This window comes from Pluralibacter sp., assembly GCF_019237635.1.
Lineage (GTDB): Bacteria > Pseudomonadota > Gammaproteobacteria > Enterobacterales > Enterobacteriaceae > Enterobacter_B.
Genome location: NZ_JAFAGS010000121.1, coordinates 1 through 57,270 on the forward strand (window position 1 = coordinate 1; position 57,270 = coordinate 57,270).

Below are 57,270 nucleotides of genomic sequence, written 5' to 3' on the forward strand. Positions count from 1 at the left end.
TGGTAATCGCGTGCCTGCCGTACGCATAAGTCGTTAACGTTTAACTTTTTTTAATTAGAATAGATACAGGAGAGCACACATGGCTCGCGTAAAACGTGGTGTAATTGCACGTGCACGTCACAAGAAAATTTTGAAACAAGCTAAAGGCTACTACGGTGCGCGTTCACGCGTTTACCGCGTTGCCTTCCAGGCTGTTATCAAAGCTGGTCAGTACGCTTACCGTGACCGTCGTCAACGTAAGCGTCAGTTCCGTCAACTGTGGATTGCGCGTATCAACGCAGCAGCACGTCAGAACGGTATTTCTTACAGCAAATTCATCAATGGCCTGAAAAAAGCCTCTGTTGAAATCGACCGTAAGATCCTGGCTGACATCGCCGTATTCGACAAAGTAGCGTTCACCGCTCTGGTTGAAAAAGCGAAAGCAGCTCTGGCATAAGCCAGTTGAGAGAGGGGGCTTTGCTCCCTCTTTTGCTTTAACATCATCAATGCATTGACATTTTTACGTGATCGGCTTTCAATAACCGTATCGACAACATTACCCTGAAGGTAACGCAAGCATGAATGCTGCTATTTTCCGCTTCTTTTTTTACTTTAGCACCTGACTCCAGGAGGCTAGCGCGTGAAAGACGAAACGGAAAACAGCGCCAGAAAGCCTCCCTGCGGAGGCTTTTTTTGTATCCGGCGTTTGCCAAAATCGCCACATAACGAGGAAAACCATGTCACATCTCGCAGAGCTGGTTGCCAGCGCAACGGCTGCCATTAACGAGGCTTCAGATGTTGCCGCGCTGGACAACGTCCGCGTGGAATACCTGGGTAAGAAAGGGCATCTGACCCTTCAGATGACCACGCTGCGCGAACTGCCGGCGGAAGAGCGTCCGGCAGCGGGCGCGGTCATTAACGAAGCCAAAGAGCAGGTACAGCAGGCGCTGAACGCCCGTAAAGCGGCGCTGGAAGGCGCGGCGCTGAATGCGCGTCTGGCGGCAGAAACCATTGATGTTTCTCTGCCTGGGCGTCGTATCGAAACTGGCGGCCTTCACCCGGTCACCCGTACTATCGATCGTATTGAAAGTTTCTTCGGTGAGCTCGGCTTTACCGTGGCGACCGGGCCGGAAATCGAAGACGACTACCACAACTTCGATGCGCTGAATATTCCGGGCCATCACCCGGCGCGTGCTGACCACGACACTTTCTGGTTTGATGCGACGCGTCTGCTGCGTACCCAGACCTCTGGCGTGCAGATCCGCACCATGAAAGATCAGCAGCCGCCAATCCGTATCATCGCGCCGGGCCGCGTGTACCGTAACGACTACGACCAGACCCACACGCCGATGTTCCATCAGATGGAAGGCCTGATTGTTGATACCAACATCAGCTTCACCAACCTGAAAGGCACGCTGCACGATTTCCTGCGCAACTTCTTTGAAGAAGATCTGCAGATTCGCTTCCGCCCGTCCTACTTCCCGTTCACCGAACCGTCTGCAGAAGTGGACGTGATGGGCAAAAACGGTAAATGGCTGGAAGTGCTGGGCTGCGGTATGGTGCACCCGAACGTGCTGCGTAACGTGGGCATTGACCCGGAAATTTACTCCGGCTTCGCGTTCGGTATGGGGATGGAGCGTCTGACCATGTTGCGTTACGGCGTCACCGATTTGCGTGCATTCTTTGAAAACGATCTGCGTTTCCTCAAACAGTTTAAATAAGGGCAGGACAACATAATGAAATTCAGTGAACTGTGGTTACGCGAATGGGTTAACCCTGCCATCGACAGCGAAGCGCTGTCCGGGCAAATCACCATGGCAGGCCTTGAGGTAGACGACGTTGAACCGGTCGCCGGGGCGTTTCATGGCGTGGTGGTCGGCGAAGTCGTCGAGTGCGGTCAGCATCCGAATGCGGATAAGCTGCGCGTGACGAAAGTCAATGTCGGCGGCGAGCGTCTGCTGGACATCGTCTGCGGCGCGCCAAACTGCCGTCAGGGCCTGAAAGTGGCCGTGGCGACCGTGGGCGCGGTACTGCCAGGTGATTTCAAAATCAAAGCGGCGAAACTGCGCGGCGAACCGTCTGAAGGCATGCTGTGCTCCTTCTCCGAGCTCGGTATTTCCGACGATCATAGCGGCATCATCGAACTGCCAGCGGATGCGCCGATCGGTACCGATATTCGCGACTATCTGAAGCTTGACGATAACACCATTGAGATAAGCGTCACGCCTAACCGCGCCGACTGTCTGGGCATCATCGGCGTCGCGCGTGACGTCGCGGTGCTGAACCAGCAGCCGCTGACCGAACCGGAAATGGCGCCGGTTGCGGCGACCATCCGCGACACATTGCCGATTCAGGTAGAAGCCGCCGACGCATGTCCGCGCTACCTCGGTCGCGTGGTGAAGGGGATCAACGTGAAAGCGCCAACCCCGCTGTGGATGAGAGAGAAGCTGCGTCGCTGTGGCATTCGTTCAATCGATGCAGTGGTTGACGTGACGAACTACGTCCTGCTGGAGCTGGGTCAGCCGATGCATGCGTTCGACCTTGACCGTATTGACGGCGGCATCGTCGTACGTATGGCGAAAGAAGACGAAACGCTGGTTCTGCTCGACGGCAGCGAAGCGAAGCTGAAAGCCGACACCCTGGTCATCGCCGACCATAAAAAAGCGCTGGCGATGGGCGGTATTTTCGGCGGCGAACATTCAGGCGTTAATGATGAGACGCAAAACGTCCTGCTGGAATGCGCCTTCTTCAGCCCGCTGTCGATTACCGGTCGCGCGCGCCGTCACGGCCTGCATACCGATGCCTCTCACCGCTACGAGCGTGGTGTCGATCCGGCGCTGCAGTACAAAGCGATGGAACGCGCCACCCGTCTGCTGATTGAACTCTGCGGCGGTGAAGCCGGTCCGGTCATCGACGTGACCCACGAGGAAACCCTGCCAAAACGCGCTACCATTACCCTGCGTCGCAGCAAGCTGGATCGCCTGATCGGCCATCACATTGCCGACGACCAGGTCTGCGATATTCTGCGCCGTCTGGGCTGTGATGTTGTTGAAGGTAAAGACGAGTGGCAGGCCGTTGCGCCGAGCTGGCGTTTCGATATTTCAATCGAAGAAGATCTGGTGGAAGAAGTTGCCCGCGTATACGGCTACAACAATATTCCGGATGAGCCTGTTCAGGCGGGTCTTATCATGGGGAATCACCGTGAAGCCGACCTGTCGCTCAAGCGCGTGAAAACGATGCTGAACGACAAAGGCTACCAGGAAGTGATCACGTACAGCTTTGTCGACCCGAAAGTGCAGCAGCTTATCCACCCAGGTGAAGAAGCGCTGATCCTGCCAAGCCCGATTTCCAGCGAAATGTCCGCGATGCGTCTGTCGCTGTGGACCGGTCTGCTGGCGACTGTGGTCTACAACCAGAATCGTCAGCAGAGCCGCGTGCGTATCTTTGAAACCGGCCTGCGCTTCGTTCCTGACACTCAGGCGCCTCTGGGGATCCGTCAGGACCTGATGCTGGGCGGTGTTATTTGCGGTAACCGCGACGAAGAGCACTGGAACCTGGCGAAAGAGACGGTTGATTTCTATGATTTAAAAGGCGATCTCGAATCTGTACTGGATCTGACCGGCAAACTGGCTGATGTTCAGTTTAAAGCCGAAGCCAATCCGGCGCTGCATCCGGGGCAGTCCGCCGCGATTTATCTGAAAGGTGAACGCATTGGTTTTATTGGGGTTGTCCATCCGGAGCTGGAACGTAAGCTGGATCTGAACGGCCGCACGCTGGTCTTTGAAGTGCAGTGGAACGCCCTTGCAGACCGCGTGGTGCCTCAGGCGAAGGAGATTTCCCGCTTCCCGGCGAACCGTCGCGATATCGCGGTCGTCGTGGCTGAAAACGTGCCTGCAGCAGATATTCTGGCAGAGTGTAAGAAAGTTGGCGTAAATCAGATAGTTGGCGTAAACTTATTTGACGTGTACCGTGGTAAGGGCGTAGCGGAGGGTTACAAGAGCCTCGCTATCAGCCTAATCCTTCAGGATACCAGCCGTACACTCGAAGAAGAGGAGATTGCCGCTACCGTCAACACCTGTGTAGCTGCATTGAAAGAGCGATTCCAGGCATCATTGAGGGATTGAACCTATGGCGCTTACAAAAGCTGAAATGTCAGAATATCTGTTTGATAAGCTTGGGCTTAGCAAGCGGGATGCCAAAGAACTGGTAGAGCTGTTTTTCGAAGAGATCCGTCGTGCTCTGGAAAACGGTGAGCAGGTTAAACTGTCCGGTTTCGGTAATTTCGATTTGCGCGATAAAAATCAACGCCCCGGGCGTAATCCGAAAACGGGCGAAGATATTCCCATTACAGCCCGGCGCGTGGTGACCTTCAGACCCGGTCAGAAGTTAAAAAGCCGTGTCGAAAACGCTTCGCCCAAAGCAGAGTAAGTTCTGAACTAATTAAAAAGGCCGCTTCGCGGCCTTTTTTCTTTTCAGCGTATGCCGGGCGCAATAAAATCAGAGACTTCTCTTAACCGCTTCAGGGACGTTATGCACACTCTGGCCCAACGACAACAGCAGCGCCATCGTCGCTGGATCTTCATCCTGCTGCTCCTTCTGGCGCTGGCAACACTGGTGAGCCTCTGCGCCGGGGAGCGCTGGATAGCGCCAGACGCGTGGTTTAGCCCGCAGGGCGAGCTGTTTATCTGGCGTATCCGTTTACCCCGTACACTTGCCGTGCTGCTGGTGGGCGCGGCGCTGGCGGTCTCCGGCGCCATTATGCAGGCGTTGTTTGAGAACCCACTCGCTGAACCAGGCCTGCTTGGCGTTTCAAACGGCGCTGGCGTGGGGCTTATCGCCGCGGTGTTGCTGGGGCACGGCCTGCTGCCGGGGTGGGCGTTAGGGGTCTGCGCTATTGCGGGCGCGCTGCTTATCACCGTCATCCTGCTGCGCTTCGCCCGCCGCCATCTCTCTACCAGCCGCCTGCTGCTCGCAGGGGTCGCGCTGGGGATTATCTGCAGCGCCGCCATGACCTGGGCGGTCTATTTTTCCACCTCATTCGACTTGCGCCAACTGATGTACTGGATGATGGGGGGCTTCGGCGGCGTTGACTGGCAGCAGCTCTGGCTGATGGTCGCACTCGTGCCTGTGCTGGCGTGGGTGTGCTTGCAGTCCTCTGCGCTCAACGTTCTGGCGTTGGGGGAAATATCCGCTCGCCAGCTGGGTCTGCCGCTGTGGCTCTGGCGCCGACTGTTGGTCATGGCAACCGGCTGGCTGGTTGGCGTCAGCGTCGCGCTGGCAGGGGCGATAGGCTTTATCGGGCTGGTGATCCCGCACATCCTCCGACTTTGCGGACTCACCGATCACCGCGTGCTGCTCCCGGCTTGCGCGCTTGCGGGCGGTTGTGCGCTATTGTGTGCGGATATTATTGCCCGGCTGGCGCTGGCCTCCGCCGAGTTGCCGATCGGCGTTGTGACGGCCACGCTGGGCGCCCCCGTTTTTATCTGGCTATTATTAAAGGCCGGGCGCTGAGACCCGGCAGAACACACCTGGAGACGGCTATGCAACACGATATTCTGAATACTGACGTAACGACCATCGATGGCGAGAAAACCTCGCTGGCGGCCTATAAAGGCCAGGTACTGCTGATGGTGAATGTGGCATCCCAGTGCGGGTTGACGCCGCAGTATGCGCAACTGGAGAACTTGCAGGAGGCGTGGGCGGCGCAGGGGTTTACGGTATTAGGCTTCCCCTGCAATCAGTTCCTGGGCCAGGAGCCGGGCAGTGATGATGAGATTAAAACCTTCTGTAGCACCACCTACGGCGTGACGTTCCCGATGTTCAGTAAAATCGACGTGAACGGCGAACACCGCCACCCTCTGTATGGCAAGCTGGTGAGCGCCGCGCCGGTTGCGCTCGCGCCGCAGGGGAGCGGCTTTATGGAGCGGATGGTCAGCAAAGGACGCGGGCCGCAGCAGTCGGGCGACATCCTGTGGAACTTTGAAAAATTTCTGCTAGGCCGTGATGGCGCGGTGATTCAGCGCTTCTCGCCGGATATGACCCCGGACGATCCGCTGGTGGTCGAGGCAATTAAGCAGGCCGTTGCGAAATAATGACGATGCTGCTGCAGCTTGAGGCCGTGGAAGAGGCCGGGCGTCTGGCGCCGTTTACCGCCGGGGCGAGAAAGGGGGAAATCCTGCATCTTGTGGGGCCGAACGGTGCCGGGAAAAGTACCCTGCTAAGCCGCATTGCGGGGCTTAGCGGGGGAAAAGGGCGAGTTATTTTTGACGGCAAAAATCTGGATGACTGGGCCGCGCCTGTGCTGGCGCAGCATCGCGCTTTTTTGTCCCAGCACCAGACGCCGCCTTTTGCTATGCCGGTCTGGCACTACCTTTCGCTGCATCAGTATGACACGTCGCAGCATGCTCTGATGCAGTCTGTCGCGGCGTCGTTTAGCCTTGAAGATAAGCTTGCCCGCTCCGTGAACCAGCTCTCGGGTGGGGAATGGCAGCGGGTACGGCTGGCGGCGGTGGTGTTGCAGATCCACCCGCAGGGCAATCCCCATGGCCAACTGCTGGTGCTGGATGAACCGATGAGCAGCCTCGACGTGGCGCAGCAGGCGGCGCTTGATGGCGTGTTAGGCGAACTGCGCGATGCCGGGATAACTATCGTGATGAGCAGCCACGACCTGAACCACACGCTGCGTTTTGCGCAACGTGTCTGGTTATTGTGCAAGGGAAAACTGATCGCCAGCGGGGAAACGCAGCAGATAATGACCACCGATAATCTGCAGCAAATCTATCGACTACCGTTCAAAAAAATGAATGTGGAGGGCTATCAGGTACTCATATCGACCCGGTAGCACAAATGCTCACTTGCAACTTGATAAATAACAGGGCTAAATTATTGCTATAAAAAAAACACAGAGGATTCGCCGGATATGCGTCTCTTTTTTATTTTGTTGGTGGCATTAATTTTAGCAGGGTGCAGCAGCAGTCACCGTGCGCCTGCGCCTAATGCACGGCTTTCTGATTCCATCACCGTCATCGCGGGTCTTAACGATCAACTGCAAACCTGGCGCGGAACGCCCTATCGCTATGGCGGCGCCAGCCGTCGCGGCGTGGACTGCTCGGCATTTGTCATGATGACGCTACGTGATAAATTTGCTATTCAACTGCCGCGAGAAACGCGCCAGCAGGCGAAAATCGGTACGAAAATTGATCCGGATGATTTACTCCCGGGCGATCTGGTTTTCTTTAAAACCGGTTCAGGGGAAAGTGGTTTGCATGTTGGTATCTATGATACCGATAACCAGTTTATTCACGCGTCGACCAGTCAGGGCGTAACGCGTTCATCGCTGGATAATGTCTACTGGCGGAAAAATTTTTGGCAGGCCCGGCGAATATAACGCAAAATGTGCGAAGGGCGCTGCGCCCTTCGCGGCAGGATATAAATATAAATAATTTTCTGGTGGAATAATTATCGATGCCTAATTTATCGACCACCTGAAATCGTGGATTGTACGATTGCGGGATAATGGATTACAATCTTAAGATAACTTTAACAAGGGAACTCTTGAAATAACCAGGGACTAATGAGATTAATCTTTTTAAAATCAAAGAGGTTGAATTCCTCGGAAGCGACGCGCAGGTTACCGGGTAAGACCCTTAAACTGGGGTGGGCGTAATGATTGTTTCGTTAGATAACATGTATCGCTCAGAGTTACTCTTCCTTCCTGCCAGAAACGGCAACGGTAAACTCGTTGGGCTGGAAATAATAACTAACTTTATGGGCGTAGACGACGGGATTCGTACGCCAACGGGACTTGTGTTACCGCGTCTCAGTGAAGAGGATGAGATTTCATTGTTCCGCGAAAAACTCGCGTTGCTTGAAACCTGTCAGATTTTTTTTATTCAACAACAGTTACTGGCGTGGATTAATATTAGCCCGGTCATTGCGAGCGCGCTTTTAGTGCAAAACGAATTAGCAAGCCTCGCGCAACGATTCCCCTTTCTGGAATTAACCGTTAATGAGAATTTTCCGGCGTTGGATTTCGTCGATGAAAATCACCCGTTAGCACTATTGGCTAAATCTTTCCCGCTGGTGTTGGCGAATTTTGGCGCAGGTGATGCGTCGACCCGGGCCGTATTTTCGGGTTTATTCACCCGGGTTATTCTGGATAAAAACTTTATTCAACGGCAGGCGCACGCCGCGTCTTTTGGTCCTTTTATGCGCGCCATTGTGGCGCAGGCTTCGCCATACTGCTCCGCTATCATGGCCGCCGGGGTGGACGATACGGAAATACTCAAGCGCCTGCAGCCGTGGGGGTTTACCGGGCTATTCGGCGCGCTGTGGACGGCGGTGGATGTGGCGTTGCTGACGAGCCTGGTGCAGAGTAACCCTGCATAACACCCGTATTTAGCCGCGACGGTTCACGCTACACTAGAGACAGGAGGAAACATGACCCTGTCTTTTACCCATCACTGGCGCGATGAGCTGCCGGGTTTTTTCAGCGAGCTGGCGCCTGCGCCGCTGGCGAATGCACGTCTTATCTGGCACAACGCGCCGCTGGCGCAAACGCTGGGGATCCCTGATGCGCTCTTTGCGCCCGAAAACGGTGCTGGCGTCTGGGGCGGTGAAACGCTGCTGCCCGGTATGTTGCCGCTGGCTCAGGTTTACAGCGGCCATCAGTTCGGCGTCTGGGCCGGACAACTCGGCGACGGCAGGGGTATTTTGCTTGGCGAGCAGCAGCTTGCCGATGGCCGCCGATATGACTGGCATCTCAAAGGGGCGGGGCTGACGCCGTATTCGCGAATGGGCGACGGGCGTGCGGTGCTGCGCTCGACGCTGCGCGAGAGCCTGGCCTCCGAGGCGATGCATTATCTCGGTGTGGCGACAACGCGAGCGCTGTCGGTGGTGACCAGCGATACGCCTGTCTACCGTGAAACGGTCGAGCAGGGTGCGATGCTGATGCGTATCGCTGAAAGCCACGTCCGCTTTGGCCATTTTGAACACTTTTATTACCGTCGCCAGCCGGAGAAAGTCCAGCAACTGGCGGACTATGTGATTCGCCACCACTGGCCGCATCTCGTCGACTCAGCGGATAAATATGCGTTATGGTTTCGTGACGTTGTCACAAAAACGGCGGTGATGATCGCCCGTTGGCAGACGCTGGGGTTTGCCCACGGTGTGATGAATACCGACAACATGTCGGTGCTTGGATTAACGCTCGACTACGGCCCGTTTGGTTTTCTTGATGATTTCCAGCCGTCGTTTATCTGCAACCATTCGGACCCTCAGGGGCGTTATAGCTTTGAAAATCAGCCCGCAGTGGCGCTGTGGAATCTACAGCGACTGGCGCAGACGCTGTCGCCGTTTATTGCCGTAGACGCCCTGAATCAGGCGCTGGAGGGGTATGAGCTGGCGCTCCTGGAGGAGTATGGCAACCGGATGCGCCGTAAGCTCGGTCTGTTTACTCAGGAAAAAGGCGATAACGATCTGCTGAACGGCCTCTTCGCGCTGATGGAGCGTGAAGGCAGCGATTATACCCGCACGTTCCGCATGCTGAGCGCAACCGAGCAGCAGAGCGCAGCGTCGCCGCTGCGTGACGAGTTTATCGACCGTGACGCGTTCGATCGCTGGTTTAGCGACTACCGACGCCGCCTGCAGCAGGAGTCCGTCGCCGATGACGACCGCCAGCGCGCGATGAAGCAGGAGAACCCGGCTATCGTTCTGCGCAACTGGCTGGCGCAGCGGGCTATCGAGCAGGCCGAGCACGGTGACTATCAGGAACTGTCGCGCCTGCATGAGGCGCTGCGCACGCCGTTTGATGATCGAAGCGACGACTATGCCAGCCGCCCGCCGGAGTGGGGCAAGCGGCTGGAGGTGAGCTGTTCAAGCTAAGGGGACAGAAAAACCTGCGGCGTCTGGCTTTGCGGGTGCGCGCCGATGCGCACATCGGCGCCATAGTAACGGTGCAGTATGTCGGCCTTCAGCACTTCCGGCGCACGGCCTTCGGCAACCAGCGTCCCCTGGTGGAGTAAAATGAGCCGATCGGCCCACAGAGCGGCAAGATTGAGATCGTGCAGGACGGCGCAAACGTGCAGTTCGCCGTCCGCCGTCAACTGCTTGAGCAACCGCAGCAGGTGCTGCTGGTGATACAGATCCAGCGCTGAGGTCGGCTCGTCGAGAAACAGCCAGCCCCGGGGTTTCCCGTTGTGCCACAGCTGCGCCAGCGCTCTGGCCAGCTGTACGCGCTGCTGCTCGCCGCCGGAAAGGGCATTGAATTTGCGCCCGCGCAGTGCGCTACAGCCGGTCAGCGTCATAATGCGCTCAACCGCGTCGCGGTCGTCTGACGGCGGCCACGGCGCGCGTCCCATGGCGATCACCGCCTCGACGGGCCAGTCGAATCCCAGTTGGCTCTGCTGACGCATTACCGCCCGCTGGCGCGACAGCGTTTGAGGCGCCCAGGCGTCGAGGACAATGTCGTTGAGCGTACACTGACCGCTGTCCGGCGTCAGGTAGCCGGTCAGTAGCCGCAGCAGGGTCGATTTCCCCGCGCCGTTAGGGCCAATGAGCGCCACCAGCTCTCCGGGGAAGAGCGACAGCGTGATATCGCGTAACACCGGGGAGTAGCTCACCCCCGACGCCAGCAGTGGATTACCCATGCAGTGCTCCTTTGCGAAAAATCAGCCATAAAAACCATGGCGCGCCGAGCAGGCTGGTCAGCAATCCCACCGGCATTTCAGCCGGCGCCACCAGCGTGCGGGCGACGGTGTCGGCGACCAGCAGCAGAATGGCGCCCACCAGGACGGACCCCGGGATCGTCGCGCGATGGTCGGCGCCAAGCCACATTCGCAGCAGATGCGGCACCACCAGCCCGATAAAACCAATGACGCCGCTGACTGCGACGGCGGCCGCCACCAGCAATGCGCTGCACAGTAGCAGACGGCGCTGGATCTGGCGCACGTTGACGCCGAGATAGTGTGCCTCCTCATCGCCCAATTGCAGCAAATTCAGCGGTCTTGCCAGCCGCCAGATGAGGGTGACGGCGGGTAACATCAGCGACGCGCAAACCAGCAGCGTCGGCCACTGCGCTTGACTCAGGCTGCCCATTCCCCAGAGCGAAAGCTGACGCAACTGAGCATCGTTACTCAACCAGGAGAGCACGCCGAGCGCTGCGCCGCACAGGGCGTTGATGGCAATGCCGACCAGCAGCAGACGAGAGAGCGAGCTGTCGTGTTGTCGGCTGAGAACAAAGATGATCAGCGTCACGGCGAGGCTGCCGATAAACGCCGCCAGTATCGGCGCGTAGAGCATGACCACCAGCGGCAGTGAGAAGGGCAACACCACCCATAGCCCGACGAACAGCGCGGCGCCGCTGCTGATCCCAAGCAGGCCCGGGTCGGCGAGCGGGTTGCGAAACAGTCCCTGCATCACGCAACCCGCCAGCGCCAACGCACCGCCGACGATGAGCGCCAGCAGCACCCGCGGCAGCCGGATAGTGAGCCAGATCTGGCGCAACATCCCGTCTTCCTGCCACAATGCCTCAAGCGGCAGCTTCATCGCGCCGAAGGTGGTCGCGGCGAGCGTTAACAGTAGCAGTAGCGCCAGTAGCGACCACAGGGAACGCAGGACAGTGGCAGGCATCAGGGCAGTTGCTCCGCTTTTTTCCGCAGTTGCTTCAGGGCGTCCGGTGTGCGGATGCTAAACCCTAACAGCGCCATATCATCAACCAGCAGCACCTGCTGATGGCGTCCGGCCGGAGTTTGCGCCAGCCCAGGCAATTTCCATAGCGCGGTTTCGCCGCCCATACTGGCAACGCCTTCACGGGAAATCACCACCAGGTCGGGCTGGCTGGCGATAACGCCCTCCTGCGACAGCGGTTGGTAGCGGTTAAACCCCTGCATCGCGTTTCGCAGCCCGGCGGCGCGGATAGCGGTATCCGCCGCCGTCTGCTGCCCGGCAGCCATTGCGCTCATCCCGCCGTGGCTGAGAATAAACAACACCCGTTTGTTGAGCGGCGAAACGGGGAGCGATGTCATCTGCTGCCCGACCTGCTGGCGTAGCGCATCACCTTCTTTTTCTTTGCCTAACGCGGTGGCGATAACGCGGATTTTTTCGTCGATGACGGCGATATCATTTCTGCCGGGAACGGTCACGACCGTGACGCCATTTTGCGCGACCTGCTTAAGCGCCAGTGATGGCTGCGCCTGGATGCTTGCCAGCACCAGCGTCGGGCGAGTAGCGAGGATACCCTCCGCATTCAACTGGCGCAGGTAGCCGACGTCCGGTAACGCTTGCGCCTGTGTGGGCCACAGGCTGGTGCTGTCGCGGGCGACGAGCGTAGATTGCGCATCCAGCGCATAGATGACCTCAGTCACATCGCCGCCCAGCGAGACGACCTTTTGCTGTGCGGCGCAGCCCAGCAGCGGCAGGGCGGCAATCAGTGCGGCGGCGCCTCTCATGCCGCCCGTCCTTTACCGGTCAGCGCGTCAATCTGCGTCCGCCACTGTGTTTGCTCCGGCTCGCCTTCGCTACGCTGACCATACAGCTGGGCAATCTGCGTGCCGTCTGCGGCAAACAGCTCCAGGCTGGTCACGTGGCCATCGGCGGTGGGCTTACGTGTTACCCAACTTTCGGCAATGGTGTCTTCGCGCAGATGCAGGGTAAAGGACGGATTGAAGATATTCAGCCAGCCTTTCATAGGCGCCACCTTTTCCACCACGCCGGTGAAAATTTGCACGCAGCCGCGGTTGCCGACGAAGATCATAATTTCGTTGCCGTCCTGGCGGGCGGCGCCCAGCAGTTGCGCCAGCGCGCGATTGTCGACCTGACAGGCCAAATCGTCGCCCACCAGACGGAATACCTGCTGGCGGCTCAGGTTATGGCGCTTGAGCAGGATAAAGAACTGGTGCACGTCGGTCATTTCACGCCATTGGCTGTCAACCTCAGCGCCGTCAACGGGCGTAGCCTCCCTTGTTGCCTGGGCAGGGCGCAGCGCCAGCGGTGGATTATCAGCGTGAATGAATCGCGTCAGTACATCGCCCCAGGCGGCCATATCGGTGCTGTCGGTAGGGTAAACCTTCAGCAGCGCATCGCCCTGATAGTCGAAAAACTGAATGCTCTGTTGCTCGCCGCGGGCGCGGGTTTCGCTGATGTGAAACGCACTGTCCCAGTGGTTGAGGAACAGGCGCAAATCGAGCGCGCGCGGGTTAAGCACCAGCCCTGCATGGCCGCTCAGGTGCTGGTGGGTAAAGCGGCCGACCTGTTCATGCACCGCATATTCATTGCGGCAGATGCATTTGACGTCGCCCACCGCCTCCAGGGCGGCCAGTATATCGCGGATGTCGCCCTGCATACGCCAGGCGTCGTGGCCTGTGCGGGACCAGGTTAATTCGGCTTCGCTGATATGCATCATGGCAGCGATGTCGCGGGTGTAAAGGCCGGGGTGCTGGTCTTTAAGCGCCAGCCAGCGGGTGTAGATGGTCATTGTCATGTCCTTTCAGAAATGGCCCCGGCAACGCGGGACCGGGTGATTACCACTGATAACTCACGAAAATTTTACCGTTGCGGCCATCCTGTGGGATGCCCTGCGGCGACCAGTACTCTTTGTCAAAAGCGTTGCCGAGCACCAGCGAGGTCGTCAACCCGCTGAGAGATTGCTGGCCTCTGTAGCTGATATAGAAATCATTCACCCCATAACCAGCCTGCGGCGTGGCGCTGATGCTTTTGGTATTGTCGGCAAAGGTGCCGACCCAGCCTACGGAGAAACCGCTGTGCGCAACCGGAATATCCAGACGCGAGGTGACGGTATCCGGGTTTATGCTGGTCAGCCAGTCGCCGGTATTGGTGTCTTTACCGCGGGTGCGGTTGTAAGCGACGTCGAGGCTGAAAATCTCCGCGCTGTATTTTGCTATCACGTCCCAGCCCCAGATTTTTGCGTCAGGTACGTTGATGGAGGTGGTCGTTCTGGCGGCAAAATCAACCGAGGTGGTGATGTAGTCTTTGGCGTTGGTGTCGAAGTAGCTGGCTTTGAACTCCAGCGCATCATTGGACAGCATCAGGTCGTCAAAACGAAGCCCGAACCCGTACTCCTGGGTTTCGTTGGTTTCCGGGCGCAGGTTCGGGTTAGGTACCCAATAGTTGGTGTAGAAGCGTCCAATCGAGAAGTGTCTGGCGTCGTTATACATTTCCCCCATGGTCGGGGCACGGAACGCCTGCGCGTAAGAACCAAACAGCATTAGCCAGTCGGTCGGGCTGATGGTCATCCCGGCGCGCGAGGACCAGCGATCGGCATCGACGTCTTGATACCCGTCGCTGCTGCCGTGATAGTTATCATAGCGGGTCCCGCCAAGCAGGGTCACCGGCAGGTCGCGCAGCGTTATCGCATCCTGCAGCCAGCCTGAACTGAAGTTGATGCGCGCGTCCGGGAAGCCAGTGGTTACCCCGTCCGGGCTTTGCTCCTGGCGGTAATATTCACCGCCCCAGGTCAGCAGGTGTGCTGCCATGCTGTCGGTGAACAGACGGGTACGGTTTTCCAGCTTACCGCCTTTGGTGGTTTGCTTGCGAAACTCACCGGTGCTATCGGGGTTCTGGGCGTTAATTCGTACTTCGGACCAGTAGACGTTGGCGCGAGCGTTTAGCCAGTCGCTGTCCTGCGGCGCAATCCTGTACGTCAGTTGCGCGTCGCGCTGGATGGTAGAACGGTCAACCATCGGGTTACTGCTGTCTGACGCGGCTGGCGTTTGCGGGTTTTTCGGCTCCTGGGCGGCGTTGTTGTAATAGCGCAAAGAACCGCTCAGGGTCTGCGCCGGGTCAAACCGCCAGCTTCCTTTGGCAAGGAAGTTACTGATGCTTTCATCGTTTGGCGCTGTCATGCCGTCGCTCTGGCGTAGATCGCCGCGATCGCGGCTGGCCCAACTGACCAGTCCATCCAGAGTGTCTGTGCGGCCAAAGGTGCTGGCGCCCATGCCGAGACTATGATCGCCGGTTCCGCCAGTGCCGAAAACACGGTAGCCGCTGTTCTGGTCGCGGGTAAGCAGGTCGCTGGCGTCGACGGTCTCATAGGAAATTACCCCGCCCAGCGCGCCGCTGCCATAGAGCAGGGCGGACGGGCCGCGTACCACCTCAATACGTTTAATCAGCGCCGGATCGAGAAAAGTACTGTTGAGGTGGCCGGTATCGGTACCCTGGCGAATACCGTCGACCAGCGTCAGTACGCCACGACGATCGTAACCGCGCAGGTTGACGTCCTGTCCGTTGGCGCGGCCGGTGCCGGTAACGATGAGCCCCGGTACCTGACGCAGCATGTCGGCTGCGGAGCTGGCGGTCTGGCCTTCCGGGGTATCGGCATCGATCACGGTCACCATCATCGGGGCTTCAAACGCGCTGCGTTCGTTGCCTGTCGCGGTGACGGTCATTTGCTCAGCGGCGGCGGCGGGTGTCGATATTGCGCCGAAGATAGCCAGCGCCAGAAGTGACGGGCGCAGCGACGCAGAATGCGGGTGTAGCATGCAACTCTCCATAGACAGTGAAAAGTGCTGGCGGCCTCGGCATAACCTGGGTGGCTGGCGATCGTGGTGTGTGTTTTTAGCTTACTTCGTCAGGATCAGTTTTCCGGCGTTTGTCTGGCGCAGCAGGTAGAACTGGCCGTCGTGCTCAATCAGTACACGGCCTTGCGGCCCCAGCAGCGCTCTGCTGCTGACGCAGCGTTCGTGGGGCGGCGCGCTGGACGCGTCGGTGTTTTTATCGGTAAGCGTGTTGTTATCCAGACGTATCATAATGTTTTAAAATAGCAATCAATGTAACAATGATAATCATTATCAATAAAACAAAAGACACGGCAAGTCATTTTCCAAAAAAACTGCGTCTGGATCAAAAATGTGCGGAAAGGGGAACCGGGCAACCGTGGGTTGCCCGGAAAAGCGGGATCAGAAGCGGGTATCGACGGCGGCGGCAAGTCTGTCCAGCAGCGCTTCGCTGTCTTCCCAGCTCAGGCAGGGGTCGGTGATGGACTGGCCATACAGTAGCGACTGCCCGGGAACGATTTTCTGCGTGCCTTCGCGCAGGAAGCTTTCAGCCATGATCCCGGCAATCGCCGTGGATCCATTGCGGATCTGCTGACAAATATCGTCGCAAACCTCAAGCTGGCGGCGATGTTGCTTCTGGCAGTTGCCGTGGCTGAAGTCGACCACCAACTGTTCCGGCAGGTCGAACTCATGCAGCGTGTCGCAGGCGGTGGCAATATCCGCTGCGTGGTAGTTCGGCTTTTTTCCCCCACGCATGATGATGTGCCCGTACGGGTTGCCGCTGGTCTGATAAATGGTCATCTGGCCATTTTTGTCCGGCGACAGGAACATATGGCTGGCGCGGGAGGCGCGAATGGCATCTACCGCGATGCGGGTATTGCCGTCGGTGCCGTTCTTAAAGCCAACCGGACAGGAGAGCGCGGAAGCCATTTCGCGGTGGATCTGGCTTTCAGTGGTGCGCGCGCCAATGGCGCCCCAACTGATCAAATCAGCGATAAACTGACCGGTCACCATATCGAGAAACTCGGTGGCGGTCGGTACGCCCAGCTCGTTAACCTGTAGCAGCAGCTTGCGCGCCACCTCAATACCGTGATTAACGCGATAGCTGCCGTTAAGGTCCGGGTCGGAAATGAGTCCTTTCCAGCCCACGACGGTACGCGGTTTTTCAAAATAGGTGCGCATGACGATTTCCAGCCGGGATTGGTATTTCTCCCGCATAGCCTGCAGGCGATGGGCGTAATCCATCGCCGCATCCAGGTCGTGGATGGAGCAGGGGCCGATAATCACCAGCAGGCGCCGGTCTTCGCCGTTAAGGATTTTTTCAATACGGCGGCGGGATGCCGTGACGTGGGCCGCCACGTCAGGGGTCACCGGGTAACGCAGGGCCAGCTCCGCCGGTGTGACCAGGTTGTCGATCCGCGCGGTGCGCAGTTCATCAGTTTTGTTCATCAGGACTCTCAGAATAGGGTTGCTTCCGCAGTACAAAACCGGGAAGTGATGCGCATCACGATAAACCAATCCCTGGTGAATTCAAGGGCAGAACGTGATGTGCGGTAGATCACGTTCGCGATCATACCTAATTTCGCATCAATGTACTAGCCTGTTAGTACATGCGGCGACTGAGTCCCATAATGTCGAGGATTTTGGTGGCTATCTCCTCTACCGAATAGTTGGTGCTGTTAAGCCATGGGATCTGGTTTTTACGATACAACGCCTCCACCTCGGTGACTTCCATCCGGCACTGGCGCATTGACGCGTAGCGGCTGTTTTCCCGACGCTCTTCGCGAATAGCGGCCAGCCGCTCCGGGTTTATCGTCAGGCCAAACAGCTTATGTTGTAGCGGTTTCAGGGCGGCAGGGAGCACGAGGTTATCCATATCATCGGCGATAAACGGATAGTTTGCCGCGCGGATGCCAAACTGCATCGCCAGGTAGAGGCTGGTCGGTGTTTTTCCACAACGCGACACGCCCAGCAGAATGACCTGCGCCTGATCGAGATTGCGCAGCGAAATGCCGTCGTCGTGGGCGAGGGTGTAATCAATGGCCGCGATGCGCGCATCGTATTTGGTAAGGTTGCCCGGCGTCAGGCCGTGGGTGCGATGAGCAATGGGGGTTGGGTCCAGCTTGAGCTCCTGCTGGAGCGGCGCGACCAGCGCCTGCACGATATCCTGACAAAACCCTTCGCTTTGCAGAATGATGGTGCGGATCTCCGGCAGCACGATGGAGTAGAACACCAGCGGGCGGATCCCGGTTTGCTGGAAAATGCCGTCAATCTGGTCTTTTACCGCCCGCGCCCGGCTCTCGGACTCGACAAACGGCAGCGTTACGCTGTTGATAGACACCGGAAACTGCGACATCACCGCATGACCCAGCACTTCGGCGGTAATCGCCGTCCCATCGGAAATATAAAAAACATGGCGATCAACAACATTTTCCATTTTGACCATCCGGTATAATTGGCTTAATTATCTGAAAGCATATATTAAATTTAAACATATCCTCTAATCCTTTGTCTTGGTTTTTTAAATTGAAACGCTATTTTTATTTTTAATGAAAAGGTCGGTTCATTTTTCAAAATGTTGTCTATAAACCACTCTGTCAAGTGGGAATGCTGATGAATCATGGGGTTAAAGCCTGGAGGGGATCAGTCCGAAAAAAGTAAAAAATAATTTGCTTGAACGATTCACCGTTTTTTTCAGCGAGTCAATTATGCGAGGATAAATAACGCAGCCAGAATCTGTCTGGTCCCTGTTCTTAATTGATAAAAGGATTGTTTCGATGTCCAACAATGGCTCGTCTCCGCTGGTGCTTTGGTACAACCAACTCGGCATGAATGATGTAGACAGAGTTGGGGGCAAAAATGCCTCCCTGGGTGAAATGATTACTAACCTGTCGGGTGTGGGTGTTTCTGTGCCTAACGGGTTTGCCACAACGGCTGATGCCTTCAATCAGTTTCTGGACCAAAGTGGGGTAAACCAGCGTATTTATCAATTGCTGGATGAAACCGACATTGATGACGTTTCCGCACTGGCAAAAGCCGGGGCGCAGATTCGTCAGTGGATTATCGACACGCCTTTCCAGCCGGAACTGGAAAACGCCATTCATCAGGCGTATGACCAGCTGTCCGCAGACGACAAAGACGCCTCTTTTGCCGTGCGTTCCTCGGCCACCGCAGAAGATATGCCGGACGCCTCTTTTGCCGGTCAGCAGGAAACCTTCCTCAACGTGCAGGGGTATGATGCCGTGCTGGTGGCAGTGAAGCACGTGTTCGCGTCGCTGTTTAACGACCGCGCGATTTCCTACCGCGTTCACCAGGGCTACGACCACCGCGGCGTGGCGCTGTCGGCGGGCGTTCAGCGTATGGTGCGCTCAGACCTCGCTTCCTCCGGCGTGATGTTCTCTATCGATACCGAATCCGGATTTGACCAGGTGGTGTTTATCACCGCCGCGTGGGGCCTGGGTGAAATGGTCGTGCAAGGGGCCGTTAACCCGGACGAGTTCTATGTGCACAAGCCGACGCTTGCCGCAGGTCGCCCGGCGATCGTCCGTCGTACCATGGGATCGAAGAAAATCCGCATGGTTTACGCGCCGACTCAGGAGCACGGCAAGCAGGTCAAAATTGAAGATGTGCCGCAGGAAAAGCGCGATATTTTCTCGCTGACCAACGACGAAATCCAGGAGCTGGCGAAGCAGGCGGTGCTGATTGAACAGCATTATGGCCGCCCGATGGACATCGAGTGGGCGAAAGACGGTCACACCGGCAAGCTGTTTATCGTACAGGCTCGCCCGGAAACCGTCCGCTCTCGCGGCCAGGTGATGGAGCGTTACACCCTGCATGCTCAGGGGAAAATCATCGCGGAAGGCCGTGCCATCGGTCACCGCATTGGCGCAGGCCCGGTGAAGGTCATTCACAATATCAGCGAGATGAACCGCATTGAGCCGGGTGATGTTCTCGTGACCGACATGACCGACCCGGACTGGGAACCGATCATGAAAAAGGCCGCCGCGATCGTCACCAACCGTGGCGGACGTACCTGCCATGCGGCGATCATCGCCCGTGAGCTGGGGATCCCCGCGGTAGTGGGTTGCGGTGATGCTACCGAGCGCATGAAAGACGGCGAGAAAGTGACTGTCTCCTGCGCCGAAGGCGATACCGGCTATGTTTATGCCGATATGCTCGACTTCAGCATTAAGAGCTCCAGCGTGGAAACCATGCCGGATCTGCCGCTGAAGATAATGATGAACGTCGGTAACCCGGATCGCGCATTTGATTTCGCCTGCCTGCCGAACGAAGGCGTCGGCCTGGCGCGTCTGGAATTTATCATCAACCGAATGATTGGCGTGCACCCGCGTGCGCTGCTGGAGTTTGACGACCAGGACGCCGCGCTGCAAAACGAAATCCGCGAGATGATGAAGGGCTATGACTCGCCGAAAGAGTTTTACGTCGGCCGTCTGACCGAAGGGATTGCGACGCTGGGCGCGGCGTTTTATCCGAAACGCGTTATCGTGCGTCTGTCCGACTTTAAATCCAACGAGTACGCCAACCTGGTGGGCGGCGAGCGCTACGAGCCGGACGAAGAAAACCCGATGCTCGGCTTCCGTGGAGCGGGACGTTACGTGTCGGACAGCTTCCGCGACTGCTTCGCGCTGGAGTGTGAAGCGGTGAAACGGGTGCGTAACGAGATGGGGCTGACCAACGTAGAAGTCATGATCCCGTTCGTACGTACCGTTGACCAGGCGAAAGCGGTTATCGACGAGCTGGCGCGTCAGGGGCTTAAGCGCGGTGAAAACGGTCTTAAGGTCATCATGATGTGCGAAATCCCATCGAACGCGCTGCTTGCTGAGCAGTTCCTCGAACACTTCGACGGCTTCTCTATCGGCTCTAACGACATGACCCAGCTGACGCTGGGTCTGGACCGCGACTCCGGCGTAGTGTCGGCGCTGTTTGATGAGCGTAACGACGCGGTGAAAGCGCTGCTGTCGATGTCGATTCGCGCGGCGAAAAAGCAGGGCAAATACGTCGGGATTTGCGGCCAGGGCCCGTCTGACCACGAAGACTTCGCCGCATGGCTGATGGAAGAAGGGATCGACAGCCTGTCCCTGAATCCGGACACCGTGGTGCAGACCTGGTTGAGCCTGGCGGAACTGAAAAAGTAACCCCCGCATAAGGAAAAATCCCCGACCTGTTCGGGGATTTTTTTTGCCTTCAAAGACGGTATCCGTTTTTTTTCATCATCGTTAAGACAAAAAAAAGCCCATCGTGGGAGATGGGCAAAGACTACACACAGCAATTCGTTGTTTCACTCAGGGGATGTCCATGTATATAAATCAAGACGTTGATTTATAACCGTCCTCTAATACTATGCAGAGAGGTTTTTTGCGTCGATCGGATTGCTCTTAATCATTAAAAAGAATCAAGAAATTTGCGAGATACACACGGCGTGATGCTGTGTGGCCCGGAAAATTCCGGGCCACAGTCAGGTTATTTCGACGGAGGGTTATGGTCTGATTCGAGGGTTTCCAGCTCTTCCAGGACTTCGTCGGGGTTGTCCGACGGCGGAGGCACTTCGCGCATCCAGGTATCAAACAAACGCCAGGTGACCGCCAGCAGTACCGGGCCGATAAACAGGCCAATCATGCCAAAGGCGATAAGCCCGCCGATAACGCCGGAGATTATCAGGATCATCGGCAGGTCGGCGCCCATTCGGATGAGCATAGGACGGATAAAGTTATCCATTGTGCCCACGACACAGCTCCACACCAGCAGTACGGTGCCCCAGGTGGTATCCCCGGTCCAGTACAGCCAGATAATGGACGGTACCAGAACGATGAGCGGGCCTAATTGCACCAGACAGGAGAAGATCATCACCACGGTCAGAAGCGTAGCGTAGGGGACACCGGAGATAGCAAGACCGATACCGCCCAGCACCGCCTGCACCAGCGCAGTCACGACCACGCCCAATGCAACGGCGCGAATCGCCTGTCCGGCGAGCAATACCGCTGCGTCGCCGCGTTTGGCGGCCAGTCGCGTTGCGAAGTAACGTACGCCCCAGGCCACCTTTTCCCCCTGCCAGTACAGCAGGGCGCTGAACAGCAGCATCAGGCCGCAGTGCAGCATAAAGCGGCCGATATGCGCGGCCTGGCCGACAAACCAGCTGGTGGTGGTGCCGATATAGGGTTTCACCTTCATCATGATGGCTGCGCCACCCATATCCAGCAGGCCGTGCCAGGCGCCGTAGAGTTTAGCGCCAATCAGCGGAACGCTGTTCAGCCACTGCAGGTCCGGGGGAGTGAGTTCGCCGGAGGTGATGGCATGCACCAGCGGCACGCTGCCGTCAACGAGGCTATTAATGAGCAGCGCAATCGGAATCACGAACAGCAAAAACAGCAGCAGGGTCATGACCAGCACGGCCAGCGCGCGTTTACCGAACAGCAGCCGCTGCAGGCGGATTAACACCGGCCAGGTGGCGATAACAATGGTGCTCGCCCAGGCAAATCCCAAAATGAAAGGTTGAACTATCCACAAGCAGGCCACGATGATGAGGCCTAAAAAGAGCACCGACAGCAGTATTTGCGGTATATCGCGGGGCCGATGAAAAGTGGTCATACGTTTTTTACCTTTGTTAAAACATCAGATTACCGATATGGATCATACATCCATCTCTAATAAGAATATCAATAAGTTCACCTCCTAAATTCTGCACAGAAATCCAGTAAGCGCATAAGAACAAAATGTGATACAAACATGAAGGCAGTACGCAAACGATAACATTCTTCATAACACAACAACGTCAGGCAGGGTCAAGCGTGATGATCCCACAGATTTCTCAAGCGCCAGGTGTCGTACAGCTGGTGCTGAATTTTTTGCAGGCACTGGAGCAGCAAGGGTTTACAGGCGATACCGCCACACGTTACGCCGACAGGCTGACGATGGCGACGGATAACAGTATCTATCAGCTTCTTCCGGATGCGGTGGTTTTCCCGCGTTCTACGGCAGACGTCGCGCTGCTGGCGCGGATCTCTGCACAGGAGCGCTTTGCATCGCTGGTCTTTACCCCGCGCGGCGGCGGGACCGGCACCAACGGGCAGTCCCTGAACCAGGGCATCGTTATCGATATGTCCCGCCACATGAACCGCATCATTGAAATTAACCCTGAAGAAGGGTGGGTGCGGGTTGAGGCTGGGGTTATCAAAGATCAACTGAATCAGTTTTTGAAGCCTTACGGCTATTTCTTTGCGCCGGAACTTTCCACCAGCAACCGCGCCACGCTCGGGGGGATGATCAATACCGACGCCTCAGGCCAGGGGTCGCTGGTGTACGGCAAAACCTCCGATCATGTGCTGGGCGTGCGCGCGGTGCTGCTCGGCGGCGATATTCTTGATACACAACCTGTCCCTGTTCAGCTTGCTGAAACGCTGGCGAAAGAGCAGTCGACCTCCGGGCGGATCTACCGCACCGTTTATCAGCGCTGCAAAGAGAACCGTCAGCTTATTCTCGACAAATTCCCAAAACTCAACCGTTTCCTGACCGGTTACGACCTGCGTCACGTCTTTAACGACGAGATGACCGAGTTTGACCTCACGCGGGTGCTGACCGGTTCCGAAGGAACGCTGGCGTTTATTACTGAGGCCCGGCTGGACATTACGCGTCTGCCGAAAGTGCGTCGGCTGGTGAACGTCAAGTATGACTCCTTTGAATCCGCGCTGCGCAATGCACCGTTTATGGTGGAGGCGCGGGCGCTGTCCGTTGAAACCGTCGATTCCAAAGTGCTCAACCTGGCGCGGGAAGACATCGTCTGGCACTCGGTCAGCGAGCTTATCACCGACGTGCCGGATAAAGAGATGCTGGGTCTGAACATCGTGGAGTTCGCCGGTGATGACCAGACGCTTATCGACGGGCAGGTGAGCACGCTGTGCCAGCGGCTGGATGCGCAGATGGCGGCAGGTGAAAGCGGAATCATTGGCTGGCAGCTGTGTGACAATCTGGCGGGCATTGAGCGAATCTATGCGATGCGTAAAAAAGCGGTTGGCCTGCTCGGCAACGCGAAAGGCGCCGCCAAGCCGATTCCTTTCGTCGAGGATACCTGCGTGCCGCCGGAACATCTCGCTGATTACATCGCGGAATTTCGCGCGCTGCTCGATGGACACGGCCTGAGCTACGGCATGTTCGGCCACGTCGACGCCGGGGTGCTGCATGTGCGTCCGGCGCTGGATATGTGCGACCCGCAGCAGGAAGTGTTGATGAAGCAGATTTCCGATGAGGTGGTGGCGCTGACGGCCAAATACGGCGGCCTGCTGTGGGGGGAACACGGCAAAGGATTCCGCGCGCAGTACAGCCCGGCGTTTTTCGGCGAGACGCTGTATGGCGAGTTACGCAAAGTTAAGGCCGCCTTTGACCCGCACAACCGTCTGAACCCGGGGAAAATCTGTCCGCCGGAGGGGCTTGATGCGCCGATGATGAAAGTCGACGGGGTCACGCGCGGGGCATTTGACCGGCAGATCCCCATCGCCGTGCGCTCTTCCTGGCGCGGCGCGATGGAGTGCAACGGCAATGGTCTGTGTTTTAACTTCGACGCCAAAAGCCCGATGTGCCCGTCGATGAAAATCACCAGCAACCGTATGCACTCGCCGAAGGGGCGTGCGACGCTGGTGCGTGAATGGCTGCGCTTGCTTGCCGACCGCGGCGTCGACCCGATAAAGCTGGAGCATGCGCTGCCTGAAAAGGGTCTCAGCCTGCGCCATCTCATCGAGCGCACCCGTAACACGTGGCATGCGCACAGGGGCGAATATGACTTTTCGCATGAGGTGAAAGAGGCGATGTCGGGCTGTCTGGCCTGTAAAGCCTGTTCCACCCAGTGCCCAATCAAAATTGATGTCCCGGAGTTTCGCTCGCGCTTCCTGCAGCTGTACCACACCCGCTATCTGCGGCCGGTGCGCGATCACCTGGTCGCGACCGTGGAGAGCTATGCGCCGCTGATGGCGCGGGCGCCGAGGACCTTTAACTTCTTTCTGAGCCAGCCGCTGTTGCGGCGGATGTCGGAAAAACACATCGGCATGATTGACCTGCCGCTGTTATCCACCCCGACGCTACAGCAACAGATGGTCGGACACCGCTCGGCAAATCTGACGCTGGAGCAGCTCGAAGCGTTGAGCGCCGAACAGAAGGCCAGAACGGTGCTGGTGGTCCAGGATCCGTTTACCAGCTATTACGATGCGCAGGTTGTCGCCGATTTTGTCCGTCTGGCGGAAAAAGTGGGTTGGACGCCGGTTGTGCTGCCGTTCTCGCCTAACGGCAAGGCGCAGCACATTAAAGGTTTCCTGACGCGCTTCGCCCGTACGGCGGCGAAAACGGCGGACTTCCTCAACCGCATCGCTCAACTGGGTATGCCGATGGTCGGGGTCGATCCGGCGCTGGTGCTGTGCTATCGCGATGAATATAAGCAGACGCTCGGCGATAAGCGTGGCGAGTTCCAGGTTCAACTGGTGCATGAGTGGCTGGCGCAGGCGCTGACTCTCGTTGAAAAACGGGACGTGAGCGGCGAGCCCTGGTACCTGTTTGGCCACTGTACCGAAGTGACCGCATTGCCGTCCTCTCCAGGCCAGTGGTCGGCGCTGTTCGCCCACGTCGGCGCAAAGCTGGAAAACGTCAGCGTGGGCTGCTGCGGTATGGCGGGCACCTACGGGCATGAGGTGAAAAATCATGCCCATTCACTGGGGATTTATGCGCTGTCATGGCAGCAAACCATGCAGAAGCTTCCCCGCAACCGCTGTCTGGTGACGGGCTACTCCTGTCGCAGCCAGGTAAAACGTATCGAGGGTAGCGGCGTCCGCCACCCTCTGCAGGCACTACTGGAGATTATTGGATGATCTGGAAACGTAACGCGACGCTGGACAACCTGAACGCCATGGGTGAAGGCAATATGGTCGGGCTGCTCAACATCCACTTTGATAAGCTGGGCGATGCGAGTATTGAAGCGACGATGCCTGTCGATAGCCGGACCCATCAGCCGTTTGGGTTACTGCACGGCGGCGCCTCGGTGGTACTGGCGGAAACGCTGGGCTCAGTTGCAGGTTATCTGTGTACCGAAGGTGACGAGCAGGTGGTTGGCCTTGAGGTTAACGCTAACCATATTCGCTCCGTGCGTAGCGGTCGCGTACGCGGCGTCTGTACGGCGCTGCACGCCGGGCGGCGTCATCAGGTGTGGCAGATTGAGATCTTCGACGAGCAGGGGCGGTTGTGTTGCTCGTCGCGTCTGACCACTGCGGTGGTGTCACCGCAGTGATAAAATGCGTCCGGGCGAGGCAACGTCCGGACGCGTTGGCTATTTCTGAATCAGGTAGCGGATGGTGGGGCCGTCCTGCTGAATATCCAGCACCGTATAGCCGTGGTTTTTCGCATCCAGCGGGATGTTGTTAATCGACTGCGGGCAGTCGCTCACCACTTCGAGAATTTCACCTTTTTTCAGCGATGGCATCGCTTCCAGCGTGGCGACCGCCGGGTAGGGGCAGGGTTCGCCGACCATATCTAAACGGTAATCCGGTACGTACGTTTTCATGCAGTCTCCTTAGCGCGCTGTAAACGGGCCTCTTTTTGGCGAAAGAAGCGTTTCTCCCAGATGATGACCAGCATCAGCGCAGCAAACAGCAGCGCATAAGTCACCAGCAGGCCGCCGAGCGGGCCAAAGGTGGTCAGCAGATTCACTTTGTCCCAGTTCGTGGCAAGCGGCCCTGAGAGGTCGTCCCAGAAATAAGCCAGCAGGGTGGATCCGATAACGTTGCCAAGCCCAACCCACCAGTAGTGTACCTGGCCTTCGACGGCGCGGTACATCCAGCCGGTTTCACAGCCTCCAGCCAGTACGATGCCGAAACCGAACAGCAGGCCGCCAATAACCGCATTGGGGCCAGCCCACATGATCTTCGGCGCCATGCCCAACTGCACGTAGCTAAAGATGCCGATCGCGCTGGCGGCCATACCAAAGATGATGGCTTTCGCCATGTAGGTACGCCCGGTTATCCACATATCGCGAAACGCCGAGGTGAAACAGATTTGCGCCCGTTCAATAAGCAGACCGAAGCCGACGCCGAACAGCATCGCCAGCCCGAGTTTGGGTTGATTAAAGGCCGTCAGCAGCGCCCAGGCCACCATGGCGATGAACACCAGCATCCCCAGACGGAAGCGGCGCTTTGCCTGCTCCGGCTTTTGTGTGAGGGGGGAGGCGGCAGACACTTTTTGCATTTTCACCGGAATGCGGAATATTGGCAGCAGCGTAAAGCGTGCGCCAAACCAGGTGCCAATTGCCGTGGCGATGGCGAAAAACCAGGCGTGTAGCGAGAACTGCGGGATGCCGGTAAAAAAAGCGGCGAGGTTGCAGCCCATCGCCAGGCGCGCGCCAAACCCGGCAATAATGCCGCCCGCGACGGCCTGAGCGATACGAATGCGGCTGCGCGGAAAGCGGAGTTTGACGTTATTGGCCCACAGGGCCGCCGCGAAGCAACCGCCAAACATACCGATAATCATCATGCCGTCGATACGGGTCAGCGGCGACCCGTCGAGATGAATGAGCTTGTAATAGCCCCACTCCTCGGCGTGTATGCCTGCGAGCTGCAACAGCTGTCCGCCCCAACGGGTGAATTCCCCGGTGACGGCCCAGAAGGTGCCGGTGATGCCAAAATAGTAGGTAGAGAGAATGCCTGCGGCGATAACTGCGGGGGCAGGCGACCAGAATTTGATCAGGTACGCCTGTTTGAAGTGCTGCCATGTCATAGAAAAGTCCTCTGAACTCAGAAGGAAACTATTGCCCGGAAGGGCTGAAGAAATGCGATAATACGCCACTTTGTCAGGGAAAACACGCGACAGGATCAAAAGCAGAAAGGACAACGGGCGAAATCAGCGAGTTAGCATATTTAGTTTACAAAAAGATGATTGCCAAATAAAACATTACGCACGCAAACGAATATTAGTCTTTTTCTTACCCAAATTATTTTGAATTAATGTAAATCCGCTTTTAATCAGGATTAGATTAATTCACTATCTTTTCAGAAGGAAATGCCTCATGCTGCGGTCGCCAGTCTCCTCAAGGCCTGAGTCCCAATTTTAGGATCCACGCCAGGATCTTAATTCTTACGGTCTTTTTCTGTGGCTCGTTTATACTACTCACTACTGGCCGGTTAAGTCCGTTATCACTTAAAGACGTATCGCATAAAGATTGATGAAATCATTCGTTTTTTCCTTACGCGTTACTCGCTACATCTGTTTACAGGAAAAAAACGATGGCAAAAGCCTTCGAAGCCGCGCTGCTGCGCCCCCGCTACTGGTTAACCTGGTTTGGTCTCGGGTTCCTCTGGTTGCTTGTTCAGCTACCCTATCCGCTGCTCTATATCATCGGCTCTTCGCTGGGCAGAGCGGCGCGTCCCTTCCTTAAGCGTCGCGAACGTATTGCGGCTAAAAACCTCGAGCTGTGTTTTCCGGAGATGAGCGTCAGTGACAGAAATAAACTGATTGAGCAAAACTTTGTCTCTCTGGGAATGGGGCTGATCGAAACCGGGATGGCGTGGTTCTGGAGCGATGCCAGAGTCAAAAAGTGGTTCGATGTTGAAGGTTATGATCACCTGCAATGCGCGCTGGCGGAAAAAAAAGGCGTGATGGTGGTTGGCGTACATTTTATGTCGCTTGAGCTGGGCGGCCGGACAATGGGGCTGTGTCGCCCTATGATGGCGACCTATCGTCCGCACAACAGCCCGCTGATGGAGTGGGTGCAAACGAAAGGGCGTCTGCGTTCCAATAAAGCGATGATCGACCGCCGTAACCTGCGCGGGCTGGTGCATGCCCTGAAGCAGGGAGAGGCGGTGTGGTTCGCTCCCGATCAGGACTATGGACGTAAGGGCAGCGTATTTGCGCCGTTCTTCTCGGTGCCGTCTGCGGCAACGACTGACGGTACGCGCATTCTTTCGCGTCTGTCAGGGGCGAAACTGCTGACCGTCACGATGGTGAGAAAAACCGACAGAAGCGGTTATCGTCTGCATATCAGCGATGTGATGAAAGATTACCCGGTGGACGATGAGTTCCTCGCCGCCTGCTATATGAACAAGGTGATTGAGAAAGAGATCCTGCGCGCCCCGGAGCAGTATCTGTGGGTGCACCGCCGCTTTAAGACCCGTCCGCTGGGTGAAACGTCGCTGTATTGATTTCTGTTTAAGTCTGTCAGGGCGTGATATCCGAATTACCGGGTGTCGCGCCTTTTTATTTCCGCGATTAAAACTCGTCCGGCAGGTTGTTTATTTTCATCAGCACGCCGCGATTAACCTCAATGTAGCCGCCTTCACGCAGCGTAGAGAGGATAGGTGGTTATGTATCACTTGACCAGAGTTGCCGATCTAATCTTCCATTTTCCTTTTTCCTGGACAAGACAGTCAGCCACAACGTGATCTTTTGCTTTCCCAAACGCGATATAGACGTTTGTACATACCGCATCGAAATCAGTTTGCAAAATCGTTAGCTGGTCCCAGTCATCATCCCAGTCCTGCGATTTTATGAACATATCGCTATCAGGCATATCCTTATCGTTGCTGTCACCGGAGTACATTTTTTTTATTGCGGCAATCGTCGGTGAAAAGACGTAATTCTCCATGATATCCGGATTGAGAATGGGGGGCTTATCCTGCTTAAGTTGATTGATATACCAGCGGTTGAACGTCAGAGCCACGGCGGCGGGCTGATTAACATCACTCGCAACAGCGAGCGGAGACAGGACAAAAAGCAGTATCAACAGTTTTCTCATTAGTCATGCCTGAACAGTTCGTAATGTGGATGCAGCTCGCGATAACCCGGACCTGGGTACATCGAGCGCTGCACAAAATCGCTGATCCATTGCTGGCCGTCGTAAATGCAAACGTGGCCGTGATCATGATGGGGTATTGACTGAATGACTGCTACGTCACCAGCGTGAGGCTGGTCATAGACAAGGCGAAAGCCTGCGTTGACCAGCGTTATGCCTATATCTTTTGCGGATCGCGTGTTGGGGATGTTAAGTCCACCCCCGTTTCTGATTGCCTTAGTGACGTAATGCGCACAGTTACCGGTGCTTTGCGGTTGTGCGTGCGTTTTTGCATAACTGATCGCGCCGTCTTTATTCCACGACATGATATTTCCTTATCAGTTGGACATAAGAGAAACATTACGCCGATAAATCATGACTTTTTGTAATTAATAGCAATCTCCAGTTAACCGTTATTTGTATGATTTATAATGGTTATTTAAGTATAAATTATGTTTATGCCAGTCATGTTGCTTAATGTCGATCCTTAACTGATCGGCATTCGGCAGCACAGGGAAAAAAAGAGCCAGCGCGGGTTTTTTGTCTAAAAAACGACCGACACAGCCCTGGCCTGAAAAATGGCAAGTCTATGATTATCATTTAATTTGTTGATTTATAGAAATTTTAAAAAACTATCTTATAAATAGGTATTTTATATACATCTTTTCCTTTCTAACCTCTCTTATCTTTCGATATGCTAATTTTTCATATCTATCAATCAATTAAATAACAAAGACCCAGCCTGTGAACCCTTCCTGCAGGGTCTATGCTTATTAAAAGCGTTCAAAAACGGCCATTACGACGAAAACCCCTGCCGGTCAGGGATTGAAGTGATAATCATTATCACTAACATGATGTTATGCCCTGATGGCTTCAACACATGAGGTGGACCTATGGAATTGCATTCAGGAAGCTTTAACCCCGATGACTTCAGCTGGCGCGGAATTCACCTGACGCCTGCTGCGGCCGAGCGTATCCGCGAGCTGGCGGCGAAGCAGGGTGTGCTGGGGATACGGCTTGGCATCAAGCAGTCCGGCTGCGCCGGTTTTGCCTACGTACTGGACACGGTGGCTGAGCCGCATGACGACGATCTGCTGTTTGAATCCGACGGCGCAAAGTTGTGGGTATCGCTGAAGGCCATGCCGTTTGTCGACGGTACCGAAGTGGATTATATCCGTGAAGGATTAAACCAGATCTTTAAGTTTCATAACCCAAAAGCACAGCACGAATGTGGCTGTGGTGAGAGTTTTGGGGTGCAGGCGGAGTAACTATGTCGCGGAATACTGAAGCAACTGACGATGTCAAAACCTGGACCGGCGGCCAGCTGAATTATAAAGAAGGGTTCTTTACCCAACTGCAGACCGATGAGCTGGAAAAAGGGATCAATGAAGAGGTGGTGCGCGCCATCTCGGCGAAACGTAATGAGCCTGAGTGGATGCTGACGTTTCGTCTTAACGCCTTCCACGCCTGGCTTGAGATGGAGGAGCCGCACTGGCTGAAAGCGCACTACGACAAGCTCAACTATCAGGATTTCAGCTACTACTCCGCGCCGTCCTGCGGCAATTGCGACGACAACGGCGACTCGCAACCAGGAGCAGTACAGCAGCCCGCAGGCAACGCCTTTTTAAGTAAAGAGGTGGAGGCCGCGTTCGAACAGCTTGGCGTTCCGGTAAGAGAAGGTAAAGAGGTGGCGGTGGATGCGATATTCGACTCCGTCTCGGTCGCCACGACCTACCGCGAAAAGCTGGCGGAGCAGGGCATTATTTTCTGCTCTTTTGGCGAAGCTATCCACGAGCACCCTGAACTGGTGCAGAAGTATCTGGGTACGGTGGTGCCCGGTAACGACAATTTCTTCGCGGCGCTGAACGCGGCCGTGGCGTCTGATGGCACTTTCATCTATGTGCCGAAAGGCGTGCGCTGCCCGATGGAGCTCTCCACCTATTTTCGCATCAACGCGGAAAAAACCGGGCAGTTTGAACGCACTATCCTGGTGGCGGATGAGGGCAGCTACGTCAGCTACATCGAGGGATGCTCGGCGCCGGTACGAGACAGCTATCAGCTGCACGCGGCGGTGGTTGAGGTCATCATCCATAAAGATGCGGAGGTCAAATACTCCACAGTGCAGAACTGGTTCCCTGGCAATGACAACAGCGGCGGCATCCTGAACTTCGTCACCAAACGCGCGCTGTGCGAAGGCGAGAACAGCAAGATGTCCTGGACGCAGTCGGAAACCGGCTCGGCGATCACCTGGAAATACCCGAGCTGTATCCTGCGCGGCGATAACTCCATCGGCGAGTTTTTCTCCGTGGCGCTGACCAGCGGCCACCAGCAGGCCGATACCGGCACCAAGATGACCCACATTGGGAAAAATACCCGTTCGACCATCATCTCTAAAGGGATCTCCGCCGGACACAGCCAGAACAGCTACCGGGGCTTAGTGAAAATCATGCCGACGGCGACCAACGCGCGCAATTACACCCAGTGCGACTCGATGCTGATAGGCCCGGACTGCGGTGCGCATACCTTCCCCTACGTCGAGTGCCGCAACAACAGCGCGCAACTCGAACACGAAGCGACAACCTCGCGTATCGGCGAAGATCAGCTGTTTTACTGTTTGCAGCGCGGCATCAGTGAAGATGACGCTATCTCCATGATCGTCAACGGGTTCTGTAAGGACGTTTTTTCAGAGCTGCCGCTGGAGTTTGCCGTTGAAGCGCAAAAGCTGTTGGCTATCAGCCTCGAACACAGCGTCGGTTAAGGATAAAGGGATAACACATGTTAAGTATTAAAGAATTACAGGTAGCAGTGGATGATAACGCGATTCTGCGCGGGCTTAGCCTTGAGGTGCGTCCGGGGGAAGTCCACGCCATTATGGGGCCAAACGGTTCCGGGAAAAGTACGCTCTCGGCAACCCTTGCCGGGCGAGAAGATTATGCCGTCACCGGCGGTTCGGTCACCTTCAAGGGGAAAAACCTGCTGGAACTGGCACCGGAAGATCGCGCAGGCGAAGGCATCTTTATGGCTTTCCAGTATCCGGTGGAAATCCCCGGCGTCAGTAATCAGTTCTTTTTGCAGACCGCGCTTAACGCGGTGCGCGGCTATCGCGGGCAGGAACCGCTCGACCGCTTCGATTTCCAGGATCTGATGGAAGAGAAGATAAAGCTGCTGAAAATGCCGGAAGATTTACTGACCCGCTCGGTCAACGTCGGCTTTTCCGGCGGCGAGAAAAAGCGCAACGATATTCTGCAAATGGCGGTACTGGAGCCTGAACTGTGCATTCTTGATGAGTCGGACTCCGGTCTGGATATCGACGCGCTGAAAATTGTCGCCGACGGCGTGAATTCGCTGCGCGACGGAAAACGCGCTTTTATCATCGTGACGCACTATCAACGCATTCTGGACTATATCAAGCCGGATTATGTCCACGTGCTTTACCAGGGGCGGATCGTAAAATCCGGGGATTTCACACTGGTGAAACAACTGGAGGAGCAGGGCTATGGCTGGCTTACCGAACAGCAGTAACGCGCTGCAGCAATGGCACCATCTGTTTGAGGCTGACGGCGCGCGCCGCACGCCCGAGGCGCAGCAGCACCTGCAGCAAATGCTGCGTCTCGGGCTGCCCTCCCGTAAGCATGAGGACTGGAAATACACCTCGCTCGATGGCTTGCTTAACAGCCCGTTCGTGGCGCTGCAAACGCCGGTCAATGCGGCGCAGCGGGATGCGCTGTCGCTGTCGCTGGATGCGCTACGACTGGTGTTTGTCGACGGACAGTTTTGCCCGGCGCTGAGCGATAATCTGCAGCACAGCGGGTTTACGGTCACCGTGGATAACCTACGTGACGCGCTGCCCGCGGCCGTACAGCCGGAGGTGTTTTTGCATCTCACGGAAAGCCTGTCGACCACCGTCACGCATATCGCCGTTGCCCGTCATCAGCGCCCGGCAAAACCGCTGCTGCTGATGCATATCACTCAGGGTGTCGATGGGGATGCCGTCAACACGGCGCACTATCGTCACCACCTTGAACTCGCCGAAGGCAGCGAGGCGACGGTTATCGAGCATTATGTCAGCCTGAGCCAGGCACGGCACTTTACCGGCTCGCGCCTCACCATGCAGGTCGCCGACAATGCGCAACTGCACCATATTAAGCTGGCGTTTGAAAACGCCGCCAGCCATCACTTTGCGCATAACGACATTCTGTTAGGGCAGGATGCCGCCGCTTTCAGCAACAGTTTCCTGCTGGGCGGCGCGGTGTTGCGCCACAACACCAGCGCTCAGCTCAATGGCGAAAATACGACGCTGCGCATTAACAGCCTGGCGATGCCGGTAAAAAATGAAGTCTGCGATACCCGTACCTGGCTTGAACATAATAAGGGGTACTGCAACAGCCGCCAGCTGCATAAAACCATTGTCAGCGATAAGGGGCGCGCGGTGTTTAACGGGGTTATCAACGTGGCGCAGCATGCCATCAAAACCGACGGGCAGATGACCAACAACAATCTGCTGCTGGGGCGCCTTGCCGAGGTGGATACCAAGCCGCAGCTTGAGATCTATGCCGATGATGTCAAATGCAGCCACGGAGCGACGGTGGGCCGTATCGACGACGAGCAGCTGTTTTACCTGCGCTCCCGGGGGATCGGACGCCAGGCCGCGCAGCAGATGATTATTTACGCTTTTGCCGCTGAGCTGACTGAAACCCTCCGCGACGATGCGCTAAAACAGCAGGTGCTGGCCCGTATCGGCGAACGCCTGCCGGGAGGTGGAGCATGACTTTTGCTGTCGATCGGGTCAGGGCGGATTTTCCGGTCCTCGCGCGTGAAATCAACGGACAGCCGCTGGCGTACCTCGACAGCGCCGCCAGCGCGCAGAAACCGAATCAGGTGATTGACGCCGAAGCGGCGTTCTATCGCCACGGCTATGCCGCTGTACACCGCGGGATCCATACGCTAAGCGCTGAGGCGACGACGCGCATGGAGAACGTGCGTCAGCAGACGGCGAATTTTCTTAACGCCCGCTCGGCGGAAGAGTTGGTGTTTGTCCGCGGCACCACGGAGGGGATTAATCTGGTCGCCAACAGTTGGGGCAACAGCAACGTTCAGGCCGGGGACAACATCATCATTAGCCAGATGGAGCACCATGCCAACATCGTGCCCTGGCAGATGCTCTGCGCCCGGGTCGGCGCAGAGCTGCGCGTTATCCCGATGAATCAGGATGGCACCCTGCAGCTTGAGGTGATGCCGACGCTGTTTGATGAGCGCACGCGGTTGCTGGCTATCACGCAGGTCTCCAACGTGCTCGGTACCGTGAACCCGGTAAAAACCATGGCGATGCTGGCGCATCAGTACGGGGCGAAAGTGCTGGTGGACGGCGCCCAGGCGGTGATGCATGCGGCGGTAGACGTCCAGGATCTCGACTGCGATTTCTATGTCTTTTCCGGCCACAAACTCTATGGCCCGACCGGGATTGGTATTCTGTACGTCAAAGAGGAACTCTTGCAGGCGATGCCGCCGTGGGAAGGGGGCGGGTCAATGATTGCCACCGTCAGCCTGACTGAAGGCACCACCTGGACGAAAGCCCCCTGGCGTTTTGAGGCGGGAACGCCGAATACGGGCGGTATTATTGGTCTTGGCGCGGCGCTGGAGTACATCTGCGCGCTGGGGCTTGAGAATATCGCCGACTATGAGCAGACGCTGATGCATTATGCGTTAACCGAACTGGCGAGCGTGCCGGACCTGACCCTGTACGGCCCAGATGCGCGCGTCGGCGTAGTGGCATTTAACCTCGGCAAGCACCATGCCTTTGATGTCGGTAGTTTTCTCGACAACTACGGCGTGGCGGTGCGAACCGGCCACCACTGCGCCATGCCGTTGATGGCTTTTTATCAGGTACCCGCCATGTGTCGCGCATCGCTCGCTATGTACAATACGCACGAAGAGGTTGACCGTCTGGTGACCGGATTGCAGCGTATTCATCGTTTATTAGGGTAGGTTGCGTCATGGTCGTGTTACCGGATAAAGAAAAGTTGCTGCGCAACTTTAGCCGTTGCGCAAACTGGGAAGAGAAGTATCTCTATATTATTGAGCTTGGGCAGCGCCTCACGCCGCTCAGCGATGCCGAGCATAATCCGCAAAATATTATTCAGGGCTGCCAGAGCCAGGTATGGATTGTGATGCAGCAAAACGCCGACGGCGTTATTGAGCTGCAGGGGGATAGCGATGCGGCGATTGTGAAGGGGCTAATCGCAATCGTTTTTATTCTTTATCACCAGATGACCGCGCAGGATATTATTGCGTTTGACGTTCGTCCCTGGTTTGAACAAATGTCCCTGGCGCAGCACCTCACGCCGTCGCGTTCTCAGGGACTGGAGGCAATGATTCGCGCGATTCGCACCAAAGCCGCAAACCTTGACTAAAATAAAGAGACAGCTTTCATTCTGTTAGCGAGGAACCCTACCTCGTGGTTTGTTCAGTATCCTGACATTGAGCCAGTGAATAATAAAGGGAATACCAGTATGAAACGCGCGTCTCTTATTACCCTTGCTCTACTGGGGGCCTTCAGCGTTTCGCAAAGCGCAAAGGCCGTAGATTATCCATTACCGCCGGACGGCAGCCGCCTTGTCGGGCAAAATCAAACCTACACCGTGCAGGAAGGCGATAACACCCTGCAAACCATCGCCCGGCGTTTTGATACCGCCGCTATGCTGATCCTTGAGGCCAATAACACCATTGCACCGGTGCCGAAGCCAGGCACTCTGGTGACGATTCCGTCGCAACTGTTGTTGCCGGACGTTCAGCGTAAAGGCATTGTGGTTAACCTGGCCGAGCTGCGGCTGTATTACTTCCCGCCGGATGGCAGAAGCGTGCAGGTCTATCCGCTGGGTATTGGCCAGCTTGGCCTGGCGACGCCGGAGATGACGACCCGCGTCGGGCAGAAGATCCCCAACCCAACCTGGACTCCGACGCCAGGTATTCGCCAGCGTTCACATGAGCGCGGCGTCTCGCTACCGCCCGTGGTGCCTGCCGGGCCGAATAATCCGCTGGGACGTTATGCGTTGCGGCTGGCGTACGGCAGCGGCGAATATCTGATTCATGGCACCAATGCGCCGAGCAGCGTCGGGCTTCGCGTTAGCTCAGGCTGTATGCGGATGTTCCCTGACGATATCAAAGCGCTGTTTATGCAGGTTAGCGTAGGAACGCAGGTCAGAGTCATCAATCAGCCGGTGAAGTACTCCATCGAGCCGAATGGCAAACGCTATATCGAAGTGCATCGCCCGCTGTCGCAGGACGAAGGGCAAAATACGCAGACGTTGTCTTACTCGCTGCCGGTTGGTTTCAGCCAGTTTATTCATGATAAAGCCAGCGATAAGGCACAGATCGATCGCGCGATGTATCGCCGTGCCGGGTATCCGGTGGGGGTATCGTCAGGCGTGACGCCTGCGGCAACGGGAAACGCTTCAGTGCTTTCTGTTCAGAACCGTGTGCCGGTGACGGCGGCGGAATAAGGTGACGCATCAGGAAGGGGCGTTGGAGGGGTAAAACGACAGGCAAAAAAAATGGCGCACTCAGTGCGCCATTTTCATTACAGGTACTCTTACTTACGGTAAGAGTGAGCCATGTTGTCCAGACGCTGGTTAGCGCGAGCTGCGTCATCTTTAGCAGCCTGAACGTCAGAACGCATTGCGTTCACGTCGTTGCTCAGCTGGTCAACTTTAGCGTTCAGAGTCTGAACGTCAGAAGACAGCTGATCGATTTTAGCGTTGCTGGAGCAACCAGCCAGCAGAGTAGAACCCAGGATTACCGCGCCCAGTACCAGTTTAGTACGATTCATTATTAATACCCTCTAGATTGAGTTAATCTCCATGTAGCGTTACAAGTATTACACAAACTTTTTTATATTGAGAATATTTTTTTGGTGCGAACACGCTTATTTTTGATCGTTCGCTCAAAGATGCACCGACTTGCACATTTTGGTTAAAAAAACTGTGTTAAAACAGCGCGCTTCCATCGGATTCATCTTAGATAATCTCTTATTAGATAGTAAAATCCGATTTGATTTTTTATTGAGAACGTCTATCAAGGGAATAAAAAAAGCGCCCCGGAGGGCGCTTTTCAGGCAACAATTAATATTGCTGTAAATTATTACAGTACGTGCACGGAAGCCGTATTGGTGGTTCCGCTCGGTACCAGCGCGCCGGAAACCATCACCACGACGTCGCCTTTCTGCGCCAGGCCGCGTTCAACCAGCTGCAGGGCCACTTCTTTACCCAGGCGGTAGAAATCATCTGTAGAGGCGATTTCTTTCACCAGGTGCGGAATAACGCCTTTGCTGAGCACCAACTGACGTGCAGTCACTTCGTTGGTGGTCAGCGCCAGGATGGTGGCGTCCGGGAAGTATTTACGGATTGCGCGCGCGGATTTACCGCCCTGGGTCGCCACCACGATCAGCGGCGCTTCCAGTTTCTCAGCCGTTTCAACCGCGCCACGGCATACCGCTTCGGTAATGCGCAGTTTACGGCTGTCGTTGTTGTAATCCAGACGGCTGGTCATCACGCGGTCGGTACGCTCGCAGATAGTGGCCATGATGGTCACGGCTTCCAGCGGATACTTCCCTTTTGCGGATTCACCAGACAGCATAACCGCATCGGTGCCGTCGAGGATGGCGTTGGCCACGTCGCCCGCTTCAGCGCGGGTAGGGCGCGGGTTTTTGATCATGGAGTCCAGCATCTGGGTCGCCGTGATAACCACTTTGCGCGCGCGGACACATTTCTCGATGATCATTTTCTGGGCGAAGATAACTTCTTCAACCGGGATTTCAACGCCCATATCGCCACGAGCAACCATGATGCCGTCAGAAGCTTCGAGGATTTCGTCGAAGTTGTTCAGGCCTTCCTGGTTTTCGATTTTGGAGATGATCTGGATGTTTTCGCCGCCGTGCGCTTTCAGGTGCTCACGGATTTCCAGCACGTCGGAGCGCTTACGGATAAAGGATGCCGCAACGAAGTCAACGCCCTGCTCGCAGCCGAAGATCAGATCCTGCTTGTCTTTGTCAGCCAGTGCTGGCAGCGCGATGGAAACGCCCGGCAGGTTAACGCCTTTGTTTTCACCCAGGTCGCCGTTGTTCAGCACTTTACAGATAACCTTGTTACCTTCGATAGCGGTCACTTCCATACCGATCAGGCCGTCGTCAACCAGGATGGTGTTGCCGACTTTCAGGTCGCTGGTGAAACCTTCGTAGGTTACCGCAACGATGTCGCTGTTGCCGATAACGGATTTGTCGGTGGTGAACGTGAAGGTCTGGCCCGCTTTCAGAGAGACGTCATTACCGCCTTCCAGTTTGATGGTGCGGATTTCTGGACCTTTGGTATCCAGCAGGATCGCTGCTTTCTTACCGGTTTTGCTCATCACGTTGCGCAAGTTCTGGATGCGCTGACCGTGTTCTGCATAGTCACCGTGGGAGAAGTTCAGACGCATGACGTTCATGCCAGCGTCCAGCATTTTGGTCAGCATCTCTTCAGATTCGGTTTTCGGACCGATGGTGCAAACAATTTTGGTCTTTTTCATGACAGTTTTAGTCTTTAAGTTGAGAAGGATATGGAAATCTCGCTCCGGGGGCGCACTGCCGCGGAGTCAAACCGATGTAACGAATGTTGTGATGCCACGGGTTAAGGATAGGTGACATCAAATAAGCGTGCAGAGGAAAGTGAGCCAGGTTATCAGCTTTGCAAATGTGGTTAAGTTTTGTGCTTTTCTTTGTGCAGTCCAATGCGCTGAAACCATTCAAGTGATAATTCGCGAGCAGTATACGAGGTTACGGGTAAAAAAGAAAATAAAAACGCTGTTTCAAAAAAATAGAATGAAGTCGTTAAATACTCTTATCTGATTTGATCTTTACTGGTAACAGAAAGGGGTAACCTGGGTTTGATCTGTGGTAAATAATTATCAATAATAATTTTATTATTAACAGGTTAGCAGGAGTCAGACGATGGGTAATCAGAGTAAAGACGATGCGCTGTATCAGGAAATGTGTCGGGTTGTCGGTAAAGTGGTGCTGGAAATGCGCGACCTGGGACAGGAGCCGAAGCATATCGTTATTGCTGGCGTGTTGCGCACCTCGCTCGCCAATCAGAAAATTAAGCGTTCTGAGCTGACCCGTGAGGCGATGGAGAGCGTCATTCTGGCGCTGTCGGGGCAGTAAACGACGCGTCCTGCAGTGACCGCATTCGTCGCTCAGCCCGCAATACGCCAGGACCGACCACATATCCGTTGCGCACGCTCCGCTTATTATGTATTTTTATGCAAATTAAATGCATAAAAAGGTGGTTGTATGTGGGCGAAATGGATTAAAGCAGGGTGTTTAGCGGCGGCGCTGGCGGGCAGCGCGCATGCGGCGCAGGAGACTTACGTCGTCGGGGCGGGCGGTACCTATCGTCCGTTCGAGTTTGAAAACAACCAGAAACAGCTTGAAGGCTTTGATATCGATATCATCAAGGCCATCGCCAGGGCGGAAAACTTCAACATTAAGCTGGTCAACACGCCGTGGGAGGGGATTTTCGCGACTCTGAACGCGGGCGACCGCGACATCATTATTTCGGGGATCACCATCACTGACAAACGTAAGCAGATGGTCGATTTCTCCGCACCTTATTTCCCGGCCGAACAGTCCATCGTGGTGCCGTCGACCTCTAAAGTGACTTCGCTTGCGTCGCTGAAAGACGAAAAAGTCGGTGTGGTTAACTCCAGCACCGGCGATATCGTGGTTTCTGACGTGCTTGGCAAAAACAGCACCGCCATCAAGCGCTTCGATAACACGCCGCTGATGCTGCAGGAGCTGTTTGAAGACGGTGTCAGCGCGGCGGTCGGCGACGTTGGCGTGGTCAAATACTACATCAAGCAGCACCCGGAAAAGCAGTTCAAACTGGTGGCGGATGCGAAATTTGAGCGTCAGTACTTCGGTATCGCGGTTGCGAAAGGCAACGATGCGCTGCTGGCGAAAATTAACGATGGTCTGAAGAAAATCGTCGCTGACGGCACCTACGCAAAAATCTATAAAACCTGGTTTGACGACAACGTGCCTGTGCTGCCGGCACAGTAATACGCAGTTGAGTTTAACGCGGCTGTCGCGGTTTTCGCGCCAGCCGCATTTTTTCAGGGAAAACGTATGACGGGATTCCGTTGGGAGATTATCCAGGAGTATCTGCCGCTGTTCATGGAAGGCGCCTGGATGACGATTAAATGCACCATTATCTGCGTGATTTTGGGCACGCTGTGGGGGCTGACGTTGGGCCTCGGGCGGATGGCGAAAGCCGAACATGGGCCATGGAAATATGTGCTGCGCTATCTGGTGCAGTTTCCGGTCCGCTTCTATGTGAGCGCTTTTCGCGGCACGCCGCTATTTGTGCAAATCATGGTGGTGCACTTTGCGCTGATCCCGCTGTTTATCAACCCGCGCGACGGCCTGCTGGTGACCGGCGGCCTGATGAGCGGCGATTTCGCCCGTGCATTACGCGCGGACTACGGCGCGTTTCTGTCCTGTATTGTCGCCATTACGCTTAATGCCGGCGCCTATGTTTCGGAAATTTTCCGCGCCGGGATCCAGTCCATCGACAAGGGACAGATGGAAGCGTCGCGCGCGCTGGGAATGCCGTGGTGGAAATCAATGCGCAAGGTTATCCTGCCGCAGGCGTTTCGCCGCATCCTGCCGCCGCTGGGCAACAACGCAATAGCGATTGTGAAGGACTCATCGCTGGCTTCCGCCATTGGTCTGGCGGATCTGGCTTATGCCGCCCGGACGGTCTCTGGCGCCTATGCCACCTATTGGGAACCCTACCTGACCATCTCTGTGGTGTATTGGGTGATAACGTTCCTGCTGGCGCAATTGGTTAACCGTCTTGAGAAGAGGTTTGGCAAAAGTGATTAACATCAGAAATCTGCATAAGCACTTTGGCGACAGCCATGTGCTGCGGGGGATCGATTGCGATATTCAACCGCAGGAGGTGGTCTGCATCATCGGCCCGTCCGGCTCAGGGAAAAGTACCTTTCTGCGCTGCATGAACGCGCTGGAATCGGTCACCGAAGGCGAGGTTATCGTCAACGGCTATGCGGTACACGATACGAAGACCGATCTCAATAAACTGCGTGAAGGCGTCGGGATGGTGTTTCAGCGCTTCAACCTGTTCCCGCACATGACGGTGCTGGAAAACCTGTTGATGGCGCCGATGTCGCTGCGTGGCATGACCCGCAGCGAAGCGCAGACGCTGGCCGAGAGCCTGCTGGCGAAAGTCGGGCTTAGCGATAAACGTAACGCCTGGCCCTCAAGCCTCTCCGGCGGTCAGCAGCAGCGCGTGGCTATTGCCCGGGCGCTGGCCATGCAGCCTTCCATTATGCTGTTTGATGAACCGACCTCCGCGCTTGACCCTGAGCTGGTGGGGGATGTGCTGGCGGTGATGAAAGCGCTGGCGGGCGAAGGGATGACGATGGTCATCGTTACCCATGAGATGGGATTCGCTCGTGAGGTAGCCGATCGGGTTATCTTTATCGATCAAGGAATTATCCAGGAGCAGGGCACACCCGCACAAATCTTTGGCGCCCCCACCAACCCGCGTACTGCCGCGTTTCTCAGTAAAGTACTCTGACGTCCGAACCGGTCGCCGCGTCCTCCGTACTTGCCGGATCGGCGCGGCTGGCTTATCCGAGGGGGAGTGATTTAGATCACAACTTATGTTAACAAATGATTTCTACCTTGATAATTAAATGTTAGTATTTATTCGATTCATTAAGTTTGCTAATCATATTTGTATTGACAAGGAATGCTCCGAATGGATTACCAAAACGTCATTCCAAATGACGGTTCAGGAACGGAACGAGTTATTTTCAGCATTGGATAAAATTGTTTACGACCCTGCAGGTGGTGATACTTATATTCATGCCATACGAAATGCAATGATCACTCATTTGCCACACAGAATAAGCGCTGCGTTAAGTCAGCAAAAAGCCTCCATCAAACCAAGACCGTATCTTATTTTAAAAAACGTACCCGTAGATAAAGAAGTGTTTTTCTCTCCTTGCCCCAATCAATATACACCATCGGCTAAATCTGGAAACATCAGTGAAAACCTTTTGGCCGGTATATCTTCGTTAATTGGCGAACCCTATTCGATGTATTCCGAGGGAAAAGAACTGATCAATAATTTGATCCCAAAACGCGAAGCCAAAAAAGAATATACCGGTCTGGGATTTGACGTCGAACTGGACTTCCATATTGAAAACGCGGCCCTGAAACACCTGGAGCAGTTCAACGTTTCACCGATGGGCCTGCTGCTGGCTGGCGTGCGTCGCGATCCGCAAAGCCCAATGACGCGCATTTCCGATTCGCGCCTGCCCATCGCGCAGCTAGGCCGCGAGGATATCGAAACGCTGGCCAGTCCACTGTACCGTATTAAACTACCGTACCGCTGGCGCCAATCCACGCAGGTCGGACGCGAAGAGACCGAACTGGTGCCTCTGATTTCGCAAAACCGCGTGTTACCGTTTGTCAGCGCCGTCTTTTATCCCGGTATGATTGCGGCCAGCACGCCGCGAGCGGAAGCCGCATTGGAACGTTTCCATGGTCTGGTGAAAAAAAATGCCATCGAAATAAATATTTGCCCAGGTGATTTGGTTTATATCGATAATCGTTTTGCGCTGCACTCGCGCGATAAATTTATACCTTCTTTCGATGAAAAAGACACGCCGTTACGTTGGATACAGCGTGTCTTCGTTTCAGCAAGCTTATGGAATCACCGTAACCTCAATCAGGTTCAGGAACGTATTTTTTCGATTTAAGGTCATAATTTATGCTAAACGTTTTCCTTTCTATACTACCTATTTTTTTGTTGATCGTTTTGGGATATTTGTCGAGAATATATATTAAGGATGTCGCCATATTTTGGGGGTTTTCAGATAAATTTGTTTATTATCTGTTTTTCCCGGCGCTATTAATATTGGACATCAGTGAGGCGGATTTCAGCGGTGCGAACAACTTTTACCCGGTGATGGCGACCATTATTTCCACACTGGTTATCGCGTTGATTATTTTCGTCGGAAAATTGTTCTTCAATACCACGCCAGATTTGTTTACCTCTATTTTTCAAGGGGGAATCAGATACAACTCTTATGTGTTCATCGCATTGTCACAATCATTGTTCGGTAGCGAGGGCGTAGCGCTTTCTGGCTTCTTTGTAGCGTATATGATCATTTTGACCAACATTATGAGTGTGTTGGTGATGAACCATTATGGTACCGGAAGCAAGAAAAGCCTCAGTGGTGCGCTGCTGGCACTGACGAAGAACCCGCTGATAATCGGTGCATTGCTGGGCGTACTGATGAACCTGTGCAACCTGCACATCACCGGTGCGATTAAGCAGCTAGTCGTGTATCTGTCCAACGCCGCGACACCGCTGAGCCTGATGTCAGTCGGCGCGGGGCTTATCGTCAGCATGCATATCCGCAAGCTGGTTTCCATCTCCTACGCGACCATACTTAAATTGGTAGCCATGCCGTTGATTACCATCGCGCTGGTTAACTATTTTGGTGCTACCGGAGTGTCAGCCAGCATCGCCATTCTCTACTCCGCAGTGCCTTGCGCGGGTAACGCCTATATTCTGGCGCGCCAGATGGGGGGGGATCACGAAGCAATGGCTTCTATCATTACCTGGACGACGCTGTTGTCAGTCATCACCGTCACGTTTATTCTGGGCAGCGTGGCGTTTTGACGCTCATGCCGGGCTGGCAATGCCTGGCCCGGCAGGGTCAGTTTGCCAGCCTTTCACGTTACTGATCTTTGCGACAGTGTCCGCTAACGATTGGTGCAGGGAAAATACCAGTAGTATAAATTAATCACGTTCTGAAAGTTTATTTTTGCTATTTGCATGGTCCATTATTGGACCGTTTTTAATCTTGTTTTTATTATCCTCTGTTTTATTATGATAGGTAATAACGACTTGCTTAAATTAAAAAAACAAGGTCGCTGCCCCGTGTCGAAAATATTGCTGTATGAGCCGAGGATGCTTGTGCGTTCCCTGGCTCAGCATCTTATTGATGGTAGATCGCGACCACTCTGGTTACATCAGGTATCCACCCCGTATATTGAGGACATTCGCAATTCAGTCAATAAGGATATGTGCGTGCTCGTGGGTGTCGGCGGCGTAGGGCCGAATTTTTCTGAGGTTCTTCGGCTTTTTCGCTATTTGAAAATAATGAAGATAAACACGATTGCGTGGATACCTTCTGGCTATCTCTACTTATCAAGGTTATTGAATGCGGTTGGCGTAAATGAGATTTTAATCGAAGATGATTTACCCAATGCGCTGATGGTTACCTTGCAAAAGATGACCACACATGGCGATACGGCAATTAAGCGTCGACGTGTGCCCGATTTATCACAAATGGAACTGGATATTTTATTGCAATTTTCGGCGGGACTATCAGCAAAAGATATCTCCATTGAGCGGGGGTGCTGTTATAAAACGGTGTTCTCCTGGAAACACAATATTTACACTATCCTGGAGATTAAAACACCGGATCAGTGGTTAACGATGCTGGCTGAAATGGCTCAGATCTCAACGCTCTATCAACAACGGTGATCTTTCTATGTATAGCTATTATGTTCACTATTCGTCACCGCGAAACATCTGGTCCGAGGCGTTAAGTCTGGGATTCGATCATCTTGCCGCCAGCAATCCGGGGTGGTGCTGGTCAGTCCTGCCATCTGACGGCGAAAGTACGCCGCCGAACCTGTCGGTTCTCGATCTGACGGCTGAACTGGATATCGATATTTCCGCGTTACCCGGGAGCCAGGGCCGGTTACTGGTGCTGGTACGCGCGACGCAAAAGCGCGTGATCACGGCGCTTCTGACGCAAAGCCGTTGTTCGCTGCTGTGCGTCGACGATCACCAGTTTGAGATCAAAGACATTGTTGACTGCAGCCATCGACACAAGCGGTTTTTAAGTCCTTTTGTTCGGAGTCTCAAAGAGGGACAGGCGCCGAAAACGTCGCCCGTATCGCTCACCGAGACGGAATCTAAAATCCTGGCATTTATTCGCGATGGGAAAAGCGGGGTGGAAATATCCCGTTCGCTGTTTCGCAGTCAAAAAACAATTAGCTCACATAAGCGCAATATTATGCGAAAATTTGGCGTGAGTGATGACCTGGCGCTAAAGCGGAAACTGCAGGTGCAGGAAATGGCTATATAGCCGTTAGCCAGTCAGATCATTTATAAAGGCAGTAGAGGTGACTCTGCTGCCTTTATGCTTATTGGCTCATGGCCTTTTTAGCTTGTGACTTCGCATTGTTACATGCCGACGGGTTTTTCGCGCAGGCATCTTTAGCTGCTTGCGCTTCCTTTTTCGCCTGCGATTTCGCATTTGCGCACTGCGTTGGGTTGCTCTGGCATGCCGCTTTTGCATTAGCGACGGCCTGGCCATTCGCGGCGTTCGCCATCCCACAAACCATAAATGTGCATGCAGCAACTAACAGTGTGACTTTTTTCATTTCGCGATCCCGATGATTGTTTTTTAAAAAGTAAGCATTGACAGGGAATATAATCCTGCGACGGGAGAATAATAAATTGATCAGAGGAAGTCGCGGGTAAATTATTAAGCAGGCGTAAATGGCTGCGGGTAATTATTTATTCATTGGTGAATGTAAATATTTTCGCCAGCACTTTAACGATACCACCTGACCTTTCCAAAGAAAGGTCAGGTGGCTCAGTTCAGCTTATTTTTTGCACCTTTGCCGGAAGCCCCTGGCGTACGGAGGCGCCGGTGACCCAGTCAAGCCAGGTACCTGCAACCGTCCGGGTCGGGTCCTGAAAACCGAGATCGTTGATATTGATGCCCGAGGCAATCTGCGGCTGCCAGGCGAGCGGTTCACCGTCCAGCCAGTGCTGGCGCGCGCCCATTTCTTTATGCCCGTACCCGTGCTCGACGGCGATAACGCCGGGCATCACGCCCATCAGCAGGCTTATCTGGGCTTCGACGCTGCCGCCGGGCGTGGTTATCTTCACCTTATCGCCGTGGCGGAGGTGCAAACGCGCGCCGTCGACCGGGTTCATGGCGACCAGATTCGACGGTTTAACGTGGTGCAGCCGTTCGATCATGGTGGTGGAGCTGCTCATCAGGTTCGATTTAAACGACATCAGCTGCATCGGCCAGTCGGCTGGCGGATACACCTCGTCAACCGCGCGTCCGTCGGATAACCGCGGCGGATACCATTTCGGACAGCCGCTATAGCGTTCGCCGGTCATGGCATAACGATGCACGGCCACCTCGCTGTTCCAGATTTGCAGCGGCGTCGCCCAGGCGGCGCCCACTGTGCCATCCTGACGTCCGGAGGCTTCCGGCGCGAACCGTCCGCCGCGACTGTAAAGGAACGCGACCCGGAGGAATTCTTCGCGCTTTAGCGTGTTGGCGATTTCAGGCCAGATATGGTCGACGCCAGAGAGCGCTATCTCCTGTGGACTGGCCTCCGGCAGCGGTTTTTTCCCGGCAAAAGCAATGTTCGCCGCCATCCGCAGATAGTAGTCTTCCGCCCGGTTTAACGGCAGCGGCTTGCCCTGGCTGTCAGTGAGCCCCTCGTCGCCGAAACCCGGCAACTGCAGGCGTTTTGCCACGGCGATGCAGAATGCTTCCATCGATATCGCTTCGCCGTTGGCTGTTCTGGACGTCGCCGGGGCGACAATGGGCCAGCGGGCGGTGGTGGTTTTACTGGCGACGCCCGCCCACGGGGCGGTAAACCCCCAGCTCTCAAAGTTGTGCGTATCCGGGATCAGATAATCCGCAAGCGCGGTGGTTTCGTTCATAAACGCGTCGATCGCGATGAACAGCGGCAGGCGCTGCGGGTCTTTCAGCCGCTCCCCGATCAGCTGGCTCAGCCCGGGGACGCCGTACAGCGGGTTGGTCATATTCGAAATCCACGCCTTCAGCGGATAGGGATACCCGTCCAGCGCCGAGGGCAGCAGCTCCGTTAACTGCCCGGCGACGAACGGATACCACGGCGCTTTCGCGGGCCATGGGGAGCGGCCGCTGGCTTGTTTCTGGCGGAATTCCTCTGAGGTTTCATAGGCTGTTTTGCTGCGGGCGATGCTCAACCCTTTGGGCGCGACTTTACCGGGGAACTGCGTCATGTTGTAGCAGGGGCCGTCGGTCAGGCCGTTGAACTTCCCGCCGCCGACAAAAACACCGCCTTCCAGACTCAGGTTACCCAGCAGCACGTTGAGCATCATTACCGACCAGGCGTTGTAGAAGCCGTTACCGGACATCATCCCGCCGTGGGCGATGGCGGCGGCTTTGCGTCCGTGGGCGGTGAACGCCTGCGCCAGCGAGATAATCTGCGTTTGCGCGATGCCGCAGTGGGCGCTGTATTGCGCGTAGGTTAAGGCTTGCGCCGACTCTTTCAGACACTGAAAGCTGCTTTTCACTGTCACCGATGAACCATCTTTCAGCGTCAGCGGGCGGTTAACCTCCAGCACGGCCTGATCGCACTGGCTGGCCGGAACGATATCGCCGTGGCTATCGACAACCAGCGCGTCGTCCGTATCGCTGGGCATGTCCGCGAGATGCGCGGTTTTCAGGTGTTGTCCCGCCAGCGGGTGGTCGTCATCGGTGATGACCAGCCAACTGGCGTTGGTCCAGCTTTTCTCGCCGAGGCGCTGCATCGCCTGTGGGTGCGGGATACGCAGATAGCTTTCCTGATAGCGGCGGTTTTCGATTATCCAGCGGATCATCGCCATCGTCAGCGCCGAATCGGTGCCAGGCTTCACCGCAAGCCAGTGGCCGCGATCGTCCGCCATCACGGTGGTGAGCGGAAGCGCTGGGGCGACCACCACATAGTTGAAGCTTTCCCGCAGCCTTGCGCTGGCGAGCTGTCGCGCCTGGCGCTTGAACGGGTTGCCCGACTGCGCGGGCGAGGTGCCGATGAACAGCGCAAATTCAACGTGTTCCCAGTCGGGCTTAACGTGAGGGTTCTTATCCAAATCGCCAAGCGTGGCGCCGGAACCCGCACGCCACGCCAGGCCGCAATACGCGCCGTGGGCGCCGAAGTTTTTTGAGCCGAAGCTGTTGAGCGCAAAGCGACGCAGAAAACTGTCGCGTCCCTCGTCGCTGGTGTTGGTCACCAGCAGCTGGTTGGCCTTCGGACCAAACGCCGGGTGCGCCGGGTCGATCGGCGTTTGCAGGTCGCGAATGGCGCGCAGACCGTCCACATGCCCCTCGCCAAACAGATCGCCGCCTTCCACCACCTCGTTAATCAGCTGTTCAAAGCTGATGCGCTGCCATTTGCCTTCACCGCGTTTTCCCGCTCGTTTCATCGGCGTCAGGATGCGGTAGGGGCTGTAGAGGCTTTCAAGCAGCGTCGCGCCCCGGGCGCAAGCCGTCGAGCGGGACTCCAGACCGCTTTCGCCGGCGAGTTTCTCCATGGCCTGAGTAAACGGCAGGGCGGCGTCAAACGGGTGTTCATGGGAGAGCGGATGCCAGGGATTACCAGCGATGCGCAGCACCGTATTGGTTTTACGATCCACCCGTACCCGCAGACCGCACTGAGTCCAGCAACCAAAACACTGTGTCATCGACAGGCTCTGATCGGGATTGGCGCGCCAGGGACCCTGGGCGGTAGCCTCGGGGGGAAGCGCGTTGCCGAAAATACGGTCGCGGGTGATTTTCCCGGAGGTGCCGTTCACCAGACCCTCGACCGCACGTTTAGCGATATCGCGATAGCTCAGCCCGAAAGCGGCAAAGCCGCCTGCGGCCAGACCAATTTTCAGCCACTGTCGACGGGATAATTTAGCCATGTTGTCGTCTCCTTGAGAGCCAGCTCAGGCCCTCGCGAACAATAATAATCAGGGCGAGCCACAGGCCGAAGGTGCCGACGATAGCCAGCAGGCCGTCGGTACCGGGCGGCAGGTGGTACGGATTTGCCAGCGCGTTATATTTAGGAATGGTCTGGCCGCCGATGAGAAAGGCCCAGCGCAGAAGCCAGCTAAGCCCCATGGCGCTGAGCGCCAGAAGCAGGGCGGTCGCGCTCCCAAACGGGCGGTAGCTGGTGTACAGCGCGCTGCCGGTCGCCAGCAACCACAACGCGACGGCCGTTATCATGTAAAAGCGCGCGTCGTTGCTCAATCGCCACCACTGGCGCAGGCTTTGCCCGGAGAGCGTATCGCCCGCCATCCATACCGTCATAATGACCGCCAGCAGCGCCAACGTGAGGATGTGGCTTCGTGCCAGCGTCCTGGCAAGGGCGGCATGCTGGCGCAGCAGCGCGGCGAGCATTGCCAGCAGCGCCTGCAGGGCGCTCATGAACATGGCTACCGGGAACCCGTAGCTAAACCACAGCGGGCGCGCCAGCACCACCGAGACTTCCCGCCCCGTGTAGAGCAGCAGGCCGATAGCGGTGAGCGATGCGCCTGCCGCGACTGCGCCGTTCAACGGCAGGCGTCTCCCGGTCAGGGCGTTGAGATGGAAGTCGGTGAACCACAGCCCCAGTAGCAGGGTAAACAGCGGTAAAAACAGCGCTCCCCACGGCATCCATGACCACGGCGTCGGCCAGGCGTAGAAGTGCCAGAAACGGGCGGTCTGGTGCAGATCCGCCGTCAGGGCCAGCGGCGCGGTGATGGCGCAGGTCAGGGCGATAAACAGGCACAGGCGCTGCAATTGCAGGCTGTCGCCACGCGGTATCCAGCGTGCGGCCGCCGCCAGCAGGGTGGCGCAGGCCGCGATGCCGATAAAGAAAAAGTACTGCACGGCCCAGGGCAGCCAGGTAATCGCCTGGGGTTGCGCCAGCACTTCGTCGATCATTATCCGTGTCATATTACCTCCTGCCAGAGCGCCGGTTGGGCATGTCCCTGTAGCGGCGTGACAAAGGCCTCGTCCAGACCCAGGTAAAACACCTGCGGCTGAGTGTTATTCTCCGGCTTGAGCACCTTTACCTCCGCGTGGTGTTGGGCCAGCATCCTGCTGATGGTGCTGGCCGGGTCTTTGAGGTCGCCGATCATTCTTGCGCCGCCGACGCAGGACTCCACGCAGGCGGGTAACAGCCCCGCCTCCAGTCGGTGCGCGCAAAAGGTGCATTTATCCGCCGTCTGGGTATCGTGGTTGATAAAACGCGCGTCGTACGGGCATGCCTGTACGCAGTAGGCGCAGCCGACGCAGCGGGTGTTGTCGATAACCACAATCCCGTCTTTGCGCTGGAAGGTGGCCTGCACCGGACACACCGGTACGCACGGCGGCGAATCGCAGTGGTTGCACAGGCGGGGCAGCAGCACGTTGGTCACCTCGTCGCGCCCGCTCAGTCTGACCTGATACTGGTTGACGGTGGTGCGAAACGCGCCCTGCGGCGTCTGGTTTTCGATGGCGCAGCTGACGGTGCAGGACTGGCAGCCGATACAGCGGCGCAGGTCGATAAGCATCGCATAGCGATGTTGCTCCGACCCTTCCCGGCGTTCAGGCCGCAGGGAAATTGACGCTTGCGCGAGGGGGACCAGCGATGCGCCAGCGGTAATCACGCCCAGCTGTTGTAAAAATTGTCGTTTACTGATGTCCATGGGACCTCCGCTGCGTTCGCGGTTAAGAGAAAAGTGAAACATGGCAACGCATAATCAAACGCTATGATTTACAGTGTAAAAATTCTCTTTGGTCACCCTCTATTGTGGTTAACCACATATACGGACGGGGATTGATCTAAAACAAATGCCGAGGTTTCATGTCTGATATGAATGCGTCATGAAAAACATCATCCTGCTGACGCTCTGTTTACTCCTCTCTCCCGCGCTGATGGCGGCGCAGTGGACGATCGGCGTTCTGGCGCTACGCGGTGATGCTGTCACAAAAATGCAGTGGCAGCCGCTGGTGGAGACGCTCAATCGCGCCGTACCTGGCGAGCATTTTCAGCTACAGCCGCTCGACCTTGCGGGGATGCGTGAGGCGGTCAACCAGCAACGTATCCAGTTCGTCCTCACCAATCCGGCGCAGTTTGTGCAGCTCAACAGCAACTACCATCTGCGCTGGCTGGCGTCGCTGCGCGGGACACGCGAGGGCGAAGAGACCAGCAAAGCCACCGGCAGCGTGATTCTGGTGCGCCGCGACAGCGCGATCGCCACGCCGCACGATCTCATCGGCACCACGGTCGGGGCGGTGGACCCGCTGGCGTTCGGCGGCTATCTGCTGGGGTATAAGGCGCTGCATGACGCCGGGTTACGCCCCGGCGATGATTTTCGTCTGCGCTTTAGCGGGTTCCCGGCGGATGCTCTGATTTATCTGCTGCGCGAAGAGGCGATATCGGCGGCGATCGTCCCGCTGTGCCTGCTGGAAAGCATGGATAAAGAGGGGCTGGTGGATAAAAGGCGCTTTCGCGCGCTGCTGGCGCAACCCTCCCCGCAGCCTTGTCTGACCAGCACCGCGCTGTATCCTGACTGGTCCTTTGGCGCGCTGCCGGGGGTGAGCGACGCGGTGGCGGATGCCGTTACGCGGACTCTGCTTGTTCGTCATGCCGGGGATACTTACCGATGGGGCGCGCCGACCTCCACAAGCGAGGTGGAGTCGTTGCTACGGGAGCTGAACCAGCATCCGGAGCAGCAGCGGCTGGGGCTGACGATCAAAAGCTGGCTGATTCAGCATCAACTGGCGCTGGGCATTCTGCTGGCGCTCTTGCTGGTCGCCCTGGCCAACTATATCTGGGTGATGATTCTGGTTAACCGCCGCGGGCGGGCCTTAGAGAAGGCCAACGACGCGCTGCGCAGCCAGCAGCAGGCGCTGGAACAGGCGCAGCGTATGAGCCTGCTTGGGGAGATGGCGTCAGGTTTCGCCCACGAGCTTAACCAGCCGCTGTCGGCGATCCGCATGTACGCGCAGGGCTGTCTGCTGCGCTTGCCTGATAACGGGGAACCGCAGTCGGTGCGGGAGGCGATAGGCCTGATAGAAAAACAGGCCGAGCGCGGCGGCGCGATTATTCGCAACCTGCGCCAGTGGGCCACCAGTGAAAGCGGGGCGGATAACGGGCCGACGACATGGACGACCTCGGGCGTCATCGACACGCTGGAACGCGTCTGGGCGTTGCTGCGGATGACGCAGGTCCACCCGGGCGTATCGCTGAACATTGACGGCGACCGCGCGCTGACGGTCGCATTACCCCCGGTGTTGCTGGAGCAGGTGCTGGCGAATGTGATGCTGAACGCCGTACAGGCCGGAGCCACCTCGCTGTGGGTAACGCTGACTCGCGAGGAGGCGCATCTGGCGCTGACCCTGACGGATAATGCAGGCGGTATTACGCCTGCGCAGATGGCGGTGATTTTCCAGCCTTTTCGCAGCTCGCGTCAGGACGGTATGGGGCTGGGGCTGGTGATAAGCCAGCGCCTGCTGCGCAACATAAAAGGCGATATTCAGCTTGAAAACCAAGTAGCGCCAGATTCGCGGCAGGGATTGCGGGTCACGCTGGCGCTACCGCGACGACCGATGGAGGCGTGATGATTTATCTGGTGGACGATGACGAGGCGGTGACCGACGCGTGCCGTTTTTTACTGGCGGGAATGGGTTACGCGGTACAGTGCTGGAACGACAGCGGCGCGTTTCTTGCGCAGGCCGCGCTGGATCAGGAAGGGGTTGTACTGCTTGACATGCGCATGCCGCCGCCGGACGGGCATGCGGTCTTCGCGTATCTGCGCGGCGCGAGAAGTACGCTGGCGGTGGTATTTCTTACCGGCCACGGCGATGTACCGATGGCGGTCGGGGAGATGAAGCTGGGAGCGGTGGATTTTCTGCAAAAGCCGGTGGCGCAGGAACCGCTGAGCGCAGCCATCGAGCGGGGCTACCAGCACTCAAGACAGTTGGTGGATACCGCGCAAATAAGACAGCGCTATGCGTCGCTGACGGCAAAAGAAAAGCAGGTGGCGGCGCTGGTAGCGAGCGGGTCGATGAATAAAGATATTGCCGATAAGCTCAGCATTTCCCTGCGCACCGTTGAGGTGCATCGCGCCAGGGTGATGGAAAAAATGTCGGTGGTCAGCCTGGCTATGCTGGTGTCACAGATGGATAAATTACGGGACAATAGCGCGCATCAGGCTGACGGGGGCCGTTGCTAGAATGTTTTTCTGCTGAGTTTCTCCAGAATCTCCGCCGGTTTCGCACTGCCCAGAATAACCTGCGGCGGGTTATCCAGCACGATCATCGTCGGGGTGAGTTTAATGCCCAGGCGTTCGGCCAGCGCGGACTGTTGGACTATCTCGTCGGAACAGCTCGCGCTGGTGCCATTGCCCGGCAGAAAACCGGCCATCGCGGCCTGCAGGCTCTTTTTACGATCCGCTGAACACCATACGCGGCCCATATCCTCAATCACCGAGTCGCGAATGGACGGCGGGGCGACCGTCAGAAACGACATCGTCAACCCGGCGTCATTGTAGCGCGGGACATTCTTCACCACCTGCGAGCAGAAAGTGCACTGGTTATCAATAAACACGAGAACCTTGTGCTTTTCATTGGCCGCCGGGAAGGTGATGGGCGCGAGCCCGGGCAGCGTACGGTTGAGATCCTTAAATGCCTCGGCCGTACTGGCGTTAACGCTTGCCGGACCGGCGGCGGAAAAAACGCTAAAACTCATTGCCCACACCAGTGGCAGGGCCATCAATGTCACAGCTTTCACGGTATCCCTCGTTTAGCAAATCAGGCGTTGTTATCACCCGCAACGGTGGTCAATGTTAACACGACTGTCAGAAACACTTGAGCAACAACTTTCCCTGAATCAGCCAAATAAGCGGAGAAATGGAAGAACGGAGTAAGAGGGCGCCCCCACGCGGTTAAGACGTGAAGGCCGAAATATCCTGCGGTTTTGCAAATAAATACCCCTGAAAGGCGCTACAACCGGCGTCTTTCAGATAGTCAAATTGCGCGGTGGTTTCTACCCCTTCGGCGACCACCTGGAGATCCAGCGCGCTGGCGAGGGTCAGCATTGCGCTGACAATACCCTGGTCTTTCTTGCTGTGCGCCACTTCGCTAATAAATGTGCGATCAATTTTAATCCGTGTGATCGGCAGATTGCGCAGATAGTTCATCGACGAGTAGCCGGTACCGAAATCGTCAAGCGCGATGCCGACGCCGTGCGCCATCAGCCGACGAATTCCCTCCTGCAATGGACTGCCTTGCGCATTGAGGAAGATATTTTCCGTCACCTCAAGAATCAGCTTGTGCGGCGGAATGTGGGTACGCGAGAGAATATTGAGCACGTCATCAAAGAATGAGGGGGCGTTGAACTGTAGCGCGCTGACGTTAACGCTCAACGTCCACGCCGCTTTTTCCGCATCCTGCGTCCAGGCGGCGAGCTGTTTACAGCCCGTTTCCAGCGCCCACATCCCGATACTGCCAATCAGCCCTGCGCGTTCCGCCAGCGGGATAAATTGCGCCGGGGAAATCAGCCCGTGCTCAGCGGAGTGCCAGCGCGACAGGGCCTCCATACCGAGAATATTCTGCTGCGCGTCGACAATCGGTTGGTATTGCATATACATCTCGCCGCGCTCCAGCGCGCTGCGAAGCGAGATCTCCAGGGCGATGTTTTTACGGATAGCCTCATGCTGCGCCCGGTCCGTTTCGTAGAACACCAGCTGGTTTTTACCGTTGTTTTTGGCCTGGTACAGCGCCTGGTCGACCTGCACCAGCAGTTCATCCATGGTGATATGGTTGCCAAAAAAGATGCGTCCGCCGATGCTGCCTGAAATCGACAGTCTGCTCTGTTTACGGGAGGTGCTGTGCGCCGAGTCGGGCAAAAAGTAGGGCGCCGCCATCGCTTTCAGGATGCGTTTGCCGATTTTGGCCGCATTTTCGATGGCCGTGTCAGCGTTATCGCCGAGATCGGTGAGGATCATTAAAAACTCATCGCCGCCCATACGGGCGACGGTGTCGCGCTTACGGGTGCACTCTGCTAAACGTCGCGCCAGCTCAATCAGCAGTTTGTCGCCGTGCCCGTGGCCGAAATGATCGTTAAACCCTTTAAAACCATCGAGGTCGATGGACAACAGGGCGCAGAACTGCCCGTTCAGCGCGGAGTCGCGCTGCGCCTCCAGAAAACGTTCGGCAAACATGCGGCGGTTGAATAATCCGGTCAGATCGTCCTGACGACTCAGGCGCTGGGCTTCCTGCTCAACATGTTTGAGCTTGGTGATATCGGCGCGAATGGCAATGTATTTCTCGGGTTTCCCGTCATCCCCGACAAAAGGCACAATGGTGCTGTAGACCCAGTATATCGATCCATCTTTTGCGCGGTTGCAGACTTCGCCCTGCCAGATACGTCCGTGGGTGATCGTATTCCAGAACTCTTTAAAAAAGCGGGGCGGATGGTAGCCGGAGTTGATCAGTTTATGCGTATTGCCGCAAAGTTCGTCGCGCGAGTATTGCGAGATTTCACAGAAGCGATCGTTGACCTGAACAATCACCCCTTTCTGATTGGTGATAGCCACGATGGCATGGGCATTAAGCGCGGAAATATAGTCCGCAATGTCTTTTTCTGTAGCGTTCAACGGAGAATTACCTTTGAGTGCCAAAGAACAGGCTATTATCAGTCTTCATTAATGTCGGAGGAGCCCAGTAAGGTATCATACATGTCTGTATAATAGCGCATGGATTTGCTCTCTTTTTATACTCAATTTAGGGTGAAAACGTTAATTCATTATTAAATTTTACTGAACTATTCATTATTTAGTTTAACATAAGCGCAATCGATAACAATTGGTTGTTGTGCTCAGACGACGATGCCGCGCTGCCGATGCGTGAGCGCGTACGCACAGGGCGTTTTTAGCGCGCTGGCGGGGCCGTCAGATCATTAATCATTTCTACAGTGCCGTAAAAGACGGTATCATTGCGCTACGTGACATCCCAAAAAGCAAACTTAATTAGTAATCAATATGATAATCAAACCAAAAATCCGTGGATTCATCTGTACGACAACGCATCCCACTGGCTGCAAGGCCAATGTGAACAGACAAATCGACTATGTGAAGAAAAACGGGCAAATGGCCAAAGGTCCTGCCCGGGTGCTGGTTATTGGCGCCTCTACCGGTTACGGGCTTGCTTCGCGTATCTCTGCCGCGTTTGGCAGCGGCGCGGCGACTATCGGCGTGTTCTTTGAAAAACCGGGCACCGATGCTAAGCCTGGCTCTGCGGGCTGGTATAACGCCGCCGCGTTTGACGAAGCCGCCAAAAGTGAAGGGCTGTATTCTAAGAGCATCAACGGCGACGCGTTCTCCGATGAGTGCCGCGATGAGGTTATCAAGCTCATCAAAGAGGACCTTGGGCAAATCGACTTAGTGGTGTATTCGCTGGCTTCTCCGGTGCGCAAGATGCCGAAGACCGGTGAAATCGTCCGCTCTGCGCTGAAGCCTATCGGTGAGGTTTACACGTCGAAAGCGATTGATACCAACAAGGATCAGCTCACGACGGCCAGCATTGAACCCGCCACCGAAGAAGAAGTACAGAATACCGTTACTGTGATGGGCGGCGAAGACTGGGAGCTGTGGATCGACGCGCTGAGCAAAGCCAACGTGTTGGCGGATGGCGTGAAGACCGTGGCGTACTCCTACATCGGTACTGACCTGACGTGGCCAATCTACTGGCACGGCGCGCTGGGCAAAGCGAAAGAAGATCTCGATCGCGCGGCGAAAGCGCTGCGTGATCAGCTGGCGCCGCTGCACGGTTCGGCAAACGTTGCGGTACTGAAGTCTGTTGTAACCCAGGCCTCTTCGGCTATCCCGGTCATGCCGCTGTATATCTCTATGGTCTTCAAATTAATGAAAGAGCAGGGGATTCACGAAGGGTGCATTGAGCAGATTAATCGCCTGATGACCACCAGCCTTTACGGCGACACGCCGGCGCTTGATGACAATCAGCGTATCCGCATGGATGACTGGGAGCTGCGTGAAGATATCCAGCAGGCGTGCCGTGACCTGTGGCCGCTGATCACCACTG

55 protein-coding genes, 1 other RNA gene and 1 other annotated feature (1 of these 57 only partly in view) are annotated in these 57,270 nt (G+C 56.1%); of the genes, 33 read left to right on the forward strand and 23 right to left on the reverse strand.

What is annotated here, in order from left to right:
* The first annotated feature begins 79 nt into the window (after positions 1–79).
* The 11 genes from rplT to selO all read left to right on the forward strand — a co-directional run bounded on the left by rplT (position 80) and on the right by selO (position 9,861).
* A complete protein-coding gene (rplT, locus tag JO226_RS13950) occupies positions 80–436 on the forward strand; it encodes a 50S ribosomal protein L20 (RefSeq protein WP_000124850.1) in 357 nt (118 codons plus the stop codon).
* 116 nt (positions 437–552) lie between these two features.
* Positions 553–676 (forward strand) — a sequence feature (Phe leader region).
* Positions 558–602 (forward strand): pheST operon leader peptide PheM, encoded by a 45-nt coding sequence (gene pheM, locus JO226_RS13955; RefSeq protein WP_001386830.1) that lies wholly within the window; start codon positions 558–560, stop codon positions 600–602. Its footprint overlaps the feature before it by 45 nt.
* A 40-nt stretch (positions 677–716) precedes the next feature.
* The gene (gene pheS, locus JO226_RS13960; RefSeq protein ID WP_293600043.1) at positions 717–1,700 is read left to right on the forward strand and encodes a phenylalanine--tRNA ligase subunit alpha; all 984 of its coding nucleotides are present in this window, start codon (positions 717–719) and stop codon (positions 1,698–1,700) included.
* A 15-nt stretch (positions 1,701–1,715) separates the two neighbouring features.
* Positions 1,716–4,103, forward strand: a complete 2,388-nt coding sequence (pheT, locus tag JO226_RS13965) for a phenylalanine--tRNA ligase subunit beta (RefSeq protein ID WP_293600044.1) — start codon at positions 1,716–1,718, stop codon at positions 4,101–4,103.
* 4 nt (positions 4,104–4,107) lie between these two features.
* Positions 4,108–4,407, forward strand: a complete 300-nt coding sequence (ihfA, locus tag JO226_RS13970) for an integration host factor subunit alpha (protein WP_006820203.1) — start codon at positions 4,108–4,110, stop codon at positions 4,405–4,407.
* Between the two features lie 102 nt (positions 4,408–4,509).
* Positions 4,510–5,490, forward strand: a complete 981-nt coding sequence (btuC, locus tag JO226_RS13975) for a vitamin B12 ABC transporter permease BtuC (RefSeq protein WP_293600045.1) — start codon at positions 4,510–4,512, stop codon at positions 5,488–5,490.
* A gap of 29 nt (positions 5,491–5,519) precedes the next feature.
* Positions 5,520–6,071, forward strand: a complete 552-nt coding sequence (locus JO226_RS13980) for a glutathione peroxidase (RefSeq protein WP_293600046.1) — start codon at positions 5,520–5,522, stop codon at positions 6,069–6,071.
* The gene (btuD, locus tag JO226_RS13985; RefSeq protein ID WP_293600047.1) at positions 6,071–6,820 is read left to right on the forward strand and encodes a vitamin B12 ABC transporter ATP-binding protein BtuD; all 750 of its coding nucleotides are present in this window, start codon (positions 6,071–6,073) and stop codon (positions 6,818–6,820) included. The genes JO226_RS13980 and btuD overlap by 1 nt, the downstream gene beginning before the upstream one ends.
* 78 nt (positions 6,821–6,898) lie before the next feature.
* Positions 6,899–7,366 carry an NlpC/P60 family protein gene (locus tag JO226_RS13990; protein ID WP_293600048.1) on the forward strand — a complete coding sequence of 156 codons (468 nt, stop codon included), beginning with the start codon at positions 6,899–6,901 and terminating at the stop codon, positions 7,364–7,366.
* A 278-nt stretch (positions 7,367–7,644) separates the two neighbouring features.
* Positions 7,645–8,367, forward strand: a complete 723-nt coding sequence (locus JO226_RS13995) for an EAL domain-containing protein (RefSeq protein WP_293600049.1) — start codon at positions 7,645–7,647, stop codon at positions 8,365–8,367.
* Positions 8,368–8,418: 51 nt separating this feature from the next.
* A complete protein-coding gene (selO, locus tag JO226_RS14000; protein WP_293600050.1) occupies positions 8,419–9,861 on the forward strand; it encodes a protein adenylyltransferase SelO in 1,443 nt (480 codons plus the stop codon).
* On the opposite strand, the gene JO226_RS14005 is transcribed toward selO, so the two are convergent.
* The 8 genes from JO226_RS14005 to JO226_RS14040 form a co-directional block, all read right to left on the reverse strand.
* A complete protein-coding gene (locus tag JO226_RS14005; protein WP_293600051.1) occupies positions 9,858–10,625 on the reverse strand; it encodes a heme ABC transporter ATP-binding protein in 768 nt (255 codons plus the stop codon). The genes selO and JO226_RS14005 overlap by 4 nt on opposite strands.
* A complete protein-coding gene (locus tag JO226_RS14010) occupies positions 10,618–11,607 on the reverse strand; it encodes an iron ABC transporter permease (protein ID WP_293600052.1) in 990 nt (329 codons plus the stop codon). Before JO226_RS14010 ends, JO226_RS14005 begins: the two co-directional genes overlap by 8 nt.
* Entirely contained in the window at positions 11,607–12,425 is an 819-nt protein-coding gene (locus JO226_RS14015; RefSeq protein WP_293600053.1) for a hemin ABC transporter substrate-binding protein, read from the reverse strand. Before JO226_RS14015 ends, JO226_RS14010 begins: the two co-directional genes overlap by 1 nt.
* The gene (locus JO226_RS14020; RefSeq protein ID WP_293600054.1) at positions 12,422–13,450 is read right to left on the reverse strand and encodes a ChuX/HutX family heme-like substrate-binding protein; all 1,029 of its coding nucleotides are present in this window, start codon (positions 13,448–13,450) and stop codon (positions 12,422–12,424) included. The genes JO226_RS14015 and JO226_RS14020 overlap by 4 nt, the downstream gene beginning before the upstream one ends.
* Before the next feature lie 46 nt (positions 13,451–13,496).
* Positions 13,497–15,473: a TonB-dependent hemoglobin/transferrin/lactoferrin family receptor gene (locus tag JO226_RS14025; protein ID WP_293600055.1), complete on the reverse strand. Its 1,977-nt coding sequence runs from the start codon at positions 15,471–15,473 to the stop codon at positions 13,497–13,499.
* 81 nt (positions 15,474–15,554) lie between these two features.
* Positions 15,555–15,740, reverse strand: a complete 186-nt coding sequence (gene hemP / locus JO226_RS14030; protein ID WP_293600056.1) for a hemin uptake protein HemP — start codon at positions 15,738–15,740, stop codon at positions 15,555–15,557.
* A 150-nt stretch (positions 15,741–15,890) separates the two neighbouring features.
* Entirely contained in the window at positions 15,891–16,937 is a 1,047-nt protein-coding gene (aroH, locus tag JO226_RS14035; RefSeq protein WP_293600057.1) for a 3-deoxy-7-phosphoheptulonate synthase AroH, read from the reverse strand.
* A gap of 154 nt (positions 16,938–17,091) precedes the next feature.
* The gene (locus JO226_RS14040; RefSeq protein WP_293600058.1) at positions 17,092–17,925 is read right to left on the reverse strand and encodes a pyruvate, water dikinase regulatory protein; all 834 of its coding nucleotides are present in this window, start codon (positions 17,923–17,925) and stop codon (positions 17,092–17,094) included.
* A gap of 340 nt (positions 17,926–18,265) precedes the next feature.
* On the opposite strand from JO226_RS14040, the gene ppsA reads away from it, so the two are divergent.
* Positions 18,266–20,644 carry a phosphoenolpyruvate synthase gene (ppsA, locus tag JO226_RS14045; protein WP_293600059.1) on the forward strand — a complete coding sequence of 793 codons (2,379 nt, stop codon included), beginning with the start codon at positions 18,266–18,268 and terminating at the stop codon, positions 20,642–20,644.
* Between the two features lie 86 nt (positions 20,645–20,730).
* On the opposite strand, the gene rprA is transcribed toward ppsA, so the two are convergent.
* Positions 20,731–20,838: antisense sRNA RprA (rprA, locus tag JO226_RS14050), an RNA gene on the reverse strand.
* A gap of 131 nt (positions 20,839–20,969) precedes the next feature.
* Positions 20,970–22,094, reverse strand: a complete 1,125-nt coding sequence (gene ydiK / locus JO226_RS14055; RefSeq protein ID WP_293600060.1) for an AI-2E family transporter YdiK — start codon at positions 22,092–22,094, stop codon at positions 20,970–20,972.
* 203 nt (positions 22,095–22,297) lie between these two features.
* Between ydiK and JO226_RS14060 the strand changes: the two genes are divergently transcribed.
* Both JO226_RS14060 and menI read left to right on the forward strand, forming a co-directional pair.
* Positions 22,298–25,354 (forward strand): FAD-binding and (Fe-S)-binding domain-containing protein, encoded by a 3,057-nt coding sequence (locus JO226_RS14060; RefSeq protein ID WP_293600574.1) that lies wholly within the window; start codon positions 22,298–22,300, stop codon positions 25,352–25,354.
* Positions 25,351–25,770 (forward strand): 1,4-dihydroxy-2-naphthoyl-CoA hydrolase, encoded by a 420-nt coding sequence (menI, locus tag JO226_RS14065; protein WP_293600061.1) that lies wholly within the window; start codon positions 25,351–25,353, stop codon positions 25,768–25,770. The genes JO226_RS14060 and menI overlap by 4 nt, the downstream gene beginning before the upstream one ends.
* 39 nt (positions 25,771–25,809) lie before the next feature.
* Here the strand turns inward: menI and yedF are convergent, their stop codons facing one another.
* Complete coding sequence (gene yedF, locus JO226_RS14070) at positions 25,810–26,043, reverse strand: sulfurtransferase-like selenium metabolism protein YedF (protein ID WP_062741292.1); 234 nt, start codon at positions 26,041–26,043, stop codon at positions 25,810–25,812.
* Complete coding sequence (gene yedE / locus JO226_RS14075) at positions 26,040–27,251, reverse strand: selenium metabolism membrane protein YedE/FdhT (RefSeq protein ID WP_293600062.1); 1,212 nt, start codon at positions 27,249–27,251, stop codon at positions 26,040–26,042. The genes yedF and yedE overlap by 4 nt, the downstream gene beginning before the upstream one ends.
* A gap of 506 nt (positions 27,252–27,757) precedes the next feature.
* On the opposite strand from yedE, the gene lpxP reads away from it, so the two are divergent.
* On the forward strand, positions 27,758–28,672 hold the full coding sequence (lpxP, locus tag JO226_RS14080) for a kdo(2)-lipid IV(A) palmitoleoyltransferase (protein WP_293600063.1): 915 nt from the start codon (positions 27,758–27,760) through the stop codon (positions 28,670–28,672).
* A gap of 67 nt (positions 28,673–28,739) precedes the next feature.
* On the opposite strand, the gene JO226_RS23335 is transcribed toward lpxP, so the two are convergent.
* Genes JO226_RS23335 through JO226_RS14090 form a run of 3 tightly spaced genes read right to left on the reverse strand, consistent with a single transcriptional unit; the run spans position 28,740 to position 29,627 of the window.
* Positions 28,740–28,826 carry a helix-turn-helix domain-containing protein gene (locus JO226_RS23335; protein ID WP_367273560.1) on the reverse strand — a complete coding sequence of 29 codons (87 nt, stop codon included), beginning with the start codon at positions 28,824–28,826 and terminating at the stop codon, positions 28,740–28,742.
* A 13-nt stretch (positions 28,827–28,839) separates the two neighbouring features.
* Complete coding sequence (locus JO226_RS14085; protein WP_293600064.1) at positions 28,840–29,265, reverse strand: DUF3828 domain-containing protein; 426 nt, start codon at positions 29,263–29,265, stop codon at positions 28,840–28,842.
* Complete coding sequence (locus JO226_RS14090) at positions 29,265–29,627, reverse strand: CHAP domain-containing protein (protein ID WP_293600065.1); 363 nt, start codon at positions 29,625–29,627, stop codon at positions 29,265–29,267. Before JO226_RS14090 ends, JO226_RS14085 begins: the two co-directional genes overlap by 1 nt.
* A 567-nt stretch (positions 29,628–30,194) precedes the next feature.
* Between JO226_RS14090 and sufA the strand changes: the two genes are divergently transcribed.
* From sufA to JO226_RS14125, 7 genes are all read left to right on the forward strand, one after another.
* Complete coding sequence (sufA, locus tag JO226_RS14095) at positions 30,195–30,569, forward strand: Fe-S cluster assembly scaffold SufA (RefSeq protein ID WP_293600066.1); 375 nt, start codon at positions 30,195–30,197, stop codon at positions 30,567–30,569.
* 2 nt (positions 30,570–30,571) lie between these two features.
* Positions 30,572–32,059 carry a Fe-S cluster assembly protein SufB gene (sufB, locus tag JO226_RS14100; RefSeq protein ID WP_293600067.1) on the forward strand — a complete coding sequence of 496 codons (1,488 nt, stop codon included), beginning with the start codon at positions 30,572–30,574 and terminating at the stop codon, positions 32,057–32,059.
* A 17-nt stretch (positions 32,060–32,076) separates the two neighbouring features.
* Complete coding sequence (gene sufC / locus JO226_RS14105; RefSeq protein ID WP_293600068.1) at positions 32,077–32,823, forward strand: Fe-S cluster assembly ATPase SufC; 747 nt, start codon at positions 32,077–32,079, stop codon at positions 32,821–32,823.
* Positions 32,798–34,069 carry a Fe-S cluster assembly protein SufD gene (gene sufD / locus JO226_RS14110; protein WP_293600069.1) on the forward strand — a complete coding sequence of 424 codons (1,272 nt, stop codon included), beginning with the start codon at positions 32,798–32,800 and terminating at the stop codon, positions 34,067–34,069. Before sufC ends, sufD begins: the two co-directional genes overlap by 26 nt.
* The gene (sufS, locus tag JO226_RS14115; RefSeq protein ID WP_293600070.1) at positions 34,066–35,286 is read left to right on the forward strand and encodes a cysteine desulfurase SufS; all 1,221 of its coding nucleotides are present in this window, start codon (positions 34,066–34,068) and stop codon (positions 35,284–35,286) included. Before sufD ends, sufS begins: the two co-directional genes overlap by 4 nt.
* Positions 35,287–35,294: 8 nt before the next feature.
* The gene (gene sufE, locus JO226_RS14120; protein WP_293600071.1) at positions 35,295–35,711 is read left to right on the forward strand and encodes a cysteine desulfuration protein SufE; all 417 of its coding nucleotides are present in this window, start codon (positions 35,295–35,297) and stop codon (positions 35,709–35,711) included.
* A 99-nt stretch (positions 35,712–35,810) separates the two neighbouring features.
* The gene (locus tag JO226_RS14125; RefSeq protein ID WP_293600072.1) at positions 35,811–36,800 is read left to right on the forward strand and encodes a L,D-transpeptidase family protein; all 990 of its coding nucleotides are present in this window, start codon (positions 35,811–35,813) and stop codon (positions 36,798–36,800) included.
* Between the two features lie 89 nt (positions 36,801–36,889).
* Here the strand turns inward: JO226_RS14125 and lpp are convergent, their stop codons facing one another.
* Together lpp and pykF are read right to left on the reverse strand one after the other, a co-directional pair.
* Positions 36,890–37,126, reverse strand: coding sequence for a murein lipoprotein Lpp (lpp, locus tag JO226_RS14130; RefSeq protein ID WP_036108615.1), 237 nt, complete (start codon positions 37,124–37,126; stop codon positions 36,890–36,892).
* A 311-nt stretch (positions 37,127–37,437) separates the two neighbouring features.
* Positions 37,438–38,859 (reverse strand): pyruvate kinase PykF, encoded by a 1,422-nt coding sequence (gene pykF / locus JO226_RS14135; protein ID WP_293600073.1) that lies wholly within the window; start codon positions 38,857–38,859, stop codon positions 37,438–37,440.
* 421 nt (positions 38,860–39,280) lie between these two features.
* Here pykF and fumD point away from each other — a divergent pair, with 421 nt between their 5' ends.
* The 8 genes from fumD (at position 39,281) to JO226_RS14175 (ending at position 45,528) form a co-directional block, all read left to right on the forward strand.
* Positions 39,281–39,493, forward strand: coding sequence for a fumarate hydratase FumD (fumD, locus tag JO226_RS14140; RefSeq protein WP_293600074.1), 213 nt, complete (start codon positions 39,281–39,283; stop codon positions 39,491–39,493).
* A gap of 129 nt (positions 39,494–39,622) precedes the next feature.
* A complete protein-coding gene (locus JO226_RS14145) occupies positions 39,623–40,390 on the forward strand; it encodes a basic amino acid ABC transporter substrate-binding protein (protein ID WP_293600075.1) in 768 nt (255 codons plus the stop codon).
* A 66-nt stretch (positions 40,391–40,456) separates the two neighbouring features.
* Positions 40,457–41,215 (forward strand): amino acid ABC transporter permease, encoded by a 759-nt coding sequence (locus JO226_RS14150; protein ID WP_293600076.1) that lies wholly within the window; start codon positions 40,457–40,459, stop codon positions 41,213–41,215.
* A complete protein-coding gene (locus JO226_RS14155) occupies positions 41,208–41,930 on the forward strand; it encodes an amino acid ABC transporter ATP-binding protein (protein WP_293600077.1) in 723 nt (240 codons plus the stop codon). The genes JO226_RS14150 and JO226_RS14155 overlap by 8 nt, the downstream gene beginning before the upstream one ends.
* Positions 41,931–42,048: 118 nt before the next feature.
* Positions 42,049–43,119, forward strand: a complete 1,071-nt coding sequence (locus JO226_RS14160) for a TauD/TfdA family dioxygenase (RefSeq protein ID WP_293600078.1) — start codon at positions 42,049–42,051, stop codon at positions 43,117–43,119.
* 11 nt (positions 43,120–43,130) lie between these two features.
* Positions 43,131–44,048, forward strand: coding sequence for an AEC family transporter (locus tag JO226_RS14165; protein WP_293600079.1), 918 nt, complete (start codon positions 43,131–43,133; stop codon positions 44,046–44,048).
* Between the two features lie 411 nt (positions 44,049–44,459).
* On the forward strand, positions 44,460–44,918 hold the full coding sequence (locus JO226_RS14170; protein WP_293600080.1) for a hypothetical protein: 459 nt from the start codon (positions 44,460–44,462) through the stop codon (positions 44,916–44,918).
* 7 nt (positions 44,919–44,925) lie between these two features.
* Positions 44,926–45,528, forward strand: coding sequence for a LuxR C-terminal-related transcriptional regulator (locus JO226_RS14175; RefSeq protein ID WP_293600081.1), 603 nt, complete (start codon positions 44,926–44,928; stop codon positions 45,526–45,528).
* Between the two features lie 58 nt (positions 45,529–45,586).
* Here the strand turns inward: JO226_RS14175 and JO226_RS14180 are convergent, their stop codons facing one another.
* From JO226_RS14180 to ttrB, 4 genes are all read right to left on the reverse strand, one after another.
* Positions 45,587–45,826, reverse strand: a complete 240-nt coding sequence (locus JO226_RS14180; RefSeq protein ID WP_293600082.1) for a late histone H1 — start codon at positions 45,824–45,826, stop codon at positions 45,587–45,589.
* A gap of 220 nt (positions 45,827–46,046) precedes the next feature.
* Positions 46,047–49,121: a tetrathionate reductase subunit TtrA gene (gene ttrA / locus JO226_RS14185; RefSeq protein ID WP_293600083.1), complete on the reverse strand. Its 3,075-nt coding sequence runs from the start codon at positions 49,119–49,121 to the stop codon at positions 46,047–46,049.
* Positions 49,114–50,136, reverse strand: a complete 1,023-nt coding sequence (gene ttrC / locus JO226_RS14190) for a tetrathionate reductase subunit TtrC (RefSeq protein WP_293600084.1) — start codon at positions 50,134–50,136, stop codon at positions 49,114–49,116. The genes ttrA and ttrC overlap by 8 nt, the downstream gene beginning before the upstream one ends.
* The gene (ttrB, locus tag JO226_RS14195; protein WP_293600085.1) at positions 50,133–50,870 is read right to left on the reverse strand and encodes a tetrathionate reductase subunit TtrB; all 738 of its coding nucleotides are present in this window, start codon (positions 50,868–50,870) and stop codon (positions 50,133–50,135) included. Before ttrB ends, ttrC begins: the two co-directional genes overlap by 4 nt.
* Positions 50,871–51,048: 178 nt before the next feature.
* Here ttrB and ttrS point away from each other — a divergent pair, with 178 nt between their 5' ends.
* Positions 51,049–52,788, forward strand: a complete 1,740-nt coding sequence (gene ttrS, locus JO226_RS14200; protein ID WP_293600086.1) for a tetrathionate respiration histidine kinase TtrS — start codon at positions 51,049–51,051, stop codon at positions 52,786–52,788.
* Positions 52,788–53,402, forward strand: a complete 615-nt coding sequence (gene ttrR, locus JO226_RS14205; RefSeq protein WP_293600087.1) for a tetrathionate respiration response regulator TtrR — start codon at positions 52,788–52,790, stop codon at positions 53,400–53,402. Before ttrS ends, ttrR begins: the two co-directional genes overlap by 1 nt.
* Here ttrR and JO226_RS14210 read toward each other — a convergent pair.
* A complete protein-coding gene (locus JO226_RS14210; protein WP_293600088.1) occupies positions 53,399–53,917 on the reverse strand; it encodes a thioredoxin fold domain-containing protein in 519 nt (172 codons plus the stop codon). The genes ttrR and JO226_RS14210 overlap by 4 nt on opposite strands.
* A gap of 196 nt (positions 53,918–54,113) precedes the next feature.
* Entirely contained in the window at positions 54,114–55,826 is a 1,713-nt protein-coding gene (locus JO226_RS14215) for a GGDEF and EAL domain-containing protein (RefSeq protein ID WP_293600089.1), read from the reverse strand.
* 384 nt (positions 55,827–56,210) lie between these two features.
* On the opposite strand from JO226_RS14215, the gene fabV reads away from it, so the two are divergent.
* Positions 56,211–57,270, forward strand: the 5' portion of a protein-coding gene (gene fabV, locus JO226_RS14220; protein WP_293600090.1) for an enoyl-ACP reductase FabV. The gene runs 134 nt beyond the window's last position; only the first 1,060 of its 1,194 coding nucleotides appear in the window; it begins with the start codon at positions 56,211–56,213; its stop codon lies off the right edge, out of view.

Coding starts and splice junctions, on each gene's coding strand:
- rplT (WP_000124850.1), top strand. CDS start 80: ATGGCTCGCGTAAAACGTGGTGTAATTGCACGTGCACGTCACAAGAAA.
- pheS (WP_293600043.1), top strand. CDS start 717: ATGTCACATCTCGCAGAGCTGGTTGCCAGCGCAACGGCTGCCATTAAC.
- pheT (WP_293600044.1), top strand. CDS start 1,716: ATGAAATTCAGTGAACTGTGGTTACGCGAATGGGTTAACCCTGCCATC.
- ihfA (WP_006820203.1), top strand. CDS start 4,108: ATGGCGCTTACAAAAGCTGAAATGTCAGAATATCTGTTTGATAAGCTT.
- btuC (WP_293600045.1), top strand. CDS start 4,510: ATGCACACTCTGGCCCAACGACAACAGCAGCGCCATCGTCGCTGGATC.
- JO226_RS13980 (WP_293600046.1), top strand. CDS start 5,520: ATGCAACACGATATTCTGAATACTGACGTAACGACCATCGATGGCGAG.
- btuD (WP_293600047.1), top strand. CDS start 6,071: ATGACGATGCTGCTGCAGCTTGAGGCCGTGGAAGAGGCCGGGCGTCTG.
- JO226_RS13990 (WP_293600048.1), top strand. CDS start 6,899: ATGCGTCTCTTTTTTATTTTGTTGGTGGCATTAATTTTAGCAGGGTGC.
- JO226_RS13995 (WP_293600049.1), top strand. CDS start 7,645: ATGATTGTTTCGTTAGATAACATGTATCGCTCAGAGTTACTCTTCCTT.
- selO (WP_293600050.1), top strand. CDS start 8,419: ATGACCCTGTCTTTTACCCATCACTGGCGCGATGAGCTGCCGGGTTTT.
- JO226_RS14005 (WP_293600051.1), bottom strand. CDS start 10,625: ATGGGTAATCCACTGCTGGCGTCGGGGGTGAGCTACTCCCCGGTGTTA.
- JO226_RS14010 (WP_293600052.1), bottom strand. CDS start 11,607: ATGCCTGCCACTGTCCTGCGTTCCCTGTGGTCGCTACTGGCGCTACTG.
- JO226_RS14015 (WP_293600053.1), bottom strand. CDS start 12,425: ATGAGAGGCGCCGCCGCACTGATTGCCGCCCTGCCGCTGCTGGGCTGC.
- JO226_RS14020 (WP_293600054.1), bottom strand. CDS start 13,450: ATGACCATCTACACCCGCTGGCTGGCGCTTAAAGACCAGCACCCCGGC.
- JO226_RS14025 (WP_293600055.1), bottom strand. CDS start 15,473: ATGCTACACCCGCATTCTGCGTCGCTGCGCCCGTCACTTCTGGCGCTG.
- hemP (WP_293600056.1), bottom strand. CDS start 15,740: ATGATACGTCTGGATAACAACACGCTTACCGATAAAAACACCGACGCG.
- aroH (WP_293600057.1), bottom strand. CDS start 16,937: ATGAACAAAACTGATGAACTGCGCACCGCGCGGATCGACAACCTGGTC.
- JO226_RS14040 (WP_293600058.1), bottom strand. CDS start 17,925: ATGGAAAATGTTGTTGATCGCCATGTTTTTTATATTTCCGATGGGACG.
- ppsA (WP_293600059.1), top strand. CDS start 18,266: ATGTCCAACAATGGCTCGTCTCCGCTGGTGCTTTGGTACAACCAACTC.
- ydiK (WP_293600060.1), bottom strand. CDS start 22,094: ATGACCACTTTTCATCGGCCCCGCGATATACCGCAAATACTGCTGTCG.
- JO226_RS14060 (WP_293600574.1), top strand. CDS start 22,298: ATGATCCCACAGATTTCTCAAGCGCCAGGTGTCGTACAGCTGGTGCTG.
- menI (WP_293600061.1), top strand. CDS start 25,351: ATGATCTGGAAACGTAACGCGACGCTGGACAACCTGAACGCCATGGGT.
- yedF (WP_062741292.1), bottom strand. CDS start 26,043: ATGAAAACGTACGTACCGGATTACCGTTTAGATATGGTCGGCGAACCC.
- yedE (WP_293600062.1), bottom strand. CDS start 27,251: ATGACATGGCAGCACTTCAAACAGGCGTACCTGATCAAATTCTGGTCG.
- lpxP (WP_293600063.1), top strand. CDS start 27,758: ATGGCAAAAGCCTTCGAAGCCGCGCTGCTGCGCCCCCGCTACTGGTTA.
- JO226_RS14085 (WP_293600064.1), bottom strand. CDS start 29,265: ATGAGAAAACTGTTGATACTGCTTTTTGTCCTGTCTCCGCTCGCTGTT.
- JO226_RS14090 (WP_293600065.1), bottom strand. CDS start 29,627: ATGTCGTGGAATAAAGACGGCGCGATCAGTTATGCAAAAACGCACGCA.
- sufA (WP_293600066.1), top strand. CDS start 30,195: ATGGAATTGCATTCAGGAAGCTTTAACCCCGATGACTTCAGCTGGCGC.
- sufB (WP_293600067.1), top strand. CDS start 30,572: ATGTCGCGGAATACTGAAGCAACTGACGATGTCAAAACCTGGACCGGC.
- sufC (WP_293600068.1), top strand. CDS start 32,077: ATGTTAAGTATTAAAGAATTACAGGTAGCAGTGGATGATAACGCGATT.
- sufD (WP_293600069.1), top strand. CDS start 32,798: ATGGCTGGCTTACCGAACAGCAGTAACGCGCTGCAGCAATGGCACCAT.
- sufS (WP_293600070.1), top strand. CDS start 34,066: ATGACTTTTGCTGTCGATCGGGTCAGGGCGGATTTTCCGGTCCTCGCG.
- sufE (WP_293600071.1), top strand. CDS start 35,295: ATGGTCGTGTTACCGGATAAAGAAAAGTTGCTGCGCAACTTTAGCCGT.
- JO226_RS14125 (WP_293600072.1), top strand. CDS start 35,811: ATGAAACGCGCGTCTCTTATTACCCTTGCTCTACTGGGGGCCTTCAGC.
- lpp (WP_036108615.1), bottom strand. CDS start 37,126: ATGAATCGTACTAAACTGGTACTGGGCGCGGTAATCCTGGGTTCTACT.
- pykF (WP_293600073.1), bottom strand. CDS start 38,859: ATGAAAAAGACCAAAATTGTTTGCACCATCGGTCCGAAAACCGAATCT.
- fumD (WP_293600074.1), top strand. CDS start 39,281: ATGGGTAATCAGAGTAAAGACGATGCGCTGTATCAGGAAATGTGTCGG.
- JO226_RS14145 (WP_293600075.1), top strand. CDS start 39,623: ATGTGGGCGAAATGGATTAAAGCAGGGTGTTTAGCGGCGGCGCTGGCG.
- JO226_RS14150 (WP_293600076.1), top strand. CDS start 40,457: ATGACGGGATTCCGTTGGGAGATTATCCAGGAGTATCTGCCGCTGTTC.
- JO226_RS14160 (WP_293600078.1), top strand. CDS start 42,049: ATGTTAGTATTTATTCGATTCATTAAGTTTGCTAATCATATTTGTATT.
- JO226_RS14165 (WP_293600079.1), top strand. CDS start 43,131: ATGCTAAACGTTTTCCTTTCTATACTACCTATTTTTTTGTTGATCGTT.
- JO226_RS14175 (WP_293600081.1), top strand. CDS start 44,926: ATGTATAGCTATTATGTTCACTATTCGTCACCGCGAAACATCTGGTCC.
- JO226_RS14180 (WP_293600082.1), bottom strand. CDS start 45,826: ATGAAAAAAGTCACACTGTTAGTTGCTGCATGCACATTTATGGTTTGT.
- ttrA (WP_293600083.1), bottom strand. CDS start 49,121: ATGGCTAAATTATCCCGTCGACAGTGGCTGAAAATTGGTCTGGCCGCA.
- ttrC (WP_293600084.1), bottom strand. CDS start 50,136: ATGACACGGATAATGATCGACGAAGTGCTGGCGCAACCCCAGGCGATT.
- ttrB (WP_293600085.1), bottom strand. CDS start 50,870: ATGGACATCAGTAAACGACAATTTTTACAACAGCTGGGCGTGATTACC.
- ttrS (WP_293600086.1), top strand. CDS start 51,049: ATGAAAAACATCATCCTGCTGACGCTCTGTTTACTCCTCTCTCCCGCG.
- ttrR (WP_293600087.1), top strand. CDS start 52,788: ATGATTTATCTGGTGGACGATGACGAGGCGGTGACCGACGCGTGCCGT.
- JO226_RS14210 (WP_293600088.1), bottom strand. CDS start 53,917: ATGAGTTTTAGCGTTTTTTCCGCCGCCGGTCCGGCAAGCGTTAACGCC.